This is a genomic window from Mesorhizobium sp. (assembly GCF_024509055.1).
Classification (GTDB): domain Bacteria; phylum Pseudomonadota; class Alphaproteobacteria; order Rhizobiales; family Rhizobiaceae; genus Mesorhizobium.
In genome coordinates this window covers 1-57,671 of record NZ_JANINM010000524.1, presented here as the reverse complement: position 1 = coordinate 57,671, position 57,671 = coordinate 1, and the positions used below count along the sequence as shown (strand labels likewise).

Annotated in this window: 46 protein-coding genes and 2 pseudogenes; 42 read left to right on the top strand and 6 right to left on the bottom strand. The window is 60.3% G+C overall.

Annotated features, from left to right (window positions below):
* Positions 1 to 183: 183 nt before the first annotated feature.
* The 18 genes from Q0L57_RS31360 to Q0L57_RS31275 all read left to right on the top strand — a co-directional run bounded on the left by Q0L57_RS31360 (position 184) and on the right by Q0L57_RS31275 (position 20,384).
* On the top strand, positions 184 to 1,218 hold the full coding sequence (locus Q0L57_RS31360) for an amino acid ABC transporter substrate-binding protein (RefSeq protein ID WP_296746971.1): 1,035 nt from the start codon (positions 184 to 186) through the stop codon (positions 1,216 to 1,218).
* A gap of 75 nt (positions 1,219 to 1,293) precedes the next feature.
* Positions 1,294 to 2,430 (top strand): ABC transporter permease subunit, encoded by a 1,137-nt coding sequence (locus Q0L57_RS31355; RefSeq protein ID WP_296746970.1) that lies wholly within the window; start codon positions 1,294 to 1,296, stop codon positions 2,428 to 2,430.
* The gene (locus tag Q0L57_RS31350) at positions 2,431 to 3,516 is read left to right on the top strand and encodes an amino acid ABC transporter permease (RefSeq protein ID WP_296746969.1); all 1,086 of its coding nucleotides are present in this window, start codon (positions 2,431 to 2,433) and stop codon (positions 3,514 to 3,516) included.
* 229 nt (positions 3,517 to 3,745) lie between these two features.
* The gene (locus Q0L57_RS31345) at positions 3,746 to 5,695 is read left to right on the top strand and encodes a N,N-dimethylformamidase beta subunit family domain-containing protein (protein ID WP_296746968.1); all 1,950 of its coding nucleotides are present in this window, start codon (positions 3,746 to 3,748) and stop codon (positions 5,693 to 5,695) included.
* A 101-nt stretch (positions 5,696 to 5,796) separates the two neighbouring features.
* On the top strand, positions 5,797 to 7,176 hold the full coding sequence (locus Q0L57_RS31340) for an aspartate aminotransferase family protein (RefSeq protein WP_296746967.1): 1,380 nt from the start codon (positions 5,797 to 5,799) through the stop codon (positions 7,174 to 7,176).
* Positions 7,177 to 7,245: 69 nt separating this feature from the next.
* Entirely contained in the window at positions 7,246 to 7,995 is a 750-nt protein-coding gene (locus tag Q0L57_RS31335) for an amino acid ABC transporter ATP-binding protein (RefSeq protein WP_296746966.1), read from the top strand.
* A 281-nt stretch (positions 7,996 to 8,276) separates the two neighbouring features.
* On the top strand, positions 8,277 to 9,155 hold the full coding sequence (locus Q0L57_RS31330) for a dihydrodipicolinate synthase family protein (protein ID WP_296746965.1): 879 nt from the start codon (positions 8,277 to 8,279) through the stop codon (positions 9,153 to 9,155).
* Positions 9,156 to 9,219: 64 nt separating this feature from the next.
* A complete protein-coding gene (locus tag Q0L57_RS31325) occupies positions 9,220 to 10,458 on the top strand; it encodes an FAD-dependent oxidoreductase (RefSeq protein ID WP_296746964.1) in 1,239 nt (412 codons plus the stop codon).
* Positions 10,459 to 10,491: 33 nt separating this feature from the next.
* The gene (locus Q0L57_RS31320) at positions 10,492 to 11,967 is read left to right on the top strand and encodes an aldehyde dehydrogenase family protein (RefSeq protein WP_296746963.1); all 1,476 of its coding nucleotides are present in this window, start codon (positions 10,492 to 10,494) and stop codon (positions 11,965 to 11,967) included.
* Between the two features lie 11 nt (positions 11,968 to 11,978).
* Complete coding sequence (locus Q0L57_RS31315; RefSeq protein WP_296746962.1) at positions 11,979 to 13,013, top strand: proline racemase family protein; 1,035 nt, start codon at positions 11,979 to 11,981, stop codon at positions 13,011 to 13,013.
* A gap of 10 nt (positions 13,014 to 13,023) precedes the next feature.
* Complete coding sequence (locus Q0L57_RS31310) at positions 13,024 to 13,782, top strand: SDR family oxidoreductase (protein ID WP_296746961.1); 759 nt, start codon at positions 13,024 to 13,026, stop codon at positions 13,780 to 13,782.
* 106 nt (positions 13,783 to 13,888) lie between these two features.
* A complete protein-coding gene (locus tag Q0L57_RS31305; RefSeq protein ID WP_296746960.1) occupies positions 13,889 to 14,656 on the top strand; it encodes a FadR/GntR family transcriptional regulator in 768 nt (255 codons plus the stop codon).
* A gap of 2 nt (positions 14,657 to 14,658) precedes the next feature.
* Positions 14,659 to 14,790, top strand: a complete 132-nt coding sequence (locus tag Q0L57_RS31300) for a hypothetical protein (RefSeq protein ID WP_296746959.1) — start codon at positions 14,659 to 14,661, stop codon at positions 14,788 to 14,790.
* A 27-nt stretch (positions 14,791 to 14,817) separates the two neighbouring features.
* Positions 14,818 to 16,563 carry a cobalamin-dependent protein gene (locus Q0L57_RS31295; RefSeq protein ID WP_296746958.1) on the top strand — a complete coding sequence of 582 codons (1,746 nt, stop codon included), beginning with the start codon at positions 14,818 to 14,820 and terminating at the stop codon, positions 16,561 to 16,563.
* A 794-nt stretch (positions 16,564 to 17,357) separates the two neighbouring features.
* Entirely contained in the window at positions 17,358 to 18,158 is an 801-nt protein-coding gene (locus Q0L57_RS31290; RefSeq protein WP_296746957.1) for an amino acid ABC transporter ATP-binding protein, read from the top strand.
* 1 nt (position 18,159) lies between these two features.
* Complete coding sequence (locus Q0L57_RS31285; RefSeq protein WP_296746956.1) at positions 18,160 to 18,801, top strand: amino acid ABC transporter permease; 642 nt, start codon at positions 18,160 to 18,162, stop codon at positions 18,799 to 18,801.
* Positions 18,798 to 19,457 carry an amino acid ABC transporter permease gene (locus tag Q0L57_RS31280; protein ID WP_296746955.1) on the top strand — a complete coding sequence of 220 codons (660 nt, stop codon included), beginning with the start codon at positions 18,798 to 18,800 and terminating at the stop codon, positions 19,455 to 19,457. The genes Q0L57_RS31285 and Q0L57_RS31280 overlap by 4 nt, the downstream gene beginning before the upstream one ends.
* Before the next feature lie 102 nt (positions 19,458 to 19,559).
* Complete coding sequence (locus tag Q0L57_RS31275; protein ID WP_296746954.1) at positions 19,560 to 20,384, top strand: ABC transporter substrate-binding protein; 825 nt, start codon at positions 19,560 to 19,562, stop codon at positions 20,382 to 20,384.
* A 133-nt stretch (positions 20,385 to 20,517) separates the two neighbouring features.
* Here Q0L57_RS31275 and Q0L57_RS31270 read toward each other — a convergent pair.
* A pseudogene (locus tag Q0L57_RS31270) lies at positions 20,518 to 20,730 on the bottom strand (oxidoreductase); the annotation flags it as partial.
* Between the two features lie 182 nt (positions 20,731 to 20,912).
* A complete protein-coding gene (locus Q0L57_RS31265; RefSeq protein WP_296746953.1) occupies positions 20,913 to 22,343 on the bottom strand; it encodes an aldehyde dehydrogenase family protein in 1,431 nt (476 codons plus the stop codon).
* A 322-nt stretch (positions 22,344 to 22,665) separates the two neighbouring features.
* On the opposite strand from Q0L57_RS31265, the gene glmS reads away from it, so the two are divergent.
* The 7 genes from glmS to Q0L57_RS31230 are packed head-to-tail and all read left to right on the top strand — an operon-like array spanning position 22,666 to position 30,514.
* Positions 22,666 to 23,130: a methylaspartate mutase subunit S gene (gene glmS / locus Q0L57_RS31260; RefSeq protein WP_296746952.1), complete on the top strand. Its 465-nt coding sequence runs from the start codon at positions 22,666 to 22,668 to the stop codon at positions 23,128 to 23,130.
* A complete protein-coding gene (locus tag Q0L57_RS31255) occupies positions 23,130 to 24,494 on the top strand; it encodes a glutamate mutase L (RefSeq protein ID WP_296746951.1) in 1,365 nt (454 codons plus the stop codon). Before glmS ends, Q0L57_RS31255 begins: the two co-directional genes overlap by 1 nt.
* Positions 24,495 to 24,545: 51 nt before the next feature.
* Complete coding sequence (locus Q0L57_RS31250) at positions 24,546 to 25,985, top strand: methylaspartate mutase subunit E (RefSeq protein ID WP_296746950.1); 1,440 nt, start codon at positions 24,546 to 24,548, stop codon at positions 25,983 to 25,985.
* A 36-nt stretch (positions 25,986 to 26,021) separates the two neighbouring features.
* Positions 26,022 to 27,284, top strand: coding sequence for a methylaspartate ammonia-lyase (locus tag Q0L57_RS31245; RefSeq protein WP_296746949.1), 1,263 nt, complete (start codon positions 26,022 to 26,024; stop codon positions 27,282 to 27,284).
* The gene (locus Q0L57_RS31240) at positions 27,281 to 28,693 is read left to right on the top strand and encodes an acyclic terpene utilization AtuA family protein (RefSeq protein ID WP_296746948.1); all 1,413 of its coding nucleotides are present in this window, start codon (positions 27,281 to 27,283) and stop codon (positions 28,691 to 28,693) included. Before Q0L57_RS31245 ends, Q0L57_RS31240 begins: the two co-directional genes overlap by 4 nt.
* Complete coding sequence (locus Q0L57_RS31235) at positions 28,690 to 29,013, top strand: DUF4387 domain-containing protein (RefSeq protein ID WP_296746947.1); 324 nt, start codon at positions 28,690 to 28,692, stop codon at positions 29,011 to 29,013. The genes Q0L57_RS31240 and Q0L57_RS31235 overlap by 4 nt, the downstream gene beginning before the upstream one ends.
* A 7-nt stretch (positions 29,014 to 29,020) precedes the next feature.
* A complete protein-coding gene (locus Q0L57_RS31230) occupies positions 29,021 to 30,514 on the top strand; it encodes a fumarate hydratase (protein ID WP_296746946.1) in 1,494 nt (497 codons plus the stop codon).
* 19 nt (positions 30,515 to 30,533) lie between these two features.
* Here Q0L57_RS31230 and Q0L57_RS31225 read toward each other — a convergent pair whose 3' ends face one another.
* The 3 genes from Q0L57_RS31225 to Q0L57_RS31215 all read right to left on the bottom strand — a co-directional run bounded on the left by Q0L57_RS31225 (position 30,534) and on the right by Q0L57_RS31215 (position 33,469).
* On the bottom strand, positions 30,534 to 31,478 hold the full coding sequence (locus Q0L57_RS31225) for a LysR family transcriptional regulator (RefSeq protein ID WP_296746945.1): 945 nt from the start codon (positions 31,476 to 31,478) through the stop codon (positions 30,534 to 30,536).
* Between the two features lie 499 nt (positions 31,479 to 31,977).
* Positions 31,978 to 32,727, bottom strand: coding sequence for an SDR family oxidoreductase (locus Q0L57_RS31220; protein WP_296746944.1), 750 nt, complete (start codon positions 32,725 to 32,727; stop codon positions 31,978 to 31,980).
* Positions 32,720 to 33,469: an SDR family oxidoreductase gene (locus Q0L57_RS31215; RefSeq protein ID WP_296746943.1), complete on the bottom strand. Its 750-nt coding sequence runs from the start codon at positions 33,467 to 33,469 to the stop codon at positions 32,720 to 32,722. The genes Q0L57_RS31220 and Q0L57_RS31215 overlap by 8 nt, the downstream gene beginning before the upstream one ends.
* A 90-nt stretch (positions 33,470 to 33,559) precedes the next feature.
* Between Q0L57_RS31215 and Q0L57_RS31210 the strand changes: the two genes are divergently transcribed.
* The 16 genes from Q0L57_RS31210 (at position 33,560) to Q0L57_RS31135 (ending at position 56,185) form a co-directional block, all read left to right on the top strand.
* Positions 33,560 to 36,613 (top strand): FAD-binding and (Fe-S)-binding domain-containing protein, encoded by a 3,054-nt coding sequence (locus Q0L57_RS31210; protein ID WP_296746942.1) that lies wholly within the window; start codon positions 33,560 to 33,562, stop codon positions 36,611 to 36,613.
* A gap of 50 nt (positions 36,614 to 36,663) precedes the next feature.
* The gene (locus tag Q0L57_RS31205) at positions 36,664 to 37,395 is read left to right on the top strand and encodes a FadR/GntR family transcriptional regulator (RefSeq protein ID WP_296746941.1); all 732 of its coding nucleotides are present in this window, start codon (positions 36,664 to 36,666) and stop codon (positions 37,393 to 37,395) included.
* A 265-nt stretch (positions 37,396 to 37,660) separates the two neighbouring features.
* Complete coding sequence (locus tag Q0L57_RS31200) at positions 37,661 to 39,328, top strand: thiamine pyrophosphate-dependent enzyme (RefSeq protein WP_296746940.1); 1,668 nt, start codon at positions 37,661 to 37,663, stop codon at positions 39,326 to 39,328.
* Positions 39,325 to 41,412 carry a hydantoinase/oxoprolinase family protein gene (locus tag Q0L57_RS31195; protein ID WP_296746939.1) on the top strand — a complete coding sequence of 696 codons (2,088 nt, stop codon included), beginning with the start codon at positions 39,325 to 39,327 and terminating at the stop codon, positions 41,410 to 41,412. Before Q0L57_RS31200 ends, Q0L57_RS31195 begins: the two co-directional genes overlap by 4 nt.
* The gene (locus Q0L57_RS31190; protein WP_296746938.1) at positions 41,409 to 43,031 is read left to right on the top strand and encodes a hydantoinase B/oxoprolinase family protein; all 1,623 of its coding nucleotides are present in this window, start codon (positions 41,409 to 41,411) and stop codon (positions 43,029 to 43,031) included. The genes Q0L57_RS31195 and Q0L57_RS31190 overlap by 4 nt, the downstream gene beginning before the upstream one ends.
* Positions 43,028 to 44,248 carry a pyridoxal phosphate-dependent aminotransferase gene (locus tag Q0L57_RS31185; protein WP_296746937.1) on the top strand — a complete coding sequence of 407 codons (1,221 nt, stop codon included), beginning with the start codon at positions 43,028 to 43,030 and terminating at the stop codon, positions 44,246 to 44,248. The genes Q0L57_RS31190 and Q0L57_RS31185 overlap by 4 nt, the downstream gene beginning before the upstream one ends.
* Positions 44,245 to 45,063, top strand: a complete 819-nt coding sequence (locus Q0L57_RS31180; RefSeq protein ID WP_296746936.1) for an NAD(P)-dependent oxidoreductase — start codon at positions 44,245 to 44,247, stop codon at positions 45,061 to 45,063. The genes Q0L57_RS31185 and Q0L57_RS31180 overlap by 4 nt, the downstream gene beginning before the upstream one ends.
* Complete coding sequence (locus Q0L57_RS31175) at positions 45,060 to 46,265, top strand: FAD-binding oxidoreductase (protein ID WP_296746935.1); 1,206 nt, start codon at positions 45,060 to 45,062, stop codon at positions 46,263 to 46,265. The genes Q0L57_RS31180 and Q0L57_RS31175 overlap by 4 nt, the downstream gene beginning before the upstream one ends.
* A gap of 129 nt (positions 46,266 to 46,394) precedes the next feature.
* The gene (locus Q0L57_RS31170) at positions 46,395 to 47,126 is read left to right on the top strand and encodes an aspartate/glutamate racemase family protein (RefSeq protein ID WP_296746934.1); all 732 of its coding nucleotides are present in this window, start codon (positions 46,395 to 46,397) and stop codon (positions 47,124 to 47,126) included.
* Positions 47,127 to 47,234: 108 nt separating this feature from the next.
* Positions 47,235 to 48,356: a branched-chain amino acid ABC transporter substrate-binding protein gene (locus Q0L57_RS31165; protein WP_296746933.1), complete on the top strand. Its 1,122-nt coding sequence runs from the start codon at positions 47,235 to 47,237 to the stop codon at positions 48,354 to 48,356.
* 280 nt (positions 48,357 to 48,636) lie between these two features.
* Positions 48,637 to 51,081: an FAD-dependent oxidoreductase gene (locus tag Q0L57_RS31160; protein ID WP_296746932.1), complete on the top strand. Its 2,445-nt coding sequence runs from the start codon at positions 48,637 to 48,639 to the stop codon at positions 51,079 to 51,081.
* 10 nt (positions 51,082 to 51,091) lie between these two features.
* Positions 51,092 to 52,612 carry a trimethylamine methyltransferase family protein gene (locus Q0L57_RS31155; protein WP_296746931.1) on the top strand — a complete coding sequence of 507 codons (1,521 nt, stop codon included), beginning with the start codon at positions 51,092 to 51,094 and terminating at the stop codon, positions 52,610 to 52,612.
* A 129-nt stretch (positions 52,613 to 52,741) separates the two neighbouring features.
* On the top strand, positions 52,742 to 53,131 hold the full coding sequence (locus Q0L57_RS31150; RefSeq protein WP_296746930.1) for a cupin domain-containing protein: 390 nt from the start codon (positions 52,742 to 52,744) through the stop codon (positions 53,129 to 53,131).
* Between the two features lie 36 nt (positions 53,132 to 53,167).
* Positions 53,168 to 54,124 carry a proline/glycine betaine ABC transporter permease gene (locus Q0L57_RS31145; protein ID WP_296746929.1) on the top strand — a complete coding sequence of 319 codons (957 nt, stop codon included), beginning with the start codon at positions 53,168 to 53,170 and terminating at the stop codon, positions 54,122 to 54,124.
* The gene (proX, locus tag Q0L57_RS31140; protein ID WP_296746928.1) at positions 54,121 to 55,122 is read left to right on the top strand and encodes a glycine betaine/L-proline ABC transporter substrate-binding protein ProX; all 1,002 of its coding nucleotides are present in this window, start codon (positions 54,121 to 54,123) and stop codon (positions 55,120 to 55,122) included. The genes Q0L57_RS31145 and proX overlap by 4 nt, the downstream gene beginning before the upstream one ends.
* Before the next feature lie 34 nt (positions 55,123 to 55,156).
* A complete protein-coding gene (locus tag Q0L57_RS31135) occupies positions 55,157 to 56,185 on the top strand; it encodes a glycine betaine/L-proline ABC transporter ATP-binding protein (protein ID WP_296746996.1) in 1,029 nt (342 codons plus the stop codon).
* Positions 56,186 to 56,271: 86 nt separating this feature from the next.
* On the opposite strand, the gene Q0L57_RS31130 is transcribed toward Q0L57_RS31135, so the two are convergent.
* Positions 56,272 to 57,153: a LysR substrate-binding domain-containing protein gene (locus tag Q0L57_RS31130; RefSeq protein WP_296746927.1), complete on the bottom strand. Its 882-nt coding sequence runs from the start codon at positions 57,151 to 57,153 to the stop codon at positions 56,272 to 56,274.
* 330 nt (positions 57,154 to 57,483) lie between these two features.
* Here Q0L57_RS31130 and Q0L57_RS31125 point away from each other — a divergent pair.
* Positions 57,484 to 57,671: pseudogene (locus tag Q0L57_RS31125) on the top strand (electron transfer flavoprotein subunit beta/FixA family protein); the annotation flags it as partial.

Sequence of the window (57,671 nt, the reverse complement as noted above, 5' to 3'; positions counted from 1 at the left end):
CGCGTTCTTCCCGATGTGGAGGAGGTTCCGTGAGCTCCGAGGCCTATCCCGCGCGAGGGATCCAATCGTCTCCCGTCAGCTCCTGGATCCGTAGTTTCGCCGTGAAGACCACACGGCCAATGCCGGATGCCGAGATCTAACTTGAAAACTTGATCCTGAAAGCGAAAAGAAAGTGAGGATGCTATGAAGAGTATCGTGGGCCTAGGCCTGGCTTTTGCTGCCATCGTTGCCCTTGCGCCGAACCAGGCGAGCGCCGGTCAGGGCGACACGCTCAAGGCTGTTCAGCAGAGGGGCGTATTGAACTGCACCTCCGCCGACGGCAATTTTGAGGGCTTCTTCGAGGTCGACGCCCAGGGAAAGTGGCATGGGATCGACATCGACTATTGCCGCGCCGTCGCCACAGCGATCTTCGGGTCCGAGGACAAGCTCAAGCTGATACCGATCAGCTGGGCTCAGCGGTTCCCGGCACTTCAGTCCGGCGATCTTGACCTGGTCATTCATGCGACCGGCTGGACCATGAGCCGCGACACCGAACTCGGCATCCAGTTCTCGAATCCGTACTTCGTCGGCGCCACCGGCTTCATGGCCCACAAAGATCTCAACGTTAAGTCTCTTTCCGAGATGAGCGGCGGAACGATCTGTATCGCGGGCGGCACGAGCACTGAGAAGCAGCTCAGCGACTACCTCAAGCAGCACAAATACGACATCAAGGTCGTTACCTTCGAGAAGAACACGGAGGCCCGCGAGGCCTACTTCGCCAACCGTTGCGACGCGTATGCGGAGTGGGCTCCGGTGCTGGCGGCCGCGCGCGCGTCGACCGCGCACATCGAGGACCATGTCATGCTCACTGACACGCTCGCACTCGAGCCGGAGTCCATCGCAATGCGCCAGGGCGACGATTCCTGGGTCGATCTCGCCAACTGGGTGATTGCGGCCACCCAGATCGCCGAAGAGAACGGGGTCACAAGCGCAAACGTCGATCAGATGAAGGCCAACCCGCCGAACACTACGGTTGGAAAGCTTCTCGGGGCAACGCCCGGTATCGGCAAGCGCTTGGGGCTTTCGGATGACTGGGCGTACAAGGTGATCAAGACCGTCGGCAACTCCGAAGAGATCTATAACCGGGATATCGGTGAGAATTCACGCTACAAGCTGCCGCGCGGGCTGAACTCGCCTTGGCAGAAGGGCGGCGTGTTCTATCCGCCTATCCTCGACTGATCTTTGACCTGAGAAACAACCCTGCCATCGTCCGATGGCAGGGTTGTTCAGCACCAAGGACTCCGGAATCGAAAAATGACCAACCCGCTTGGCAACCGCAAAACCCGGAATTTCGCCCTTCAGGCGCTTTTCCTCGCCATTATCGGTGCGATGGTTGTAACCGCGGTGGTAACGGCACGGCGCAATCTGCAAATCCAGGGTGTCACGGTTGGCTGGGACTTTCTCCACTATACGACAGGGGTGTCGCTGACCTTCACCCTCATTCCATATGATATCACGTCGACCTTCGCTCAGGCGCTACTCGTCGGAATTGTCAACACGCTCCTTCTGGGCGGCATCTCAGTTCCGCTCGCAGTCGTCCTTGGGACCCTGATTGGCACCGCGCGCCTCTCTTCGAACAGAATGCTTAGCTGGATTGCCAGCTGGTACATCCAACTGTTCCGTAACCTGCCGCTCATTCTCCAAGCGTTCTTCTGGTACACGCTCGTCACGCATTTGCCTCCGCCGAGACGCGCGATCAGCCTGCCCGGCGATGTGTTCATCTCAAACCGCGGGGTTTTCCTTCCGATCCTGAACGTCGACCTCGCCCACGTCGCGTCCGCCATCGCAATCATCCTGCTGTCTGTCTTGGGATCTATCCTGGTTTCCAGCCTGGTGAGCAAGGCATGGGGCAGGACAGCTTTCGGAACAGGCCTCCTGCTCTCGGTGGCTGTCCTTTGGGTTGGGTGGCAGCCCGGCGCCCCTCTCTTCGATTTCCCCACGCTGCATGGCCTGAAGTTCGTCGGTGGCGGCACGATCGTCCCGGAACTCACGGCAGCCATTACGGCCATATCGCTCTTTGGCGCCTCCTATGTGGCCGAGATCGTTCGGTCCGGCTTCTTGGCAATCCCGAGCGGGCAGATCGAAGCGGCTCATGCTCTCGGGCTCCGCGATTGGGCTATTTTCTGGAAGATCAAACTCCCGCTGATGATAAGGATCGTGCTGCCGACAATGACCAACCAGATCATCTGGCTGATGAAGGCGACAACAATCGGCATTGCAATTGGGTTTACAGACTTCTTCGCTGCTATCGCGATGGCGATCAACAACACCGGGCAAACCCTGAGCCTCATTTTCATTCTCATTATCGGCTTCTGGATCATCAACATGACGATCTCGGTGGTCATGAATTCGATTAACAGGGCGATCGCCATCCCGGGGAGGAAGAGCTAGATGACCTTGATTTCCTCCATGCGGCCTGCTCCGCCCGTTGACGGCCCAATTAGGTTCTTGCGCAGGAATTTCTTTGCCTCTCCCGTTCAGTCGGCGCTGACCATAATCTGCGTTTCGCTTGTCATATTGGTGGCGTGGCGGATCTTTACGTGGGCTTTCGTGGGGGCGGTCTGGGTCGGGACACCCGAGGATTGTCACCAGGCGACAGGTGCCTGCTGGGCGGTGATAGCTGATCGATACAGGCTAATCCTTTTCGGCTTGTATCCCTACGAGCAGCAATGGCGTTCGGCCCTGGCGTGTTTGGCGATCCTGCTGACGGTCGTGCTGTCCTGCATGCCCTTCTTTTGGTCGATCCGCCTGCTGCCGCCAGTCTGGGTCGCAGGCTACGCGGCCTTCTACCTGTTGATGAAGGGCGGCTTGTTCGGCCTTCCCCTCATCATGGAGACGGAATGGGGCGGCTTGGCCCTGACCACATTTGTCTTCTCTTCGAACGTCCTGATCGGAATGCCCTTGGCGATAGGGCTGGCCTTGCTGCGTCGGTCGAAACTGCCCGTCATCTCGCTTGTGGCTGCCCTCTTTATCGACGGCATTCGGTCCCTCCCGTTGATCGCGATCTTGTTCACCGCCGCGATCGTTCTTCCTTTCGCGCTGCCTGACTTCCTCGTCGGGGACAAGCTGTACCGGGTGATACTCGGTGGCTCGGTATTCTTTGCCGTCTATCAAGCGGAGATCATCAGAGGGGGGATTCAAGCGCTCCCGGCCGGCCAGGAAGAGGCTGCCGCCGCGCTGGGCTTGAACTATTGGCAGACCGTCAGCCGCATCGTCCTGCCGCAGGCATTTCGATACGCGCTGCCGCCGACCATAAATCAGGTCGTCATAGCCTTCATGGAGACCGCCCTTATCGTGATCCTCGGATTCTTCGAAGTCACCGCATCGGGAAACGCTGCGTTTTCAGCAGGAGGCTGGAGCGACTATTTTGTCGAGGTCTACTGCTTTGTGGCGTTGATCTACTTCACCTTCACCTTCTCGTTGTCGCGGTACGGCGCCTACTTGGAAAGGTCTCTGAAGGCCTCATCGAGACGATAGTATGCAGTCAAACATGCAAAACATACCTCTCACCGGGTACACCGACCGCATTTCGGCTAGAGCTGGCGAATCGATCGAGGTGAAGGTCTCAAGCCAGTTCAGCGAGATGTATCACGCTGATTTGGTGAGGATCTATTCAGCGGATCCGAACCCTTCCGGACCTGGCGTCGACATGAGGCCTGTCAGCTCGAATTTCGAGGGCTCATATCCATCGACCTCGAAGGGGTCGATGCCGGGCTCCTATGGCACGATTCCGCTTGTCGGCCTCGATATCTCCGTACCTTTGACGTTCGTGGTGCGCTTCCAGCCACGTCTCATCAAGGACCAGCCTCAGTGCCTTTTCTCGCTGGTGGGCGACTCGAAAGAGATCGTGTCATTCGACCTGGATACGCGTGGGCTTTCGTTGACGTGGGCCGGCGCGCGTACTGAACTCGACTTGGTGCCGCAAGTCGGTACCTGGTACGAACTGCGCCTAGCGGGGTTCGGCGGGCCTCTGCAGGTTGCCTGCTACGCTCTGCCTGCCGGCGCCCGGGTCGCGGCGGCGACTATCAAGGTCGCCGGCAGCCTCAGCGGTGTCCGAGAGCTGGTTTTGGCGGCGCGCAGATCTCCGGCAGAAGGCAGCCCCACCATCGATTTCTTCAACGGGCGCCTGGAGAATCCAAGTTTCCTGGTCGACGAAAGAATCCCCGAGACGCTGGGGCACGATAGCCCGGGAAAGTCCGCGGCGTTTTGGGATTTCAGCGTGGCCATCTCGGGCAAGCAGGTGAAGGACTCGGGGCCATCTGGCTTGCACGGTGAACTCATCAACCTGCCCGCCCGCGGAGTTCGCGGCTCGCGGTGGAGCGGGCGGGAAATGAGCTGGGCTCATGCGCCCGAAGAGTACTCCGCAATCCACTTCCACGAAGGCGACTTCTACGACTGTGGCTGGGAAACGGACTTCATTTTCGAAGTGCCGCATGATCTGCCCAGCGGCGTCTATGGAATAAGGTTGCGTTGCGGGCATGAGCAGGATGTCATTCCCGTCTTCGTGAGACCAAAACTTAGCGGCCGCACGGCGAAACTCGCCGTGCTCTTCTCGACCCTCACGTACCAGGCCTACTGCAACTATCCGCGGACGAACTACGGCGATGCCTATCGCGCCCGCCAGGAGGCCTGGGGCAGCAATCCCCATCATCCGGCGCGGTATCCGCAATTTGGGCACTCGCTGTACGACGTTCACGCCGACGGCAGCGGGGTGATGTTCAGTTCGTTGCGGCGGCCCCAGTTGCTGATGCGCCCTGGTCTCTTTGCGTACCTCGACCAAGCGGGATCAGGGTTGCGCCACTTTCCGGCCGACATGCATCTGATCGCCTGGCTGAACGCCAAGGGCATTGCGGCGGATGTGGTCACCGATCACGACCTTGAGGTCGAAGGGTCGTCCGCAATCAAGGATTACGCGGTCCTTCTGACAGTCACTCACCCAGAGTACCACACCTTGGGGTCCCTGAACGCACTGGAAGAGTTCATCGGGGGCGGAGGTAGCATGGCCTATCTTGGCGGAAACGGCTTCTACTGGCGGGTAGCCACAAGCGCCGAGTATCCGGACGCGATTGAAATCCGTCGCGGCGAAAGCGGCGTTCGCATGTGGGAAGCCGAAACCGGAGAGTGCTACCATGCATTCGACGGACAGTACGGCGGTCTCTGGCTCAAGAACGGCCGCCCGCCCCAGCGATTGGTTGGCATCGGGATGTCCGCGCATGGCGGCTTTTCGTCGACGCACTATCGCCGAACTGAGACCTCGAGATCGCCGGAATTTGCGTGGCTGTTCGACGGGGTCGACGAGGAAATTCTGGGCGATTTCGGCTATTCGGGCGGAGCTGCTGCCGGATTTGAGCTGGACACAGTCGACGCATCGCTCGGCACTGCGGAGAGCGCAGTTGTCCTGGCCGTGTCGGAGGGGCACCCTGACGACTATTCCTGTGTCCCTGAGAAGATCTGGAACCCGGACGTCCACACAAACGAGTGGCAGCGCCAGCAGATTCGCGCCGATCTAACGCTGGTGCCTGGCAATATGGACAACCTTGTGCTGTCGACGGGATCGATCATGTTCTGCGGAAGCCTGCCGTACAACGGCTTCAACAACAACATATCGCGTTTGCTGCATAATTTCGTCGTCCGATGTCTTGCGGAGGCAACCTGATTTTTGTTCGGCATGAGGCCGACAGCCGTTTGACGAACCGCCGGTTAAACTCAGTACTCGTCCGGGTGCCACTCGAAAGATTGGCAAGAAATGAGCTAGCTATGAGCCTTTCGAACTCTCTCGTCGAGAAAGACCTTTCTTCCTACATTCATCCGTATACCAACCTGGCTCGCCATCAAGAAGTTGGGCCTCTCGTGATCGGGCGAGGCGACGGTGTGCGCATCATCGATGACCAAGGCCGCTCCTACATCGAAGCGATGTCGGGCCTTTGGAGCGTGGCTCTGGGCTTCAGCGAGCAGCGCCTTGTGGATGCCGCCGTCCGACAGTTCAAAGTGCTGCCGTACTACCACAACTTCTCTCACAAGGGTCACGCACCCGCGATCGAGCTTGCGGCCAAACTTGCGGAGCTGGCGCCCGGGCATCTCAACCACGTCCATTTTACAAACTCAGGGTCGGAGGCGAACGACACCGTCCTCAAGATGGTTTGGTACATCAACAACGCTCTTGGTCGACCGAAGAAAAAGACGTTTCTGGCACGCCAGTTGGGCTATCACGGAGCGACCGTCGGCTCAGGCAGCCTGACAGGCCTGCCGGCAAGCCACCGGGACTTCGACCTGCCGGCTATCCCGGTCAGGCATTTGACGTGTCCCGATTTCTATCGTTTCGGTCTCCCGGGCGAGACGGAGCCCGAATTTTCGGCACGTCTGGCTCAGGAACTGGAGTCAACGATTCTTGCTGAAGGACCGGAAACCATCGGGGCCTTCATAGGCGAGCCTCTTATCGCCGCGGGCGGGGTCATCCCGGCTCCTGAAGGCTATTGGGCGGCGGTCCAGGAGCTTTGCCGGCGCTACGACATCCTCGTCGTTGTCGACGAAATCATCACCGGGTTCGGCCGCCTCGGGACGATGTTCGGCTCTGACTACTATGGCATCAAGCCGGATATCATGGTCCTGTCGAAGCAACTGACGTCTTCCTACCAGCCGCTTGCAGCCGTCGTTGTCTCCGACGCAATCAATGACATCCTGGTTCGGCACAGCGGGTCACTTGGCAGCTTTGTTCACGGCTTCACCACCACGGGTCATCCGGTCGCGACGGCGGTAGCTCTCGAGAACATAAAGATCATTGAGGAGCGTGGCCTGGTCGAGAAGGCGGGCAGCCTCGGCTCGCTGCTGCAGCAAGGGCTGGCAAAGTTTGCCTCGCATCCGCTCGTTGGCAATGTGCGCGGCGCTGGCCTGATCGGCGGCATCGAACTCGTCGCCGACAAGCAGACCAAACGGAGCTTCGAGCAGAGGGGAGCCGTTGGTTCCTACATTTTCCGGCGTGCACATGACCACGGTCTGATCGTGCGGGCCATTTACGACACTATCGCTTTCTGCCCGCCGCTCATTACGACTGAGGATGACCTTTCGGACATCCTTGAGGCGTTCGGGAAGACTTTGGAAGACGCAGCCTCTTGGGTGAAGGCCGAGGCGCTTAGTTGATCGCCGGGCGAATCCCAGGCCGTGCATCAATCGCAAGAAGAAGCGGCTGGGCCGCCGAGTGGAGGATAGATGGTCAATGCAGATGTCGCAGCGGTTGACGTCGTCAGCCTGCAGAAATTCTATGGTAATCATCAGGTGCTTTTCGATGTCGACCTAAAGGTCCGCAAAGGCGAGAAGATTGTCATTTGCGGACCGTCGGGATCAGGCAAGTCCACGCTCATTCGGTGTCTCAATAAGCTTGAAGAGCATGAGGGTGGAACAATCCGCGTGCTCGGCACCGAATTGAACGATGAGATCGAGAACATCAACGAAGTCCGCCGGGAAGTGGGGATGGTATTTCAGAGCTTCAACCTCTTTCCGCACCTCACGGTGCTCGAAAACTGCATCCTCGCACCGATGCTGGTACGCAAACAGAACCGCAAGGAGGCTGAGGCCACCGCCACCGCCTATCTGGAACGCGTGCGGATCCCGCAAAAGGCGAACAGCTATCCGGGTGAGTTGTCCGGCGGGCAACAGCAGCGCGTAGCCATAGCGCGAGCCTTGTGCATGAAACCCGAAATCATGCTGTTCGACGAACCAACTTCCGCTTTGGATCCCGAAATGATTTCGGAGGTTCTTGATGTCATGACCGGACTGGCGGAAGGGGGCATGACCATGCTCTGTGTGACGCACGAGATGGGGTTTGCCCGCAAAGTCGCCGACCGGGTGATCTTCATGGACCAGGGCCGTATCGTCGAAGAGGCGCCGCCGGCCGAGTTCTTCGACAGCCCCAGGCATGAACGATCAAAGGCATTCTTGAGCCAGATACTCGGCCATTGAGCAATGCATCGGCCGGAGGCGACTGCGGCTGCCTCGCGCTGTGCAACGGCGCCGCCGCCGGTGGTCGTGAGCGGCTTGAGGTGACCGCCGGGCTAGGTCTAGCCTTGAGCAGAACCCTCATTCCGAGATGTCTCGCCGAAGAGAATTCGCGATATGCAGCAATAATTTGCTTGACTTTGTCGACTTGAAGACGACATATTTTTCGTCGACACGGAGACGACAAGACTCGAAGTTTGGAGACCCATCCTGGACAGCCAGGTGTGTCAGATCAGGAGAGGCAGATGAAACTTTCAGGTGTGATGCCAGCGCTGGTGACGCCGTTCGGCGCCAACAACAGGGTCGATTTCAAGGCGTTCGAAAAGCACATGCTCAATCTGCGTGCCGCCGGGGTGACAGGCTGGGTGCCTATGGGCTCGACCGGAGAATACTTTTCCATGTCGAATGATGAGCGCGACGAGGTGCTCAAGTTCGTCAAGGCCTTCGCCAAGGAAGGCGAGATTCTGGTAGCCGGCACCAACGCGCCAGCCACCAGGGAGGTTATCGAGAACACGCAGAGGGCTAAGGAGATCGGCTACGACACAGTGCTGCTGGCAACGCCGTTCTATACCCGCCCGACACAGGAGGAACTCCTCGCGCACTATCGAGCTGTTCTGGATGCCACTGGCGTCAATCTGGTCCTCTACAACTACCCTCCGAAGGACGGCATCGAGATCTCCTTCGAACTGATGGACGCGCTCGCCGATGATCCGCGCGTTATCGGCATCAAGGAAAGCTCGGGCGTCCTCCAGCGCGCGGTCGACATCCACGCCCGCTACAAAGGCCGCATCGACCTGGTCTCCGGCTCGGACGACATTGCGCTCGATTTCATGTTCTGGGGCGCCGACGCCTGGATTTGCGGACCGGCCAACTGCATGGCGAAGCCCTGCTGTGACCTTGACCGCGCGTTTCGTTCCGGCGACCTCGAAAAGGCCCGCGAAATGATGACAGTGCTGTACCGGGCCATGAACATCCTTGAGAGCGGCAAGTTCGTGCAGAAGATCAAGTATGGCTGTGAACTGCAGGGCACGCCTGTCGGCAACTGCCGCGCTCCGCTGGGCGAATTGACCGATCAGGAGAAGGACGACTTCCGTGCGGCCATGGAGCCGATCCTGAACTGGTAAGCATTCGCTTCGGTCGCTGCGAGGAGCGGCGTGCCGGGCCTGATATTGCTCATGGGGAGCTTGCGTGTCGCCTACTCTCGTCGTCGGAGCCGGCATTATCGGCACAACCATCGCATACATGCTGCAGCGGCGTGGTGAAACCGTCGTGCTGATCGATCGCGATCAGCCTGGCAGGGGTGCTTCCTACGGCAACATGGCGAGCATTGCGGTGTCGGAGTTCACGCCGGCATCGCGGCCGGGCATCTTGGCCCAGATGCCGAAATGGCTGCTTGACCCAGAGGGTCCCGTGCGCGTGCGCCCGGCCTACATGCCTAAGCTGATACCTTGGTTCCTGCGCTTCCTCGCGGCTAGCCGACCATCGAAACTCCGTGAACTGGAAGCCGCGGGCGCCTTGCTCTGCGGCCGCGTGCACGAGGACTTGGCGGCGCTGCTCGCCGATACTGGGTTGCAGCACATGCTGAGCTCTGAAGGTTGCCTTAGCCTTTATGCTGACGAGGCAGAGTTCAGCGCCGACCGCGATCATCTTAAGGCCCTCGGCCACTTTGGCTTTCGTCACGAAGTGCTCGGCGGCAATGCCATTCGCGATCTCGAGCCAGCTCTTTCCACCAAGATCGCGAAAGCGGTCCTTCTGCCCGACAACCGTTCGATATCGGACCCGTACAAGCTTGTGACTGCGCTGGCCGAGGCCTTCCAAAGGCTTGGCGGCACTTTCGTGCAAGGCGATGTCATAGGATTCGAGCACGGCGACGGGGGTGTCGCAGCGCTCCGGTTGAAGGACGGGCGACGCTTCGAGGCCGATAGAACGGTGCTCGCCGCCGGCGCCTACACTGCCCGCCTATCGGCGATGCTCAGAGAGCCGATACCTCTCGAGACGGAGCGTGGGTACCATACGCAAATCATGGCTCCTGGGATATCCATGCGCCATTCGATCATCTGGCCAGCCCGAGCCTTCATGGTGACGCCAACGGCCGGTGGCATCCGCGTTGGCGGAACTGTGGAAATGGCGGGCCTGGACGCGCCGCCGGACTATCGCCGCGCGAAAGTCTTGGTGAAACGAGCCAAGGAGGCATTGCCGGGCCTCGAGGTCGAGCAGACAAGCGAGTGGATGGGTCACCGTCCGGCCCTTCCGGATACCGTCCCGATCATGGGACGTTCCGTGAAATGCCGAAACGTCTATTACGCGACTGGCCACGGACATCTCGGCCTGACCCTTGCTGCAACAGCAGGCCGCCTGATGGCCGATCTTATCACCGGAGCTACCCCGCCCTTGGCGATGGATGCCTATCGCGTCGACAGGTTCTAGGGTCCGTCGGCTGCTACACTTACGGGAGCGAAGATGCGAAGCGATCTTTACATCGATGGACAGTGGGTAAAGCCGATCAATGGCGGCAGTTCCAAGGTGATCAACCCTGCCACGGAAGAAGTGATTCACACGATCAGCGCGGCAACGGCTGAAGATGTCGATATCGCAGTCGACGCAGCAAGGCGAGCGTTCGACAAAGGCGTTTGGCCCAAGCTCTCCGGGGCCGACCGTGCAACCTATCTTCGAGACATCGCGAATGGCATTCGAGCGCGCGTGAAAGAGATTGCCCGATTGGAAGTCATCGACAACGGCAAGCCGTTTCCGGAGGCCGAATGGGATATCACCGATGCCGCCGGATGTTTCGATTTCTACGCCGGCCTTGCCGAGCAGTTGGACAACGATCCGGAAGAACCGATCGCCCTCGCTGACGAGCGGTTCATCTCCAAGGCGGTGCGCGAGCCTATCGGCGTTGCTGCTGCCATCATTCCGTGGAATTATCCGCTTCTGATGGCTGCCTGGAAGGTCGCCCCCGCGCTTGCGGCTGGGTGTACCGTCGTGCTCAAGCCTGCGGAAGTGACCTCGCTGACCGCGCTTGAGCTTGCTGCGATCGCCGACGAGGCCGGCTTGCCTCCCGGCGTCTTGAACGTCGTCACTGGCTCTGGGTCTGTCGCGGGCCAAGCCATCATCGACCATAAGGGCGTCGACAAGCTAGCCTTTACGGGATCGGGTCCGATCGGGTCCAAAATCATGGCGGCTGCCGCCCGGGATATAAAGCGCGTGAGCTTGGAACTCGGTGGCAAGTCGCCATTCGTAGTCTTCGATGACAGCGATATCGAGCAGGCGGTCGAATGGATCATGTTCGGCATCTTCTGGAACCAGGGCCAAGTTTGTTCGGCCACCTCGCGCGTCCTGGTCCAGGAAGGCATCTATGACGCGCTGCTGGCCCGCCTAATCAAGGAGACGAACCGTATCCGCATTGGCAATGGCCTGGACGACGGCGTCCTTCTTGGTCCGCTCGTCTCAAGGCGCCAGCACGAACAGGTCGTCGATGCGATCGAAGCGGCAAAGGCAGCGGGCGCAACGGTTGCCTGCGGCGGCGCACGGCCCGATGGGTTTGACAAGGGCTACTACTTGCAACCGACGGTCCTGACCGACGTGCCGCTCGACAGTGCCGCATGGGTCGAGGAGATCTTCGGCCCCGTTGTCTGCGTGCGTCCGTTCAAGACGGAAGAGGAAGCCATCGAGCTCGCCAACGATTCCCGGTTTGGCCTCGCCGCGGCGGTCATGTCAAAAGACGGCGTGCGTGCCGAGCGCGTTGCCAGGGCCTTTCGCGCTGGTATCGTCTGGATCAATTGCTCGCAGCCGACCTTCACCGAGGCGCCTTGGGGCGGTTACAAGGAATCCGGCATCGGGCGCGAGCTCGGTCGGTGGGGCTTCGACAACTATCTCGAAACGAAGCAGATCACCAAGCTCGTGAGTGAAGCCCCCTGGGGCTGGTACATCAAGTAGGACCTAATGCGATGCGCTTCGAACGGTCGCTCGATTTGCTGCTTGTCCACTGCCAAGGGGAGCTGGGCCATGTGCTAGTGGGCGGAGCGCCAGAGATTCCTGGCGCAACCATGCTGGACAAGATGAACCACATCAACACGGTGGACGACAGTCTCCGTCGTTTCGTAACCTTCGAGCCGCGCGCCAACGTCGCCATGACGGTGAACCTCCTGGTCGCTCCGTCACGTCTCGATGCAGATGCTGGATTTATCGTGCTGCAGGCCGACCGGGCCCACCCAATGTCCGGCAGCAACAGCATCTGCGTCGTCACCGCGCTCCTCGAAAGCGGGCGCGTAGCCATGCGGGAACCTGAAACTTTGGTGAGGCTAGATACGCCTGCCGGCCTGATCCTGGCGCGAGCCCGTTGCGAGGAAGGGCGGTGCCTGTCGGTCAGCCTGGATAACGTGCCATGCTTCGCGGAATACCTCGACCAAGCCGTCGACACGCCGCACTGGGGGAAAATCAAGGTAGATGTTGCCTTCGGCGGTGTGTACTACGCGTTGGTCGATGTCGATCAAATAGGTCTCTCCATTGGGCCGTCCAATTCGCGGGCGCTCGCCGAAGCAGGTATCGAACTGAAGCGCCTGCTTTCGGAACAGATACCCGTGAAGCACCCCACCCTCCCGGGGGTCGACGAAATCGCCTATGTCATGTTCCGCGACCGAGAGCCCGACGGCGCGGTGCGCACCTGTACCGTGCTGCCGCCAGGCCGGGTCGACCGCTCGCCTTGCGGCACCGGGAGTTCTGCCAATCTCGCGGTACTCTATGCGCGCGGTCTCGTGAAAGTTGGCGATGTCCGCACCTCGCGTTCCATCATAGGCGGCGAGTTCATGGCCGAAGCCATAGGTGAAACGGAAGTCGGCGGCCGCAAGGCCGTGCTGCCGCGCATCACGGGCCGCGGTTACGTCTACGGGCGATCCGAGCTGCGTATTTCAGATGACGATCCGTTCCGCGTCGGCTTTGCGCTCTCGGATACCTGGGGGCCGCAGGTAGATCTTTTGAAGTAGGAGAGGAACCATGGACAAGTCGCTTGAGGGCCAGACTGTTCTCGTCACCGGGGCGTCTGGCGGCATCGGCGCGGCCATCGTCGAACGCCTCGCCGCGGAGGGAGCGCGTCCGATCATTCATTACGGCCGCGACAGCGCGGCCGCCGAGGTTTTGATGTCGCGGATCGGCGGCCGTGGCTTGATCGTGCAGGCTGACCTTTCCAGCGCCGATGGGCCGTTCGAACTGTGGCGAAAGGCCGTCGAGGCGGCGGGCCGCGTTCACGGTCTCATCAACAACGCGGGCATCCGGACGGAGATATCCATCGAGGCTTCGCCCGAGGATTGGAAATCGGCCTGGCAAAAGGAGTTCCAGATCAATTTCTTCGCCGCCGCCGATCTGGCAAAGGAGGCCATCCGGCACTTCAAGGCAAATGGCGGCGGCCGCATCGTCAACATGGCAAGCCGTGCCGGCCAGCGGGGCTACGCGGCAGATGCCATGCCCTATGGCGCGACGAAAGCGGCCCTCGTCAACCTAACGAAATCCATCGCTCGCTCCTTCGGGGCGGATGGCATCACGGCCGTCGCGATCGCGCCCGGCTGGGTGCGCACCGACATGGCCGAGGATTTCATCGCCACGCATGGCAAGCAGGCTGCGGTTGCTGACATTCCAATCGGCGAAATGGCCTCTCCGGCAGAGGTCGCCGAACTCGTCGCCTTCGTGCTGCGCCCGTCGCAGAACTCGCTGAACGGTGCGACGCTCGATGTCAATGGCGGTAGCTACATTCGTTAGCTCGGTGAGGGTTTCGTGAAACGCTTCGAAGGCACGGTCGCGATCGCAACGGGTGCGGACGGCGGCATCGGAGCGCAAGCAGTCGCGTGAGTGCGGCAGGTAGCAAATGACGAAGCGCATACCCCTGTCCACTGTGGTCGCTGAGAGCCTGTCGGAAGATATCCTCTCGGGCGAGCTTCGCCCGGGCACGCAGTTGCCGACCGAGGCCGAGCTGTGCGCCGAGTACGACGTCAGCCGCACCGTTGTCCGTGAGGCGATCGCGCGGCTGAGATCGGAGGGCTTGGTGATCCCGCGACAAGGGCTCGGAATGTTCGTCAGCGAGGCGCCGGCTCCATACGTCTTCTCGATACCGGAGGCAGCCCTCGGGGAGCTGCCGCAAACCCTCGCCCTTCTCGAACTGCGGCTGGGCGTTGAGGTGGAGGCTGCGGGCCTCTGCGCGGAACGCCGGTCCGACGATGAAGCAGCCGGCATTCGTGCCATTATGGAGCAGGCCGACGGCCTAAGGGAGGATCCTGCCAAGGTGCCGCTGCACTACGACCATGATTTTCATCTCGCAATTGCCAATGCTGCCCGCAATCGCTTCATCCATGGCTTCTTGAGCTACCTGCATCCCATAATCGGGTCGCGTGTCCAACTCGGTCACCTGGTGGCGGCGGAAGTGAAGGATAGCTATTACGCGCGCATCCACGCCGAGCATGAAGGCATCGTGCGGGCCATCGAGAAACGAAACGGGCGCGTGGCGCGTGACTCTATGCGGAGGCATCTCCACGACAGTTTTGAACGCGTGCGCGCCTTGGCGCTGGCCTCACGCGCAGAAGTTGGAAACACCAAGCAAGTGGCCGCAGTGGATTTGATCCGGCCAATAGTGAGGTAGCGATGAATGGGCTGCTCATCATTAAGCGCGACAGGAGCCTCTACCTCACTTCCGGCACGTTCATCGCGAGCGGGCCGACGCGGGACATGACAGTCCTCAGCTATCTCGCCGTGATGCTTTTGCAGCTCTTTTAGTCAGCGGCTCTGTCTTTGGGAATTGAAATGACCACTCGCGAAATGCAGCTAGTTGAGCCTCGTATGGAACCAGGCGTCGACCTGGTAGCAGAAGGTAGGACCTTGGCATCGGCTTGGCAGCTCGGCCAATGCCGTTTCTTGACCGAAATGCAGGTGGCCAGCGAGGTCGAATGGAAACGGAGGGCCGCGGTTGAACGGCGGGTCATGCAGCACGCGCACATAGGCTTTCGCAGCGTGGATCGAACAATTGAAGCTATCGCCGAAGTGTATGAAGGGTGTCAGGAGGCGGGGGTAACGGTTGATCGATTTGGGATCACGCTCGACTGGTCAATGGGCTACCCCATAGCTGTCCGAGAAAAGGCAATGCGAGGGACAGGCATCGTGTTGAACGGACCAGAAGACTTTGCTCGCATCACCAATGCAGCGCCGGCCGCAGCACATTTCGGGGACTTCATGCTTGGGTTGCCGGGTGCGGTCGAAAACATTTGTGCAGCCATAGCAGCCGGCACAACCGCGATTGGAAATCTCGGGCAGTATTTTACCTTCAGGCTTCCGTACTGGGATGATGACATCGCGACCACGCGATCAACTGTGGTCGCGCTTGGGCTAATCGCTGCCCAGAAGTCGCAAGTCTTGGTCCACTCCAACCTTGACGACGGGTTCGCGGGGTTGTTCCTGGACATGGCATGCGCGCTCGGAATGGTACTGATCGAAAAGCATATTGTTGAGGGGCTAATCGGAGGGACGTTGGGCCATTGCTATGGCCATCATTTTAGTGATCCGCTATCGCGATCAGCGTTTCATGCTGCACTCGCGCGGGTAAGCAGTACACCCGGAACCATGATCTTCGGAAACACGGTCTCTTACCAGTCGGCGTCCGCAGGCAACTACGCGAGCCTCGCGAGCTATCTGCTGACAGACATTCTCGATGTGAGGCGTTGGCCCTCGGGCCACGCAATCAACCCGGTGCCAGTGACTGAAAACCAGCGCATACCGGATGTTGACGAGATTATCGACGCGCAGACCTTCGCTCATCGCCTTGCGGAGCATGCACCGTTTTACGATCCAATCTTTGACTGGTCCAAGGTTGAGGCAATGGCCGACACGCTAGTCGAAGGGGGAAATCGTTTTGCGAAGGCCGTGCTGGATGGCCTCGCCGATCGTGGAGTTGATACCAACGATCCCGCCGCGCTTATGCTGGCCATCCGTCGAATGGGGCCAAAGCGTTTGGAAGCACTCTTTGGTCCCGGGCGAGACACTCAGCAGGGCCGTTCACCGCTTGTCCCTGCTGAATGGGCGCGGGAATTAGACGAGAAGGCCGCCGCCTGGATTTCGAAGCAAACCCCTGTCGACAGAAAGTTGACGGTCTGCGTCGGGACTACGGACGTTCATGAGCACGGCAAATATCTGGTGACGCAAGCCCTTGTCGGACTCGGTGTCGCTGTTAGCGATGCGGGTATCGCGGTGGACCCTGAGGTGCTTGTGGCGCACGCCGTGGAGACTGGTGCCGATGCTATCGCGATTTCCACCTATAACGGAGTTGCCTTTCGCTACGCGCAAGCTGTGAAAGCCGCCATGGCCGATCGAAACATTGATTTGCCAATTCTCATCGGAGGACGTCTGAATGAAGTGCCGACGGATACCAACTCGGGCCTCCCGGTCGATGTAACCGAGGATGTTGCCAAGCTAGGCTGCCTCCCTTGTGGCAATCTGGACGAGATGTTGGACGCTCTTCGCAAAATCAATGCGATACCCGAAGCCGTGGCTTCTTAAGTTGGGGCCCTTTCGTTCCAGCAAAATGTATGCGCAGCTTTTCGACCCTTCTCAAAGAAGGTGGCAAAGTCGCCGCCGCCAAAGCGCGATAGCAAGAAATCGAGTTAGCTACGCGTACACGTCGGCGAGCGGGTCAGAGGTCCTCCAATTCATCATAATCTACAGCGATGCCCGTGGCGGCAACGGTACGCAGCCCTAACCGAAGATCCGGTTACATCGAGTGGCCGACAACCAACTTTTTGACAGAGGAAGCGCGCGAGTCCCCATTGGGCGAGGGTGTGGCGCGAGACCTCGGCGGGCTTGGTCCTCTGGCTGATCAGCCTGAGCTTCTCGCGCAAACGGCCCAAGCTCAATTTGGACCGGCGGGCTCCTGTCCCAACGCGGGGTAAGAGGTGCGTCAACTGCCTAGCCGCCGAATGACGTCCTCGACACTACGGAGAGCTGCGATCGTCGGCGCGCCTCGCGATCAGGGTTGGGTCGGCCGGGGCGAGTTCGTCGCCGTAGCTCGAAAAATGGAGTTGACTGCCAATAACATGTCACTTATCATACATGATGAAAGTTGATGGCTCGGATTGGCGAGCCGAAAATGAACTGGGACTGCGGATCAACCGCAGCCAAGGAGCGGCCTTTTAGGGAACTGGATTTGCGCTTGGCTCTATCGGTGAGCGCTATCCGAGCAGAACGCGGCCGCCATCGCGTTTGACCTAACCGAAAACGCGAATGTCCGTCTTATTTGTTCGCAAGCCAGAAGGCTTGTCACTCATAGCAGGCTTCGGCGCATCGGGTAGGCATACATGAAAGCTACAGACACTCTCGATCCCCCCAACGGCCAGGGCACGGCGCTGGAGACACCGCTGATTCATCTGGAGGGGATCCGGAAGACCTATGGGCCGATCGAAGTGCTCAAAGGGGTGAACCTGAGCGTCGCAAAAGGCGAAGTCGTCGCCATGATCGGCCCCAGCGGATCCGGCAAGAGCACGCTTCTTCGCTGTGTAAACCAACTCGAATTTCACACCGGAGGGACTGTCTCGGTCGGCGATGCGACCATTGCCCCGGGAGGCCATCCCGCCGTGCGAGACCTCCAGAAGCTGCGCCGAAAAGTTGGCATGGTCTTCCAGTCCTTCAACCTTTTTCCGCACCTTTCCGTGCTGCGAAACGTAAGTCTCGCCCAGGAACGCGTTCTTGGCAGAAGCAGGGAAGAAGCCGACCAGCGCTCAATGCAGCTGCTCTCGCGCGTTGGTCTTGCGGACAAGGGCTCCCAATATCCGTCCCGATGTTCCGGCGGCCAGCAGCAACGCATAGCCATTGCGCGAGCGCTCGCGCTGGATCCTGAGGCGATGCTCTTCGACGAGCCGACCTCCGCCCTTGATCCGGAGCTGGGGGTCGAGGTGCTCACGGTCATGCGCGAGTTGGCCGAAAACGGAATGACGATGATCGTCGTAACCCACGAAATGCACTTCGCCGAGGATGTTTCCAACCGGGTGGTCGTCATGGCTGACGGCATGATCATAGAAGAGGGACCAAGCAAGCAGGTGATGACTGCACCGCGCGCGGAGAGGACCCAGCGCTTCCTGAGAGCGGTGAGGGACCGCTGAGATGGGCGACATGGCGGTAACCATCCTGCTGGCTGTTCCGTATACGCTGGCGCTGACCGCATTGGCTTTCTCTCTTGGGGCGGCGCTCGGAATTCCGATTTGCGCGTTGCGCTTGACGAAAATCCCTCTGCTAAAGCCCTTGGTTGGCGCGTTCATCCTGATCGTACGGTCGATCCCCCCGCTGGTCTGGCTCTTCCTGATCTATTTCGGACTTGGATCGGGGGTCATTCAGTTGAATGCGTTCGCCGCGGCATGCATCGGGCTCGGGCTCATTACCGCCGTCAACATGGCTGAGATCTATCGAGGCTCGCTTGCCGCAATCCATCACGGTCAATGGGAGGCGAGCACCGCGCTGGGAATGCCGCGATGGAACCAGCTGAGCGAGATTATCGCACCGCAGTTGGCGCGAATATCGCTTCCGGCCGCAGCTACCTACGCGATCGGGCTGCTCAAAGACAGCGCCGTCGCGTCAGCCATCGGCGTGCCTGAGCTTGCCTACGCAGCCTATCACATTTCGCAGCAAACCTTCCGAGGCCTGGATGTCTATGCGGTCGTCGCGCTCATCTACATCGCGATGAGCCTGCCCATCGCCTGGGTGTCCAGGACAGTCGACAAAAAAATGCGCGCTCGGGTGGCCAGATGATTGAGTACCTTGACCTTTGGCGGGAATGGCTGCCGACCCTTTTGGGAGGCTTCGCCCTAAGCCTCAAGGTGGCGGGCCTGAGCCTTCTGCTTGGAATTCCTCTCGGCCTTCTCCTGGCGCTCGGCGTGCAGGCGAAGTCTCGCCCGGTGAAGCTTTCCTCCCTGGCTTTCGTCGAGCTTAGCCGGGGCACGCCCGCGCTCGTGCTCCTGCAATTCGCCTACTATGGGCTGCCGTCGGCCGGGCTAACGCTTACTTCGTACGCTTCGGCAGTCCTCGCTCTGGCCTGCTGCACCGGCGCCTACACCAGCGAGATCATTCGGGGCGGCCTGGAGTCGGTCGCGGCGGGGCAAAAGGAGGCTGCGGATGCTATCGGTCTTAGCCAGATCGATGCGCTGCGCTACATCATCCTTCCCCAGGGGCTCATGGTAGCCCTGCCTGCGTTGCTCGGCTTCTCCATCACTATCCTGCAGTCGACTTCCCTCTGCTTTGCAATAACGCTGCCAGAATTGATCAGCCGTGCCTACTCTATAGGCTCCTCCACTTTCCTATACCTGCCAGCTTTGATCCTGGCGGGGGTTATCTATGCGGCTGTCTGCGTGCCTGCGACGATCGCGGTAGGAAAACTCGAAGATCGTCTTTCGCATCACACCCGATAAGCCAACCACACAGATGGAGGTGCTTCCGTTCGACTTTATGACAACTGACCGCAACTGAACCGTAACATCGAACCCAATGTCAAACATGAGCCAGAGGGAAACATGAAGATCCTAAGCTTTGTCACGGCGACCGTGATCGTATCTTTTTCGGCGCTCACCGCGGCTGCCGCAGCAGACTGCAAGCCGGCGCACCAATTCCCGACCGTCACGTCCGGCACCCTGACGGTTGCAGCTTACGAACTTCCGCCGTTCAGCAGCGTGAAGAACGGCGAGTTCAACGGGATCGACCCGGACATCGTTCGCGAAATCGTTGGAATGGAATGCCTGAAGGTCGAGGTCATCTCGCTCGATCCTGCCGCCGCGATTCAGGCCGTTCTCTCCGGAAAGGCCGACTTGACGGTTGGCAACTGGTACAGAACGGCGGCGCGCGCGAAAGTGCTCAGCCTTTCCGCGCCGCTTTACCTCGACCAGATGGGCGTCATCTCGAAGGAAGGCGCCACCAAGGTTTCGCAGCTCTCTGGCAAGAAGGTGGGCAACATCCAAGGTTACCTCTGGTACAACGACATCGCCAAGCTCTTTGGCGACTCTGCAATCACCTATCCCAACAGCGTCAACATGGCGCAGGATCTGGCAGCAGGGCGTATAGACGCGGGATTTGAGAGTTATGTCGTCGGTAAGGAGGCACAAAAAAATGGCGCCTACGGCGGCATGAAAGTCGAGATCATCGAGCCGGATGACAGCGTCGCCGCCAGCAAGGAGCCCGCGCAGTCAAACTTCCCGCACACGAAGGACAATCCGAAGCTGACCGACGCTCTCAAGGACGACATCAATGCCCTTCATGCGAACGGCAAGATCGGAGAGATCCTGAAGAAGTACGGTCTCGATCCGTCCGGCGCGAATACGGGAGAGCCGCGCGTTATTCAATGAGGGGACGCGCTGCTCCCAGCGTTGCGCCTTGTTGGAGTGCCCTATCGCCTCAGGCGATAGGGCATTTTCTTGATTGCGGGCACCGGCCGCAGGTGCCCGACAATTTCCAGAACGAAAGGCAACAGCGCTCTGCTCACGCTATCGCGTCTAGACCCAATTCCAGCAGGCGATCCAGCTGTTCCATTTCCGCGGCAGTTAGCGCAATCCCATGCTTTTCCGATTTCCTGCGATCGTCAAACCGCCGTTGTGAAGGCAGCCGAGGGCCCTGACCGACCATAGCGTCGAACAGCGCCTCCGCATGGGCCGTCGGGTCGCCAGGACGGCCTGCGGCGAGTGCTTTCGGAGCCCTCTCGATACGGGAGATGCCTCGCCCGCCTGCACTGACTTTACCCCGACGCCGCGGAAGTAGCCTCAACACGCTCGTGAAGTGCCGTGAGGGAAAGGAACCCCGACGACTTTGTCGCCTGAAATCCTTGGGCCGACGAACCGGGAGCCGGCGACATTTGCCTGGCCGGGTCGGTTCGTCCGTTACGCGAGAGTGTAAGCGGTCTTTATCGTGGTGTAGAACTCCGCTGCGTATCGTCCCTGCTCTCGAGGACCATAGGACGATCCCTTACGACCGCCGAATGGCACGTGAAAGTCGACGCCAGCCGTCGGCAGGTTGACCATGACCATGCCTGCCTCCGAATTGCGCTTGAAGTGCGTGGCGTGTTTCAGGCTTGTTGTCGCAATGCCGGACGACAGCCCAAAGTCTGTGTCGTTGGCGACAGCAAGCGCCTCATCATAGTCCTTCACGCGAATGACCGCGGCAACCGGGCCGAAGATTTCTTCCCTTGCGATGCGCATCTGGTTGGTCGCTTCAGTGAACAGCGCCGGCTGCAAATAGAAGCCGGGGGCGTCGCGCTCCAGCCTGTTCCCACCGAACGCAAGCTTGGCGCCTTCGCGCTGGCCAATGCCGATGTAGTCGACGTCCTGTTTCAACTGGCTTTCATCGACTACCGGGCCAATATGCGTGCCGGGCTTCAACGCATCGTCTATCACGAGACTCTGGAGACGCTCCGTGAGCGCTGCGACGAAGCGGTCGTGGATGCCTTCGGTCACGATGAGGCGAGACGAGGCGGTGCAGCGTTGGCCCGTAGAAAAGAAGGAAGAATTGGCCGCCGCATCGACGGCGACAGGGAGGTCGGCATCGTCGAGGACTACAAACGGATTCTTGCCGCCCATCTCGAGTTGGAATTTGCGGTTGTGCTCGATCGAAGAAAGAGCCACGCGCTTGCCGGTGCCGATCGATCCGGTGAACGTCAGCGCATTGACGTCTCCGCTCTCGAGAAGCGCCTGGCCGACGACGCTTCCACGGCCCATGACGAGATTGACGACGCCGGTGGGCGCGCCTGCGCGATGAAGGATGTCGACGAGCGCCCACGCGCAGCCGGGCACAAGATCGGCGGGCTTCAGCACGACGGTGTTGCCGTACGCCAGGGCGGGCGCGATTTTCCAGGCCGGGATTGCGATGGGAAAGTTCCACGGGGTGATGATGCCGACAACCCCGAGCGGTTCGCGGGTGATCTCCACTCCGATCCCCGGCCGGACGGAAGGCAGCGTCTCCCCGGAAAGACGCAGCACCTCGCCGGCGAAGAAATCAAAGATCTGGCCGGCGCGCGTCACCTCTCCGATCGCCTCGGCAAGGGTCTTGCCTTCCTCCCGGGCAAGCAGCGATCCCAGTTCCAGTTTTCGCGCCATGATTTCGTCGCCGGCCTTCCTGAGGAGAGCGTGCCGTTCCAGAATGGGCGAACGCGACCAAGCGGGGAAAGCAGCTTTCGCCGCGGCGATGGCGGCTCTCGAGTCGTCGGCGGTTGCCCGCGCATAGTCGCCGACCACGTCATGCGTGTTTGAAGGATTGATGTTCGGCGAAGCTTCGCCACCAAGCCACTCTCCGGCGATCAAATTCTGATGCAGCATAGGGTTCCCTTCCTCGTTCCAGTCAGCCCGAGCAGACTTCGCGGTCAATGCGGCGGCCCGTGGTGCCGCACGGCCCTGCACGATGGGCACTTCATTTTGTTGACACTTATATGATAAGTGATATATGTAAAGACGGTCAAGCGAGAACTGGCGCGATGCCGTTTCCGAGGGGCGACCACGGGCTTGGTGCATTACCCGCCCTCCAGAAATAGATCAGCATCGCTTATCTATTCAGAATAACAGATAATCATTATTGACTTCTCTGGACCTCCTTGTATGAGACCGGACCCAATCCGTCGAACTTCCTAGGAAAGACAGCGCAATGGTCACTTCGGAATTCAAAGTGGTGCTCGGTGTAATCGGTGCCGACTGCCATGCAGTGGGCAACAAGATCCTGATGAACGTGATCGAGCAGCTAGGCGTCAGCGTCGTCAATCTTGGCGTGATGGTCAGCCAGGACGAATTTATCGACGCGGCCATTGAGACTGGCGCCGATGCGATCCTCGTCTCATCGATCTATGGACATGGTGAAATCGACTGCATGGGCTTGCGGGAGCGCTGTATCGAGCGCGGCATCGGCGACATCCTGCTTTATATCGGCGGCAACCTCATTGTTGGTAAGCGCGATTTCGACTCGATCGAGAAGCAGTTCAAGGCCATGGGCTTCGATCGCGTCTTCAGAGCGGGTGATGATCTGAAGATGTTCGTGGACATGCTCAAGGGCGAGATCGTGCAGAAACGTGCTAAGGGGCGGCCGGAGCAGGTCGCGGAGCTCTGCAAAGCCTGATGAGACTCATCTCGGTAGATATCGGCTCCACGTGGACCAAGGGCGCCGCCTTTGTGCTATCGAGCCCGAATGAGTTGCGCGTCGCCAAACGCGCTGCCCATCCGACTACGGTGGATGACCTCTCCCGCGGTTTCAACTTTGTATTTGACGCATTGTCTGCGGATGGGGAGCACGATGAGCTTTTCTATTCCTCCTCTGCCAAGGGTGGTCTGGCGATAGCCGCAATTGGCATTGTACCCGACCTCACCGCGGAGATGGCCAAGCTGACGGCGTATTCGGCCGGGGCGAAGATTACGCACAGCTTCGCTTACTCGCTTAGCGCCGCAGACATTGAAGCGCTTCGCAATTCCAACTCCGACATCATCCTGCTTGCGGGCGGAGCAGATGGAGGAAATGCGCATTACCCGGTGGAGAATGCCCGAAAGCTTGCCGATGCCGGCTTGGCCGCAACCATTGTCTTTGCAGGGAATCGTGACGTTCGAGATGACGTTGAGCGCATTCTGGATGGGCAGGACCTTGTTTGCGTCGAGAATATACTGCCCGGGTTGGATAACCCCAATCCAGAGCCGGCCCGTGCCGCGATCAGAGAGTTGTTTCTCCAGAGAATAACCAAGGGAAAGGGCCTCGATAGGATCGTCGCCCATACAGGTCGCGAACCTTCGCCTACGCCTTACGCCCTTTTCGAATACTGCCGGAACATCGCCGAGCTCGCCCCGGAATTCGGCGAGTTCGTCATGGTCGACATGGGCGGTGCCACAACCGACGTCTATTCGGTACACGAGGAAAAAAATCAGGCGGGCACGGTGCGCCGCGGACTGCCGGAGGCCAAGGTGAAGCGGACGGTTGAGGGCGATTTAGGCATGCGCGTCTCTGCCCGCTCGGCAGCAGTGGCCGCGCGGAAACTGGACCCATCCGAAAGCCTCGGACCGGATTCAGCCTTCTCTGTCTATGTTGACAGGGTTTCGAGGGCTCCGGAAACGCTGGCCAGGAGTCTCGATGAACAGAAGTTCGATACAGTGCTCGCTAGCGCAAACCTTGCGCATTCCCTGATGCGTCACTCCGGTCGTGCTCACCAGGTCTGCACTGTGGAAGGATTGGTCAACGTTCAGGTTGGCCGCGACCTCACCGATGTTCCGCAGATCATTGGAACTGGGGGATACCTCTCGGCGACGGCCGACTTCCGGCCGCAAAACAGCCTTTCGTCCCTAACGGCTGACGAATATGGGAAGCGCGTTCTGGCTCCGCTAAGGGCCCGATACCTCCGCGACCCCGAATACATTCTTCCGCTTCTGGCAAACGTGGCCGCCGCCCACCCCATGGCAGCAGTCCGGGCAGGTCTTAGCGCCCTGGTCGAGAACAACTGAAACCCCCAAACCCTTTCGACGGTTCGTTCCATGACACTCCCGATTGGCGGTATGATCGAAAACAAGAAGCTTCCCCGATCCGCGTACGAATCGGAAAGGTACGGCGTGCTGCGGTCGTGGCCCACCGGCCAGGAAGTGAATTTCGCCGAAGCCATCCAGCGTCATCAACAAATGACGGAGGCGAAGAAGTTTTCGGTTGCGCTGGCGCGAGCCGAAGCGACTGGCAAGACACTTTTGCAGCCGCGCGCTGGCGTAGCCCTTCTGCGCGAGCACACAAAGCTTCTCCAGGATCTTTCTCCCTTTTGCGATGTCCTTCCGACAACGGTTGATGCCTATACCAGGCACAATCGGTACCAAGAGGCGGAGAAGGGGATCGAGCGGTCCAGAGCCGCGGGGACCTCTCTCTTGAACGGCTTTCCTCCGGTGAACCACGGTGTTCCCGGCTGCCAGCGGTTGGTCGACAGCCTGGAGAAGCCAGTCCAGGTTCGTCATGGCACTCCGGATGCTCGCCTGTTGGCGGAGATCACGTTGGCCGCGGGATTCTCCAGCTTCGAGGGCGGCGGGATTTCTTACAACATTCCGTACTCGAAGAGCGTGCCGTTGGATAGGTCGATCCGGCACTGGCAATATTGCGACCGTCTCGTCGGCCTCTACGAAGAGGAGGGCATCAGGATCAACAGGGAGCCGTTCGGTCCCCTCACTGGAACGCTCGTACCCCCTTTTGTCTCCCACACTGTCGCCCTTATCGAGGGGCTTCTGGCGCTGGAACAGGGCGTCAAGTGCATCACGTTGGGATACGGCCAGGCAGGCAACCTGGCGCAAGACATCGCTGCTATCCGGTCATTGCGCAGGCTCGCGAAGCATTACTTCGCAGAATTTGGCCACGAGGATTACGCGCTCTCGACGGTGTTCCATCAGTGGATGGGCGGCTTCCCCGAGAACGAAGCCCAAGCCTATTCGGTGATAGCGCTCGGCTCCGCAGCCGCGAAGTTCGCGGGGGCGACGAAGATCATTGTGAAGACACCCCACGAGGCCGCCGGCGTGCCGACCATGGAGGCCAACCGCGCCGGGCTCCAGGCAACGGCGCAGATGATCAACATGATCGGCGATCAGAAGCCGTTGGAGACCGACGAGATCACCCAGGAAATAGCGGTCATCGAGCGAGAGGTGCATGCGGTGATGCGCAAGGTCATCGAACTCGGCCAAGGCGATGTTGCGCGGGGCGCCGTCCTGGCGTTCGAAGCGGGCGTCATGGACATTCCCTTTGCGCCGGCCAGCGTCAACGCCGGACGAATGACGCCAGTTCGCGACAACCACGGCGCGATCCGGGTCTTCAGCAAGGGTGACATTCCGCTCCCGGAAGACATCGTGACGTTCCACAAAGACAAGATCGCCGAACGCGCCGCGACCGAGGGCCGTCAGGCATCGTTTCAGATGGTCGTGGACGACGTTCGCGCCATCTCCGCGAGCAATTTGATTGGTCGCCCGTAACGCGCCCACGCTGCACCAGGATACCAGAGCACTCGCATGAAGATCACCGAAGCACTGTTCACGCCCGCCCTGTCCTCGTTTTATTTTGACGACCAGGCGGCGATCAAGGCGGGTGCCGGGCAAGACGGCTTTACCTACGTCGGCAAAGCCAAAACGCCCGGGTTCGACAGAATAAGGCAATCAGGGGAAGCAGTGAGCGTTCTTCTGAAGCTTGAGAACGGCCTTTGGGCAGAGGGCGACTGCGCTGCCGTGCAGTATTCGGGCGCCGGCGGACGCGATCCGCTCTTCACGGCCTCTCGCTACATTCCATGGATGCAGGAAGTATTGCGGCCGCTGCTGATAGGCCGGGACGTCGGCGAGTTCGTCGCCAACGCGCGCTTCTTTGACGAGCTGGAACAGGACGGCAAGCGGATCCACACCGCAATCCGTTACGGATTGTCCCAGGCGCTTCTGGATGCCACCGCGAAGGCGTCGGGGCGGCTCAAGGTCGAGGTCGTCTGTGACGAGTACAATCTGCCGATTGACCTGAACCCGCTCGCCCTGTTCGGCCAAAGCGGCGACGACCGCTATAACGCCGTCGACAAGATGATCATGAAAGGCGTCGACGCGCTGCCACACGGCTTGATCAACAACGTGCCCAGCAAGCTCGGACGAAACGGAGGCAAGCTGCAGGAGTACATGACCTGGCTGACGCAGCGCATACTCCTGCTGCGAACAGACACCAGCTACAAGCCCGTTCTCCACGTCGACGTCTACGGGACGATCGGCATAATTTTCGGAAACGATCCGGACAGGATCGCCCCCTACCTCGCGGCGCTCGGCGAGCGGGTCTCTCCCTTCGAGCTCTACATCGAAGGCCCGGTCGACGCGGGGAGCAAGGCAGGCCAAATAGCGCTGCTGAAGAAAATCCGCGAGGCACTTCGCGTCCGCGGCAGTGCGGTCAAGATCGTGGCGGACGAATGGTGCAATACCTACCAGGACATCGTCGAGTTCGTCGACGCCGGGTGCTGCGACATGGTGCAGATCAAGACGCCGGACCTGGGCAGCGTCCATAACACCGTGGAGGCAGTCCTGTATTGCCGGGAGCACGGAGTCGAGGCCTACCAGGGCGGCACCTGCAACGAGACTGACGTTTCGGCCAGAACCTGCCTGCACGTCGCCCAGGCGTCGCGGCCGCAGCGTGTCCTCGTCAAGCCTGGCATGGGCTTCGACGAAGGCATGACTATCGTGGCGAACGAGATGCGGCGCAATCTGGCGATCCTCCAGGCGAAGAGCGCGAGTGCTGGGGCGAGGCCATGAAGCCGACCGGAAACCAGGCGGGCTCGACCGCACAGCGGGAAATCAAGGTGCTCTCGCCGACAGCGATTCTCGGCTACGGCTTTCCAGAGGCGTCCTTCGAAGCGGGCCTGGCCCACGATCCAGATGTCATCGCAGTCGATGCCGGATCGAGCGATCCCGGCCCGTACTATCTGGGGGCTGGGGTGTCGTTCACCGACCGCGCGGCGGTGAAGCGCGACCTTCGGCTCATGCTGCGCGCCGCGAGGGGGCGGGACATCCCGTTGTTGATAGGCAGCGCCGGTGGCTGCGGCGCCCGGCCCCATCTCGATTGGACCGTTGACATCGTTCGAGAAGTCGCGACCGAAGACCAGCTTCAAGGATGCCTGGCATCGATCCCCGCCGATATCGAGAAGGCGGCCCTTTGCGATGCCTTGGCCCGCGGCAAGGTGGATACACTCCCCGGAGTGCCTGCAGCGACTCGCGAGACAATCAACGCCAGTACGCACATCGTAGCTCAGATGGGAGAGGAGCCGCTTCTCGATGCTCTTGCGCGTGGGGCGGATGTCGTCGTCGCCGGGCGCTGCTACGATCCGGCTGTCTTCGCCGCCGTCCCGATTGCGCGCGGCTTCGACCGCGGGCTAGCTCTGCACATGGGCAAGATTCTAGAATGCGCCGCCATCGCCGCGACGCCAGGCAGCGGCAGCGACTGCATGCTCGGCACGTTGTCGGAAGACAGCTTCACGCTTCAGGCGCTTTCTGCAAGTCGACGCTGCACAGTGGCATCGGTTGCGGCGCACACGCTTTATGAGAAGAGCGATCCATATCACCTGCCCGGCCCCGGCGGCGCGCTAGACCTCACGCAGACGCGGTTCGAGCAGTTGGACGAGCAGCGGGTGCGCGTTTCCGGCAGCCGTTTCGTGCCGTCGCGCCCCTACAGAGTGAAGCTCGAAGGTGCCTCGCCTGCCGGTTGCCGTACCGTCTCGATCGCAGGTGCCCGGGATCCGGTCTTCATTTCCCAGGTCGACACGATCATCGACGGGGTTCGCCGCCGCGTCGCTGACAACTTTTCCCATGTCCCCGACACTGCCTATCAGCTGATCGTTCGCGTCTATGGCAGGGATGGCGTCATGGGCGAACTCGAGCCTCTGAAGACGATCACCTCGCATGAAATCTGCCTCGTGATCGAAGCGGTGGCCGAGACCCAGGCGCTTGCAGACACGATCTGCGGCTTCGCCCGGGCGACGATGCTGCACTTCGGCTATCCTGGCCGCATCTCGACGGCCGGCAATCTGGCCTTCCCTTACTCGCCGTCGGATTTCAAGGCCGGACAGGTCTACGAATTCAGCCTCTACCATCTGTTGGAAGTGGATAGCCCTCGTAGCCTGTTTCCCGTCATCGAGATTTCCGAACTGCAGGGCAAGCTACCATGAAGGGCACTCTCGCGGATGCGGCACTCGTAGTGCGCAGCAAGAACGCCGGGCCGTTCGAGCTGACGCTCGATGTCATCTTCAAGGAACGGAGAGCCTTCGAACGGGCACGCGACACCCAGTTGATCAACAAGGGGCTGATCAGCCGTCTCTATGGGGTTCCGGAGGAAGACGTTCTTGATATCGTGGCCTTCGAACCAGCGAACGCCATAAAGGCGACTATCAAACGACGCCTCCCGTCGGCGGCAGTTGGCGAAACCGATGTCTATGGGGCGCAGCAGCATGCGCCTCTCCTCGGCGTGCCCTTCGATCCCGAAGCGTAGATCCGCGATGGCTGAGATCAGGGAAGCAGACTTCATAGACAGCATTGCCGAGGCGCTGCAGTTTATCTCCTACTATCATCCTCCGGACTTCATCCGCGGCTTGGCCGCGGCCTACGAACGGGAGGAAAGCGCATCGGCAAAGCAGGCCATCGGGCAAATCCTGATGAACTCCCGGATGTGCGCCGTTGGACGACGGCCCATTTGCCAGGACACGGGCACTGCAAACGTCTTCGTCAAGCTCGGCATCGGAGCCCGAATCCTTACCGGGCGGTCTTTGCAAGATCTCGTAGACAAGGCAGTGCGCCGCGCCTGGAAGGCCAGCGACAATCCCCTCCGCGCCTCGATGGTGCATGATCCCCTGTTCGGGCGCGTGAACAGCGGGGACAACACGCCTGCGATGGTGAACGTAGAGCTGGTTGCGGGAAGCAGGGTGACCGTCGACGTTTCGGCAAAGGGCGGAGGCTCGGAGAACAAGGCCAAATTCACGGTCCTTGATCCCGGTGAATCCATTGCGGACTGGGTCGTGCGAACGGTAGAGACGCTAGGGGCGGGATGGTGTCCGCCGGGCATCCTCGGGATCGGTGTCGGCGGCAGCGTCGACAAGGCCATGGCGATGGCGAAGGAATCCCTCAACGAGCCGCTGGATATGCTGGATATCAAGCGCCGGGGCCCGGGCTCAAGGATTGAAGAGCTGCGGCTGGAGATTTTCGAGCGGGTGAACGCGCTCGGAATCGGCGCGCAGGGCTTGGGGGGGCTCACGACCGTCCTGGACGTCAAGTTGCGTTCTTTCCCCACCCACGCGGCATCGCTGCCTATCGCGCTCATTCCGAACTGCGCGGCGGCCCGCCACATCCATTTCGAGCTGGACGGCTCGGGTCCTGCGCGTTTCGACGCCCCAAACTCCGATGACTGGCCCAATGTCGTGCTGGAGCAGAGCGCGGCTGCAGCCCGCCGCGTCAACCTCGACCGCCTCGACGATGCGGAGATCGCTGCCTGGCGGCCCGGCGAGACGCTGCTGTTGTCGGGTACCCTCTTCACAGGTCGCGATGCCGCGCACAGGCGAATGGTGGAGACGTTGCGCGCCGGCGAGAAGCCGCCCGTCGATCTCCAGGGGCGCGCCATCTACTATGTCGGCCCTGTCCAGCCAGCAGGCGGTGAGGTGATCGGTCCGGCGGGTCCAACCACGGCGACGCGCATGGACCGCTTCGTCGAAGAGATTCTGTCCGGGACCGGGTTGCGAGTGATGATCGGGAAAGCTGAGCGGGGTGCGGAGGCTATCGAGGCAATCGCCCGCCACAAGGCTGCCTATCTGATCGCGGTCGGCGGTGCGGCCTACCTTGTCTCGAAGGCTGTCAGGACGGCTGAGGTTGTCGCCTATGCCGACCTTGGCATGGAGGCGATCTATCGCCTGCGCGTGGAAGACATGCCGGTGACGGTCGCAGTCGACAGCCGCGGAACTTCGATCCATGCCATCGGCCCGAGGGAGTGGCGCCGCAATTAAGTCCAACGCCCGGCTAGCCTTACGCCCATTTTTCGAACCTCTTGAAGAGGGTCCGCATCAGCCCGGGACCTTCATCCTGCACGAACTCCTTGAAGCTCAGCGCAGCTGGACTGAGTTTCTTGCCCTTTAGGTGCAGCACGTACCATTCGCGCATCGTCGGCATGCCGTCTGCCGCGAGGATAGCCAGCTTTCCGGCTTCGAGCTCGAGTGCCACCGTGTGGGCAGAAATGAAGGCGATCCCCATATCGGCCATGACGGCCTGCTTAATGTTCTCATTGCTGTCCATCATCGACGCGTTCGGCAGCGGCAGCTTTTCACCGAGAAAGTAGTTCTCGTGCACCATTCGTGTCCCGGATCCCTCTTCGCGAACGAAAAAGGTCTGATGTGACAACTCTCGCCGCGAAATCATCTTCCGCTTCGCCAAGGCGCTGGCTGGGTGTCCTATGAGGACATACGGATGTTTGGCGAACGGCCGCGCCTCGACCTCGATCCGCTGCGGCGGGCGCCCCATGAGAGCGATGTCAATTTGATTGGCCTCCAGGCGTCTGATGACGCCTTCCCGGTTCGCAATGGTCGTTTCGATGACGACGTCCGGGTGCCTTCGGCGGAACTCCTGGAGCAAGTGCGGTCCAAAATTTCTGGACGTGGTTACCATCGCCACGCGCACCAGGCCATTCAGCCGGCCTTGCAGGGCGCTGAGGGCACTTTGAGCCTCGTGCAGCGCCTCGGTCATCCGCTCAGCGTATGGAATGAGCGCCGTCGCCGCGGCCGTTAGCTGTATCGACCTGCCGTCCTTCTCGAAAAGCGGAGATCCAAGTGCCTCCGAAAGCTTGGCCATTTGCATGGACACCGCTGGGGGAGACAGGTCCAGCTGTGATGCAGCGCGCCAGAAACTGCGGTGTTCCACTGCAGCCAGGAAGATTTGCAGCTGGCGGAGCGTGACCCGCTCGAAAAGATCAGCCACGGATGCACCCGCTCCATCAGTTGACGCACGCCGTCCGCCGCCAGACGCTCCTTTCGGTTATCATTTGCGTTGGATTGAGTCACTAAAGCTTATCGATGCGAAGCTTGATGATCGTGACGGCTCAGCCATCCAGGCGTGGAAACCGGAATGCCCGGTCGAGCCGCCGCATCGGCTCCGCGGCGGCCGCGTCCTGGGCGGGCGGCGCATTTACGTCCGGGCTTTTCCTTCCGATACCCGCACTATGGCAAGATGCCCTCGGGACTGGCCCCGATTATGTTCCGGCTTCGCCTGAACCGAGTAGGCTGCAAGCACAGCCCTCAGCCCGATCGGCCGGTAAGCCGGCGCGAGCTCGCGTCGGTCCCGACCGCCTTTGATTATCGCCAATGCAGGCGCCATCTCGGTTTGAGCCATTGGATTCTTGCCTTGGGGACCTCAGTTTCGCCAGCCGCTTAGGCCTTTGGCGGCCTTGAGCGACTTCGCGCGACACCGCGCAGCAGGATCACGGGACATGCTTAACCATCGTGCCGCCGCCCGCCGCCTGGTCGGTCGGAAACACCTCGACGCGCGAGACGTCGACGAAGCTTGGCAGGTCGATCACGCTGGTCACGATTGTCGCGATCTGTTCCGGCTGGATGGGCCGATACCCGTCGTAGAGTACAGCCTGGGCCTGGTTGTTTGGTATCGACGTCCTGTATAGCCCAGTCTGGACCCGGCCTGGAACGATCTCGCTAACGCGGACCGAGGTGCCCAAGAGGTCGCATCTCAGGTTGTCGCAGAACAGGCTGAGGCCTGCTTTGGAAGGGCCATAGGCGGCCATCGCCGGGTAAGGCGCCTGCCCGCCGCTCGATCCTATGTAGATCAGATGCCCCCTTTTGCGGGAAACCATCCCCGGCAGCAGGGCTCGGGTCAGATGCATCGGTGCCTTGAGGTTGACGTCGATCATGGCATCGATCTCGGCAGGATCGATCTCAAAGAAGGTCGCCCGGCTAGAAAGGATGCCTGCATTGTTGATGAGAATGTCGATGTCCACGCCCGCCAGCGCCGCGGCAATCGTTCCCGTCTCGCGGACATCCGCCCGAACAGGAAGGGCGCCGCATAGGTCTGCAAGCTCGCTGAGCTGATCCTGGTTGCGCCCCACGGCGTAAACCCCAAGGCCGCGCTTCCTAAGGGCGAAAACGATCGCCCGACCGATACCGCTCGTGGCCCCGGTTACGACGGCTGTGCGATAGGGTGCAATCGCGTCAGACATAGATGTATCCGCCGCTGATCACGACGTTTTCACCCGTGGCGTAGGTGTTTCGGGCGCTCGCCATCATGACGATCCATTGCGCCATCTCGACTGGCTCCGCTGCGCGGCCCAGTGCGCTGGCCTTGGCTAGTTCAGGGAGGAACCCAAGCTCCTTCGCCCTGTCGGTGGCGAAGCCCGCCGGCGCGACCGAGTTGACCAGGATTTGATCCTTGGCGCATTCCTGGGCAAAGGACTTGGTGAGGCTCACGACTGCCGCCTTGGTCGCGGCGTAGTGAGCGTTTTGCGGATGCGCCTTGAAGGCGTCCACCGAGGTTACGTTGACGATGCGGCCTGTCACCTCGGGCGGGCTGACGAAATCCCGCATGTGCCGAACCGCGGCGACCATCATGTGGTACGTACCCTTGATGTTGATTGCGTTCTCCAGGTCCCATTCGTCATCGGTGATGTCTAGAATCGCCTTGCGGGGATAGATTGCGGCGCTGTTAACAAGGGCATGGATGCGCCCGAGCTTGTCCACGATCTCGTTGAAGCCGCGATGGGCGGTTTCGGCCCTCGATATGTCGGCTGCCGCCGTCGCCACATCGGCCCCAAGTTCCCGCAGGCTCTGGGCGGAAGAGGCCAGAAGAGTTTCGTTCCGATCGATCAGACCGATTTTTGCAGCCCCGTGAGTGATCATAAGTTTCGCGGTCACTAGGCCGAGACCGGAGGCGCCGCCGACGATAATCGCAGTCTGGCCCTGCATCGAGAAATCCCCTATCGAATGCGAGATTGGTATGTTATCACTTATATGCTAACTTGAGATTAGCACAAGAAATTTCTTCGCGGATGCCGAATGATTCCCTGCCTTGCCTCAGACAGAGAGGAAATCCTCGCGTCACCGGGTATCTTCGAGCGGCTGACCGAGGCAGGCTTCCGGGGCGAGATCGCGACCGGCGCCAGCGTTAGGGCCGTCTACTCCACAGACAACTCCATCTATCAGGTCATGCCGCAAGGCGTCCTTTTCCCCCGAGGCATTGAGGACCTGGAGGTCCTGGCGCGGATTCTCTCCGAGCCCGCATTCGGCGATGTCTCGATTGCGATGCGCGGTGGCGGCACAGGCACAAATGGTCAATCCCTGACCAAAAGCCTGGTCGTGGACTGTTCCCGGCATATGACCAGGATACTTGAGATCGATCCGATCCGGCGCGTCGCCCGAGTTGAGGCCGGCGTGGTCAAGGATCAACTCAACGCTGCTCTCAAGCCCTATGGGCTATTCTTCGCGCCGGAATTGTCGACCTCAAATCGCGCAACGATCGGAGGTATGGTCAGCACGGACGCGTGCGGCCAAGGGTCATGCCTATACGGCAAGACCAGCAACCACGTGATCGGGTTGCGGGTAGTGATGGCGGACGGCTATACACTTTGGTCAAGACCCGTCGACGAAGGTGGGCTGCAGGCACTCAAAGCGATGCCTGGTCTCATTGGCGAGGCTTGTCGCGTGGCTGACCGCGTCGAGCGCTCACATCGAGAGTTGATCGCGCAAACGTTCCCTAAGCTGAACCGATTCATGACGGGCTACGATCTTGCGCATCTTCGACGCGAGGATGGCCGCTTCGACCTCAATGCGCTGCTTTGTGGATCGGAGGGCACGCTCGCAATGCTCGCCGAGGCGGAGCTCAATCTATTGCCGATCCCGCCTTATGCCGCCCTGGTCAACATCCGCTATGCCGATTTCAACGGTGCGCTGGAGGACGCTCGCAACCTCGTGGCTTTGAGCGTGGCATCGGTGGAGACCATCGATGAAAAGGTGCTTGGCTTGGCCAGGGCCGATGGCGGCTGGCCGGCGATCGCGCGGTTCTTTCCGATTGAAGCATCCGGTGCCGCAAACGGCATCAACATTGTCGAGGTGCTGGCCGACGACCAGGAGGAATTGTCCCGCAAGATTGCGGCGGTCGAGAGCGGCCTGTTGGCTTCACCTTGTGAGGCTCGCGGCGGCCATACCATTGCGCGCCATGGCGGCGACATCGATGCGATCTGGGCGATGAGAAAGCGTGCAGTTGGCCTGCTAGGGGGCGCGGAAGGCTCGGCGCGGCCGGTGGCTTTCGTCGAGGACACTGCCGTTCCTCCGGAAAATTTGGCGGCCTACATCCGTGAATTCCGTGAGCTTCTGGATGCGGAAGGGCTGGAATATGGAATGTTCGGTCACGTGGATGCCGGGGTCCTGCACGTCCGGCCCGCCCTCGACTTGACCCGCCCGCAACATGTGTCGCTGGTAAGGCGCGTTAGCGATGCAGTAGTCGCGCTTACACGCAAGCATGGCGGCATCCTGTGGGGAGAGCACGGCAAGGGACTCCGCTCGGAGTACGTCCCCGCATACTTTGGCGATCTGTATCCGGCCCTGCAGGAAATAAAGAGAGCTTTCGATCCCCGCAATCAGATGAATCCAGGCAAGATTTGCACGCCCGGTGACGATTCGCTGGCCAAGATCGATAGCGCGCCTCTGCGCGGAGATTTCGATCGGACGATCGCCCAGGGAATTCGGGGCGCATACGACAACGCGGCCAATTGCAACGGCAATGGCGCTTGCTTTGATTACGACGCGACCTCCGTAATGTGTCCGTCCTACAAAGGTACGCGCGATCGGCGTTTTTCTCCGAAGGGCCGGGCATCCCTGATGCGGGAGTGGCTTCGCCTACTGGCAGTCCAGGGGGTCGATCCGCTCGATGAGGCCAAGCGCCATCGTGCAACGAATGGTCTTGGCCGTTTGGCCGTCAGGGCATGGAACACGATCAATCCAGCCAATCGATCCGACTTTTCGCACGAGGTCCGCGAATCCATGGACACTTGCCTGGCCTGCAAGGCCTGCGCTGGACAATGTCCTGTGAAGGTTAGCGTGCCCGCGTTCCGCGCAAAATTCCTCGAGCTTTACTACGGGCGGTACCTGCGGCCGCTCAAAGACCCGGTCGTTGCGGCAATAGAGACCACGCTGCCGATGGTGGCCCCGTTCAAGCCGCTCTACAACGCGCTCGTTCGTTCAACGCCGGGGAAGTTTGCAACGCATTTGATCGGCCTCACTGCGCTGCCGTCCATGCCTTCGGTCCGATTGAAGCGAAGCCTCAAGCAACGTGGTTGCGCAATCGCGACGCGCGAACGGCTGCTTGCCTTGCCGGCTGGAGATCGCTCGCGTGCCGTAGTGTTCGTGGCGGATGCGTTCACGAAGCATTTCGATCCTCAGATTGTCCTCGACATCGTGGACCTAGCCTCCTCCATGGGATTCCTGCCCTTCCTGTCAGCGCCGTTGCCAAACGGCAAGGCAATGCATGTCCACGGCTATCTAGCCGCCTTCGAAAAGGCCGCGACGAGAACGGCGCGCTACCTGCAGGGTCTCGAAGAGACTGGCGCTACCCTCGTGGGCATCGATCCTTCGATGACGCTGACATACCGGGGGGAATATGCCAGTCTCGGGTCGATCCCGCCCCGGGTTCTTCTGCCGCAAGAGTGGCTGGTCGATAATGTCGACAGGCTTGCTCCGGCACAGAAGAGCTTTTTTGGCCGCTATCTTTTGCTCGGTCATTGCACTGAACGCACGAACGCTTCCGAGGCGTTCAGGCTATGGGCGAGGATTTTTGCGAAGCTGGGCGTTGATCTGAACGTTGCTGAGATCGGGTGCTGCGGAATGGCGGGAACCTTCGGACACGAGGTGCGAAACCGTGCGCTCTCGCAGGAAATCTATGCGATGAGTTGGCCGGCGGCACTCGATGGTGCGGGAACTGACACCGTCCTGATGGCGACGGGGTACTCATGCAGGTCGCAGGCAGCACTTCTAAGCAAACGCAAGATGTTGCACCCTGTTCAGGCGCTGAACATGTTGATTAACGGCAATCCGCCGGGATTGCCAGTAGCATGATATGTGATAAGTGATATGATGCTGTCTTTGATTGGGCAGTGGAGGATGTATTGTCGTCCGTTATCACGCAGCGAGGCAACCTAGCCGAAATCGTCGTAGCACAGCTCGCGGGACGTATCGAGTCGGGTCTGTATCCGCCCGGCGAGAAGATACCCTCAAGCGCGCAGCTTTGCGAGGAGTTCGGTGTCAGCCGCACCGTGATACGTGAAGCCCTGACCTCATTGAAGGTGGCCGGCAAGGTGACCTCCAGGCAGGGAGCTGGCGTCTACGTCACCGATCGCGACATCAAGGCCCTAAGCTTCGAGATCAGCCGCATCGAAGATATCCGGTCCGCGATGGAGATCCTTGAGCTTAGACTCGGGGTGGAAATGCAGTCCGTCGCGCTGGCAGCATCCAGGCGTACTCCGGATGCTTTAGCGGATATAGCGCGGGCATTCGACTATCTCGACACGCTGGAGACCAATGACGTGGAAGTCGAGGCCCGTGCCGACTTCGATTTTCATCTCGCGATAGCCCGTGCCACTCGCAATCCACACTTCCCGAACTTTCTTGAGGCAGTGTTCCGCGAGATCAATTTCGACCTTGTGCTCAAGCACCGCCAGTCGACGCCAACGTCGAAGGGCTACCTGAAAAAGATCAACAAGGAACACTCCGCAATTCTGGCGGCGATAACCCAAGGCGATGCCAAAGGTGCTCGGAACGCCCTGGCGCTTCACCTCGAGGAAAGCCTGAACCGCTACCGCGGCATGCTAAACGAGCCGGCGACCTCTGAGGTCGAGTAAGCGCCAAACGCCCTTCTCTTTTCAGTGCCCTGCGCAATGAAAATGGCGAAGGGAGAGGCTTGACTTTTCCGCAAATATATCACTTATCATATAAGTGCCAAGATTGCATTGGGCGCTGCCGGCGCCTCTCGCAGGCTGGCTTGCCGTGACTGTAGGATCCCGGCCGCGGGATGCTGCGCGGGACTTAGGGCGCTCAATGTCCGCCCATGTGCCTGTCGGCTAATCATTGAAGGTGTTCCACGCTGGGCCAGGAGCTGAATTCACAATGAGAAATGGCGGATCGGTCTTAGTCGAAAGCCTGCTCGCACTCGGGGCGTCGAAGGCGTTTGGCGTTCCAGGCGAAAGCTATCTCGCCGTCCTTGACGCGCTGTACGACACGCAGGGAGCTCTCGATTTCGTCCTTTGCCGAAACGAGGGGGGCGCGGCGTTCATGGCTGCAGCCTGGGGCAAGCTGACGGGCAACCCGGGCCTCTGCTTCGTGACACGTGGACCGGGCGTGACCAATGCATCGATCGGCGTCCACACAGCAATGCAAGACAGCGTGCCGATGGTCCTGTTCGTCGGGCAGGTAGGCACCGATATGAAAGGCCGCGAGGCGTTTCAGGAGATAGACTATCGCGCAGTCTTCGGGACGATGGCGAAATGGGCCGTCGAGATCGACAGCGTGGAGCGCATCCCGGAAATCCTGGGGCGTGCCTGGGTGACTGCGACGACGGGACGGCCGGGGCCCGTGGTGGTCGCCCTTCCAGAGGATATGCTGACCTCGCTCACTGACGTCGCCCCGCTGTCGGGATCGACCAAGGTCGCCGAGGCCGCGGCCGCGCCGGAGGCGATGGACGAAGCACTTGGTCTGCTTGCGGGGGCCAAAAGACCGCTTCTCCTGATCGCCGGAGCCAACTGGTCGCAAGCCGGAAAGAGGGCCCTCCAGTCATTTGCCGAAGAATCCGATATCCCGGTAGTTGCGGCATTTCGATATCAGGACCAAATCGACAACTTCTCGCCCGCTTACTGCGGCGAAGCAGGCGTGGGGATGCCGCCGCACGTCAAGGGTCTAGTCCGAGACGCGGACGTGATCCTTGCGATCAACACCCGTTTTGGAGAGATGACGACGGACGGCTACACGCTGCTTTCCGTACCCGAGCCTTCGCAAACCCTGATCCACGTCCACGGTTCCGACCGCGAAATCGGAAAGGTGTACCAGCCGACGCTTGGCATACACGCAGGACCGAACGCGTTTGCAGCCGCGCTCAGGCCCGTCAAGGGGGCGTGGGGAGAATGGCGAAGCAAGGGTCGCGCGGCGTGGGAGGCAAGCTTCGAGGCGCCCGCCCAGCCGTCGCCTGTCGACATGGTCGCCGTGACCGCGCACCTTCGCGCCGCGCTGCCGGAGAACGCGATCCTGACCAACGGCGCTGGCAATTTCACCGTCTGGCCGAACAAGTTCTTCAAGTTCGGGCCGAAGGCTCGGCTGCTGGCTCCGCAATCCGGCGCCATGGGCTACGGCCTCCCTGCGGCCGTCGCGGCCAAGGTGGCTTTTCCTGAGCGGGTGGTTGTCTGTTTTGCTGGCGACGGCGACTTTCAAATGAACTGTCAGGAGCTAGGGACCGCTATGCAAGCAGGTGCCCAGCCAATCGTGCTCATCCTGAACAACGGAATCTACGGGACGATCCGCGCGCATCAGGAACGCAACTACCCAGGGCGCGTGTCCGCAACGACGATGGAGAACCCTGACTTTGCAACGCTCGCCCGCGCCTACGGCTATCACGCCGAGCGAGTGGAGACGACGGCGGACTTCCCCGAAGCGTTCAAGCGGGCGCTCGACTCAAAGACGGGCGCCGTGCTCGATCTCAACATCTCACCCGAGGCGCTTACGCCGCGCCAGACACTGAGCCAAATGCGGGCGGCTGCGTTCGCTGCGAAGGAGAGCGCCCAATGAGCCAGACAAACCGACTCGGGGCCGACATCGGTGGAACCTTCACCGACATTGCGCTGGATTGCCGGGGGAAAATGTACTCCACGAAGGTCCTGACCAACTATACCGCCCCAGAGCAGGCGATTCTGGACGGGATCGAGATCGTGCTGCGCGACGCGGCCATCGCCTGGTCGGACCTGGATATAGTTATCCACGGCACGACCCTGGCCACGAACGCCTTGATCGAGCGACGCGGGGCCCGCACAGCTTTGGTGACCACGGAGGGATTTCGTGACGTCATCGAGATGCGCACGGAGAATCGGTTTGAGCAATATGACCTCAACCTGCGCCTGCCGAAGCCACTGATCCCGCGGGAGGATCGGTTCGTCGTGAAGGGACGGATCGGCGCCCAGGGCCAGGAGCTGCAGCCCTTGGATGAGAGGGCTTTGGAAGAGATAGCCGACACCATCGCCGCCGAGAGTTTCGGCGCCGTCGCTATCGGCTTGATTCATTCCTACATGAACCCGGCTCATGAACAGCTCGCGCGCGAGATCATCGCCGCAAAAGTCAAAGCGCCGATCTCGATCTCCTCTGAAGTCTCGCCTCAGATGCGCGAGTTCGAGCGCTTCAACACGGTTTGCGCAAACGCCTATGTCAGGCCTCAGATGGCCGACTATCTTAGCCGGCTTCAGACGCGGCTAAAGGATATGGGCGCTCACTGCCCGGTCTTCATGATTCATTCGGGCGGCGGACTAATCTCGGTGGAAACGGCCGCCGAATTTCCGGTGCGCCTCGTCGAATCGGGTCCTGCCGGCGGTGCAATATTCGCCGCCGACGTTGCACGGCGCTTCGGCTTGGAAAAGGCCGTCAGCTACGACATGGGCGGCACTACGGCGAAGATCTGCCTGATCGAGGATTACGCCCCCAAGACAGCCCGGACCTTTGAAGTCGCTCGGACATATCGCTTCTGCAAGGGGTCGGGCATGCCGATTTCCATCCCGGTCATCGAGATGATCGAGATCGGTGCGGGCGGCGGTTCGATCGCTTGGGTAGATGCCATGGGGCGCATTCAGACTGGGCCTGAAAGCGCGGCTTCCGAGCCCGGTCCGGCCTGTTATCAACGAGGTGGCGAACGCCCTGCCATCACGGATGCCGATCTTGTTCTCGGAAAGCTCGACCCTGACAATTTCGCGGGCGGCGCGATCAAGCTCTCCGTACCCAACGCCGAAGCCGCTATTGCGCACGACGTCGGTGACAGGTTGAAACTTGACGTTCGGTCGGCGGCCTTTGGCATCTGCGAGGTCGTGGACGAGAACATGGCCAATGCCGCGCGCGTCCATGCGGTGGAGAATGGCAAGAACATTTCCGACAACATCATGATCGCTTTCGGCGGCGCGGCCCCGCTACATGCGGCAAGGCTCTGCGAGAAGCTCGGCATCGACCGCTGCCTGATCCCCCCTGGCGCTGGCGTTGGGTCGGCAATCGGCTTCCTGAAGGCGCCTTTCGGCTATGAGGCGCTGGCTTCGAAAATCACCAGGCTATCGACATTCGATCCCGCTGAGGTCAATGCGATGCTGAGCGACCTTAAGGCGAACGCCGAGGGGTTCGTGCGGGCCGGAACCGACGGCCGTATCCTTCGCGAGATCACCGCCTTCATGCGCTACGTTGGCCAAGGGTGGGAGATTCCAGTTGCGCTTCCTGACCGTGCGTTCACGCAAGCCGACGCGGCGATGCTGAAGGAGCTTTTCCGCGAAAACTATGCGCGCTTCTTCGGCAGGGCGATCGATGGTCTGGAAGCATTGGAGATCGAGATCGTCACCTGGTCGGTCAAGGCCGAGGATGAGCGGCCCGCGCCGGCGCACTATGAACTTACCTGCGGGGACAGCGAGGCCCCGGTGCCGACGGCGCGAGCGGTCTTTGACCCTGCGAGCGGTTCGGCTCGCTCGACGGGCATTCTTGATCGCACGACCCTGCGAGCGGGCGAGCGAGCGAGCGGACCCGTGGTGATCGTGGAACGCGAGACGTCAACTGTCGTCACGTCTCCCTTCGATGTCGTCATGCAAGACGACGGCAGTCTTCTCCTCGTACGCAAGGATATCGCGGCATGACTGACTCGCTTGACGAAATCCGCATGCAGGTCATGTGGAACCGCCTGATCTCGGTTGTCGAAGAGCAGGCGCTGACGTTGTTGCGGACTGCCTTCTCGACCTCGGTGCGCGAGGCGGGGGACCTCTCGGCAGGTGTTTTCGATCCCCGTGGGCGAATGCTGGCCCAGGCCGTCACAGGCACGCCGGGTCATGTCAACACGATGGCTGAAGCGGTCCTTCATTTCATGGCCGAAATTCCGCGGGAGCGAATGTACCCCGGCGATACGTACGTGACGAACGATCCCTGGAAGGGGACCGGGCACCTGCACGACATCACCATGGTTTCGCCGTCGTTCCTGGGAGATGCTCTCGTAGGCTTCTTCGCCTGCACGGCGCATGTTGTCGACGTAGGCGGGCGCGGGTTCGGGGCCGACGGCAAGTCGGTCTATGAAGAAGGCATCCAGATCCCGATCATGAAGTTCGCTGAGCGTGGCCAGGTCAACGAGGACCTGGTGCGAATCATCCGCTCCAACGTCCGGGAGCCGAACCAGGTGGTCGGCGACTTCTATTCGCTGGCGGCTTGCAATGACGTCGGGCACAAGCGGCTCGTCGAGATGATGCGCGAGATCGGATTGACTTCGCTTGACGGCCTTGGCGAGTTCATTTTCTCGAGGACCCGGACTGCGACTGCCGAGCGCATTGCCGCGCTGCCTAAAGGCAAATGGGCAAACACGCTTGTTACCGATGGCTACGACAGCCCCGTCAAGCTGGCGGCCGAGGTTCAGATCGCGGAGGATCGCGTAAATGTCGACTTCACAGGGACCGACGCGATCAGCCGCTGGGGCATCAACGTCCCCATCATCTACACCAAGGCATATGCCTGCTACGCGCTGAAGTGCGTGGTGGCGCCTGACATTCCCAACAACTGGGCATCGCTCGACTTCTTCACCATCTCCTCGCCAGTGAACATCCTGAACGCCGAGCGGCCAGCCCCGGTAAGCCTGCGCCATGTGATCGGGCACATGGTGCCCGACCTCGTGCTCGGCGCTCTGGCGCAAGCGCTGCCGGGCAAGATCCTCGCCGAAGGCGCTGCCGCGCTGTGGAACATCCATATTTCAGCCCGGCCAGTGCCCGGAGAACAAGGCCGCAAGGCCGAGATCCTGATGTTCAATTCGGGGGGCATGGGCGCTCGCCCGGAACTCGACGGCCTTTCTGCCACTGCCTTCCCCTCCGGCGTGATGACGATGCCGATCGAAGCCACCGAGCATACCGGACCGATCGTGATCTGGCGCAAAGAGCTGCGGCCGGATTCGGGCGGCGACGGGCAGTATCGCGGGGGACTCGGCCAGGTCATCGAGATCGAGGCTCTGCCAGGGCATGAATTCGACTTCTCGGCCATGTTCGACCGCGTCAACCATCCGGCCAAGGGCCGCGATGGGGGGAAGGACGGAGCAGCCGGGGTAGTCGCGCTCGACGACGGGACGAAGCTAAGGCCCAAGGGCTGGCAGCATGTTCCGGCCGGCCGGCGGCTCGTGCTTAAGGCGCCGGGCGGCGGCGGGTACGGCGATCCGGCTTTGCGGCCGGACGCGGCTCGAAAGGAGGACCGCTCCAAGGGATACGTCACGGGAGAGGTGAAATGAGCTACGTAGCGGCCCGGCTTTCGGCGGTGAAGCCATCGGCTTCGATGGCGGCATCGCAAGCGGCGAAGACATTGCGCGCAACCGGGATAGACGTCATCGATCTGGGACTCGGTGAACCGGACTTTCCGACCCCACGGCACGTAATCGAGGCGGCCCACAAGGCCGCGTTGAACGGAGAGACCCTTTACACCGCGGCCGCAGGAACGCCTGCGCTCAGGAAGGCGGTCGCGGACAAGTTCCGGCGCGAGAATGGCCTCGACTACGGACCGGATGACATCGTGGTCGCAAACGGGGCGAAGCAGATCATCTTCAACGCGCTTATGGCGACGCTTGGCGACGGCGACGAGGCGATATTGCCCGCTCCCTATTTCGTATCCTACCCGGAGATGGTGAAGCTGCTCGGCGGAGTGCCAGTAATAGCGGAATGCCCCTCACAGTCGGGGTTCCGATTGACGCCGGAGGTGCTCGAGGCATCGATCACGCCGAAGACCAAGTGGGTTTTCCTCAACATGCCCGGCAACCCGTCGGGCGCAGTCTATTCGGCGGACGAGCTGAAGGCGCTTGGCGCGGTGTTGGCGAAGCATCCTCAGGTTCTGGTGCTGTCGGACGAAATCTACGAACACATCATTTTCGACGGGCGCGAATTCGTCTCTTTCGGAGCGGCCTGCCCGGAACTGAAGGACCGGACACTGATCGTGAACGGCGTCGCCAAAGCCTATGCGATGACCGGATGGCGCGTCGGCTACGCCGCCGGACCCGCGCTGCTCGTCAAGGCGATGAACACGGTGCAAAGCCAGTCCTGCACTTCAGTCGCGGCACCCATGCAGGCGGCTGCGCTGGCCGCGCTGACCGGGCCGCAGGACTGCGTGCAGCAATTCCGGGATGCGTTCGAGCGTCGCCGGGACCTTGTCGTTGCCGGCGTGGCGAAGATTAAGGGCCTGTCATTGCTTCCGCCTGAAGGGGCCTTCTACGCTTATATCGGATGCGGCGGCCTGATCGGCCGGCGGTCGCCGAAAGGCGAGGTTCTTGCCGACGACGTAGCGGTATCGAACTATCTCCTGGCGGAGGGCCACGTGAGTTCGGTTCCGGGCGCGGCCTACGGTCTGTCCCCCTTCTTCCGCATCTCGACGGCGACATCCGACGAAGTACTTGAAGAGGCGATCGCGCGCATCGGACGCGCAGTGGCTCTGCTCAGGTCGGCCGAGGCCGCTGAATGAGTACTCGTTTCGATACCATCCTGCTGACCGGCGCAGCCGGCCGCCTCGGAACGCACCTCCGCGCGGGGCTTGCTCCGCTGGCGCTCCGGCTTCGCGTTGCCGATCGGGTGGAAATAGCTGACCTCAGGCCGAATGAAGAGGCGGTCACATGCGAGCTCGGCGATGCCGACGCGGTGCTGAGGATGACCGAAGGCGTCGACGCCATCGTGCATTTCGGCGGCGCGCCGCTCGAGACATCCTGGGAGACAATCCTGGATGCTAATATCCGCGGCAGCTACAATGTCTATGAAGGCGCCCGCAAGAACGGCGTCAAGCGGGTGGTCTACGCGTCATCCGTGCACGCGATCGGCTACCACCGGATCGAGGACCACATCGACGCCAGTGCGCCCCACCGACCGGACAGCCTCTACGGCGTCTCCAAGTGCTTCGTCGAGGATCTCAGCCGGCTCTACTGGGACAAATTCGGGATCGAGTCGGTCTGCTGCCGGATCTTTTCGTCATTCGACCAATTCACCGACCGCCGGATGCTTTGGTCGATGCTCACCTTCGACGATTGCGTCAGGTTGGTCGAGGCGTCGCTTACCGCCCCGCGCGTGGCCCACTCCGTCATCTTTGGCATCTCGAACAACCGACACAAAATGGTCGACAACAGGCTCGCCGCCCATATCGGCTTCATTCCTCAGGACAGTACAGAACCGCACCGCGCCGAGGTCGAGGCGCGGCTGCCGCCCGCAGATCCGGACGCACCCGCGGTTCGCCACCTTGGCGGCTGGTTTGTCAATCTTGGCCATCCCGACGACGAGGGCAAGCAATGAAGGACCGCTATGACGTTGTGATCGTCGGGGGCGCCGTTATCGGGTCCGCGGTCGCCTATTTCCTGACAGCGAACCCTGACTTCAAGGGCTCGGTGCTCGTGGTCGAGCGCGACCCAACTTACCTGCGAGCGGCAACCTCACTCTCATCTTCCTCAATCCGAACCCAGTTCTCAAATCCGGTCAATGTGAGGATCAGCCAGTTCGGCAGCGAATTCATCCGCAATTTCGCTGAGACAATGCAGGTGGGCGACGACAGGCCGGACCTTGGCTTCCATCCGGGTGGATATCTCTTTCTTGCCAATACGGATGAGCAGGAAAGGACGCTGCGCGAGAACCACGCCGTTCAAATCGGCTGCGGCGCCGACGTGGTGCTCTGGGAGCGCGCTGAACTGGCGCAGGCCTTCCCGCATCTCAACGTGGATGACATCCGTCTCGCTTCCTACGGACGGTCGGGCGAGGGCTGGTTCAACAACACTGGCCTAATGTACGGCTTCCGAAACAAGGCCCGCGAGCTTGGGGCGGAGTTCATCAAGGATGAGGTCGTTGGGATCGGCCGCGAGGGCGACCGGGTGACCTCAGTGACGCTTGCCTCAGGTGCCACGGTTTCGGCCGGAACGATCGTCAACGCGTCGGGACCTCGCGCGGCCCTCACTGCGCGCATGGCTGGGCTCGACATTCCGGTCGAGCCGCGCAAGCGCACAATATTCGTCTTCGACTGTGCGACGACGCCGGAAGGGACCGCGAACGTCAACGCCGGCCGTCTTCCGCTTATGATTGATCCCAGCGGTGTTTTCTGTCGGCCAGAAGGCAAGTTTTTCCTCTCTGGCTGCCCTCCCATCGAAGACCCAGCGGCTGATTGGGACGACTTCGAGCCGCGTTACGACGAGTTCGAAACGATCATTTGGCCTGCCCTGGCCGAGAGGTCCCCTGCCTTTGAGGCGATCAAGGTCGTGAACCAATGGGCAGGCCACTATGACTTCAATACGCTCGACCACAACCTCGTCGTCGGCCGGCACCCTGAGGTCGCCAATTTCATCTTTGCCAACGGCTTTTCGGGCCACGGGCTTCAACAGGGCCCCGCCGCGGGCCGCGGGGTATCGGAACTGATCACCTATGGCTCTTACCGCACCCTCGATCTTAGCGAGGTGGGGTTCGAGCGTATTGTCGAGAATAGACCGTTTCTAGAGAGGGCCGTGATTTGACAGAGGCTGCGCGTAATGCGTCGCCCGATTGGAAACGCGCCGGCGGCGCGAAGCGACAACAGGCTCACGCCCTGACTTCGCGGGCGAGACCCTTCATCGGATAGCTACATCTACGCAAGAGTCGGAAAGATGATTTACAAGACACGTTCGAGAAAGCAGAACTGGACTGGCGAAACAATCGGTATCATGGTCCTGGACTGTGAATACCCTTACATTCCCGGAAATGTAGCGAACGCCACGACCTTTCCGTTTCCCGTCCGTTACATTGTCGTGGAAGGTGCGGACAATCACCGACTGATATTTGATCGCGATCCGACGTTACTTGAGCCATTCATTGTCGCAGCCCGGAAACTTGAGGCGGAAGGCGTCAAGGCGATTACCGGCGCCTGCGGGTTCATGGCTCTTTTCCAAAAAGAGATCGCTGCCGCCGTCAATGTTCCGGTCTTCATGTCGAGCCTCCTTCAGGTGCCCTTCATCTACAATATCACGGGCAAGCGCGTTGGGGTGATATCAGCCGATAGCGGCAATCTGACGGACGAGCACCTTGTTAAGAGCGGTATTGCGCTGGAAACGCCGCTCGCCATCGGTGGCATGGAGAAATGCGAACCATTCAGGCAGGCAATCTTCTTCCCCGATGGAACGCTAGATGACGATGCCGTTAGGGACGGCGTCCTTGGCGTTGCTACGGACCTGCAACGTCGTCATCCGGATCTCGGCGCCATTCTGCTGGAGTGCTCGGATCTCCCCCCCTACGCCCATGATGTCCAACAGGCGACCGGTCTTCCGGTGTTCGACTTCATAACGATGATAAACTATGTGCACGCCTCGTTCGTCCGCACCCGTTACTCAGGGTGGGTCTAGTCTCGCTAGAGTTCAACTGACTTCGGCTTCGCCCATGCTTTCTTGCGATAACGAGTGGGCATCGCATGAAAGTATCATCTAAGTCCACTCTCAAATGGGAGAGCTTCAATGAATAAATCACTCTTGTCCGCCTTGGCACTGACAGCGGTCATTGCGCTGGGCGGCAGTGCGTGGGCCGCCGACATTCAGATCGGCGTCGCGGGGCCGATCACCGGACCCAACGCCGCTTTCGGCGCGCAGCTGCAGAAGGGCGCGGAACAGGCCGTTGCCGACATCAATGCTGCCGGCGGCGTTCTTGGCCAGAAGTTCAAGCTGAGCGTCGGTGACGACGTGTCGGATCCGAAACAGGGCATCTCGGTTGCCAACAAGTTCGTCGCCGACGGCGTCAAATATGTCGACGGCCACTTCAACTCTGGCGTGACCATCCCGGCTTCGGAAGTCTATGCCGAGAACGGCATCCTCGTGATGACGCCGGCGGCGACCAACCCGAAGCTCACCGAGCGCGGCCTGTGGAACACCTTCCGTACCTGCGGTCGCGACGACCAGCAGGGTAAGGTGGCCGGCGACTACATCGCCAAGCACTGGAAGGATGCCAAGATCGCCATCGTCCACGACAAGACTCCCTACGGCCAGGGCCTCGCCGACGAGACCAAGAAAAACCTGAACGCTAACGGCATCACGGAAGTGATGTATGAAGGCATCAACGTCGGCGACAAGGACTTCTCGGCCCTCATTGCCAAGATGAAGGAAAACGGCATTACCCTGATCTACTGGGGCGGTCTGCATACCGAAGGCGGCCTGATCATTCGTCAGGCAGCTGACCAAGGCCTGAAGGCGCAGTTCTTTTCGGGCGACGGCGTGGTGTCGAACGAATTCGCTTCGATCGCCGGCGACGCTGTCAGCGGTACGCTGATGACGTTCGCTCCGGATCCGCGCAAGAACCCGAACGCCAAGGAACTGGTCGAGAAGTTCCGCGCCGCCGGCTTCGAGCCGGAAGCTTACACGCTATACTCCTATGCGGCGGTGCAGATCATTGCCCAGGCTATCACCAAGGCTGGCTCTGCCGACGATCCGCAGAAGGTTGCCGAAGTGATCAGGTCTGGTGGCCCGTGGAAGACGGCCATCGGCGACATCTCGTACGACTCCAAGGGCGACATCACCCGTCCTGACTACGTGTTGTACACGTGGAAGAAGGGCGAAGACGGCAAGTACAACTACTTCGAAAACTAAGCCGGCAAGCGGAAGGGGAGACTCGGGCCGCCGGGTCCGAGCGTGACGGCTTTGCAAGCTTTTGGACAGCCAACGAGTGGCATGGAACCACACCCCTGAGATCTAGCCCGATGCCAAACCCAGGCATCGGGCTTTTTCTGTTTAAGGCCCAATGTTGCCGGCTCCGAACAGCCATCACCCCCGGCATAACTTGGAGTTATGGCCCTTCGACCCGTTTATAAGGGTCACAAGAGATGACCGAAGCGTCACTATGGCCGGACGCTAACGGAGTGCTTCACAAGTGAAGGCCAAAACTAAGGTTGTGGTTGTCGGGGGCGGAGCTGTCGGCTCTGCCATTCTGTATGGACTTGCCCGCCACGGCTGCTCGGACGCCGTCCTTCTTGAAAAGAGCCAGCTTACGGCGGGCTCCACATGGCACGCAGCCGGTTTGCTCGTCACTTTTGCTCGATCCATCAACATTAGCAAAATGACGACTGAAACCATCCGCCTTTATGAAGATGTGGAAAACAGGCTGGGTGCTTCATGCGGTCTGCGCAAGGTGGGTCAGCTCCGCGTTGCGAATTCGCAGGAGCGATGGGACGAGTTCCAAAGCTATATCGGAATGGCGGAGGCAGCAGGTGTTGCCGCCCGGCTGGTGACGCCGGAAGAGATTCGGGAGATCCATCCGCTGCTGGCGCCGAGCCCCAAGATCGTCGGCGGCCTCTATCATCCCCACGACGGTTACATCAATCCTTCCGACATCACGATGGGAATGGCCAAGCTTGCCCGAGAAATGGGCGCTACCATCTACCAGGATACGAGAGCCCTGGGCTACGAGCAGCTTGCGGAAGGGGGCTGGAAGGTCACGACCTCCGCAGGCGAAGTCTTGTGCGACCATCTGGTTTTCGCCACCGGAAACTACGCCCGGGAAAACGCCAAGCTTGTCGGCCTCGACCTGCCATGCATTCCCATCCTGCACCAATACTGGACCACGGAAGTGGTGCCTGAACTTGAGCAACGAAGGGCTGCCGGGGAAAAAGAGTATCCGATCCTGCGAGACGAGGACTATGGCGCCTATCTGAGGGAGGACGTCGGCAAGTTCCAGTTTGGCCCATATGAATTCGAGAAAGACTTGAAGCTCTTTGCTGTCGACGGAGTGCCTAAGGACTTCGGTGCCGATCTTCTCCCCGAAGACTTCGAGGCGGTGGCGACACAATGGGAAATGGCGGTCGAGCGTGTGCCGGCGCTCGGTTCCGTCGGCATAAAGTCGAACACCCGCGGCCCGTTCCAGATGACACCTGATGAACTGCCGCTTGTCGGGCCTGCTTCAGGCTTCCAGAATCTGTGGCTTGCCGAAGGCGTTCCGGGAGGAATCCTCTGGGGCGGCACTCTTGGCGAGCGCCTAGCGCGCTGGATTGTTTATGGCGATCCCGGAATGGACATGTCCGAGATCGACTCCAGAAGGTTCGGCCACTACGTCTCCAAGCGGTGGACCGCCGACAAGGTCAGGGAGACGTGGGGCTGCCACATGCATGCCCGGGTGCCCGGTGAAGATCGGCAGGGAGCGCGGCCGCAGAAGACCATGCCGTCCTACGATTTGCTGACCTCGAAAGGAGCGGTCTGGACCACATTTAACGGCTACGAGTTCCCCCGTTGGTTCGCGCCCTCGCCAGAACTCGCAATTCCTGAGTTCAGCTATCGCAAAACAGAACACATGAAGTTCGTCGAGGCGGAGGTCAAAGCCGTGCGCGAAGCCGCCGGCATGCTTGAAATGTCGCCGATGACGAAATTCTTTGTCCGGGGATCCGGAGCGGCGGGGTGGCTCGACGGCCTGATGGCGAATAGCCTCCCCAAGAGCGGCAAAATCACCTTGACCGTGGCCTGCAACGCGAACGGCGGAATTGATGCCGAGTATACGATCGTCCGGCTGGCTGAAGATCACTTCTACCTGGTGAGCACGCCAAACGGCGAAAACTACAACTATGACCAACTGCGCCGACTGCTGCCCGAAGACGGCAGCGTCACCTTGGAAAACGTCTCGGAGAGCATGGGCGTCATAGCCCTCGCGGGGCCAAAGACTCGAGAAATTCTGCAACCCCTGACGGATGTCGACCTCAGCAATGAATCCTTTCCGTGGCTTACCGCTCAAACGGGCGAGGTCGGCTATGCCAGGGATGTCCTGTTGCTCCGCGTGAGCTATTCGGGTGAGCTCGGATGGGAGTTGCACCATCCGGTCGCATACAATCGGCATCTCGCTGATGCATTGCTCAAGGCTGGAGAGCCGCACGGGTTGAAGCTCTTCGGTGCGGAGGCGCTGGAGTCCATGCGGCTCGAGAAGTCCTATCGTGCGATCAACAGGGAACTTGCACGAGACATCACTCCGCTCGAGGCAGGCCTGTCCCGCTTCGTCAAACTAAACAAGGGCGAGTTCAAGGGCCGGGCTGCATTGCTGAAGCAGGCTGAAGAAGGCGTCGCCCGCATCTTGGTGACCCTGAAGCTGCCCTCCGCGGAGACCTCGGTGATCGCCTACGAGGGGGTCTATGACGAGAGCGGCAAAATCGTCGGCCGGGTGACATCGGGCGGCTATTCCTATCACTTTGGCCACGACGTCGCCATGGCGCTTGTCAAACCCGAGAACGCCAAGTTGGGCACGCGGCTCAAGGTGCATGTCCACAATGAAATGAGAGAGGCGGAGGTTGTCGGGGACAGCCTGTATGACCCGACGAACGCACGCGCGCGCCTTTGAGGTAACGGGGATGTCCCAGAATCTGAAGCGAAGCGGCGGCCGGGAAGCGAGAATCCGCGCTCGTACCAATCCGCCTCCAGTCTACCTGCCTGCCGTCAATCGTCAGGTGGGACCGATCAATCTTCTGAGCCCGGACGGCGTCCAGAAGATTCACAATACCACTTTGAAAATCCTCGGAGGGCTGGGGATTGTATTTAGGGATGCCCGAGCCCTCGCCGACTGGAGGAAGGCCGGCGCGCGCGTTGAGGGTGAACGGGTTTACATCTCGCAAGAGTTGCTCATGGAGTTGCTCGCCGCAGTTCCATCCAGATACACATTCAACGCCCGCAACCCCGACCGCTCGGTTCCAGTCGGCGATAACTATTCGATCTTCGCCAACTGTTATGGAGCCCCTTTTGTTTACGGACTGGACGGCGTCAGACGCCGGTCAGAACTTGAGGACTCCAGGAACTTTCTGAAACTGGCTCAGATGAGCTCCGCGATGCACGTTGCAGGCATCCTGCCAGTTGAGCCTCAAGACATACCTGTTCCTCAACGGCATCTGGATCTCGTTTCGTCGGCGCTAAAGCTCTCGGACAAACCGATCATGGGCAGCGTGATTTCAGAGACCGCCGCTCGCGACACCATCGATATGCTGCGCATTGTGTTTGGCGAGGAATATGTCGACACCAACGTCGTCGTCACGGCGCTCCTGAACTGCAACACTCCATTGATCTGGGACGAAACGATGCTGTCTTCGCTGCGCGTCTACGCGGCAGCGAACCAGCCGGCGCTCCTGACGCCCTTTCTCTTGGCAGGCGCCAGCGCCCCCGCAAGCCCCCTGGCCGGCGTAGCGCTACTGGTGGCGGAGGCGCTTGCAGGGATTGCTTATGCGCAAGTCGTAAGACGCGGTTGCCCGATGGTCATGGGGGTCGCTCTCATGGGCGTCTCCATGAAATCGGGGGCGCCGATGCTGGGAACGGCGGAGCCCGGCCTCATGAACTTGCTGGTCGGGCAGATGGCCCGGCATTACAGGGTGCCATGGCGATCCTGCACGATGTGGACCGGCTCCAAGATGGCGGACCTCCAAGCCGGATATGACTCTGCGAATTCCATGTGGCCAGTAATGCTAGGAGGCTGCAACTTCATTGTCCATTCAGCCGGATTCGTCGAGGGATCGTTGGGCGTTTCATACGCCAAGTGGGTCCAGGATTCGTACCAGCTAGAGGGGTTCCACCGCTTCTTCAGCGGAATTGCCGACGAGGAGATGGAGCCGCTTCTTCTTGACATTCAACGTGTGGGCCCTGGCGGCCACTTCCTGGGCACGGACCACACGCGAGAGAACCCCTTCATCATGAACCGCCTGCAGAACAACGATACCTACGAACAGTGGCTCGACGACGGAGCGAAGTCGGCCGAAACGGTTGGAGTCGAAGAGGTGAAACGACAGCTCGGCGGCTACGTCGCTCCGCCAATCTCCGACGATATCGCCGGCACGCTTGACGCGTTCGTCGAGACAAGGCGGGCGAAGTACGCGTCGATCGCGGCGTAGGCGAATTTCCAATTCGAGTTGCCGGAACAGGCCTTTGGCAAGGGTTGCGAGACAAACCAGATCGGTCAACTTTGTTGCTACTTATATGATAAGTGATATATTAAATCATCTGACTATGGAGATGAAAGCATGAGCAATTCGGTCGCTGAAACCTTCGTGATTCCTACCAGCTATCCGGTGGCGATCCCTGGCCCGTTCGAGGGCTCAAAACGCCTACTGGACAGCCATCTGGAATGGCAGGCGACGGAAACGCCCGGATTCTGGCTGAAATGCCTCTACGAGGACCGCGAGCTCGGAGAGAAGACGATGCTCATGAAGGTCGACCCCGGTTGTTACGCCGGGCTTCACGCCCACGAGGGGGAGTTCGAACAGATCTTCGTTCTTGAAGGCTCGTTTTACGACCAGGACGCGACGATGAAGGCCGGCGACTACTGCTGCCGGGCTCCTGGGGCATTGCACGACTCTGGATCTGTAGACGGAGCTGTCGTCTTGGTGATCTATACCAAGCGGCCAGCTTAGAAATGCAGACTGCAGTGAAAGCGGAGCGCGCTCAAGGTGGCTGATTGTACGATACTGGATCCGTTCAAATGCTACTCGTTCTCAGCCGCGAAATGGATTGAGAGCGCTTCGACAGGGATCATCGATGCGATGCGGCCTATGGCCTTGAGCCTTCGCCAGCCCGTCGATTACTTTCTAAATCTCGTCAATATCGGGCTGCACGCTTGCCCGCCGACGATCCTCATTCTCGGATTGTGCGCCATTGCCGCAAAGCTGGGCGGCCTTCGGCTGGCAGGGGTCGTCCTGTTTTGCCTGGGCGTTATCGGCTTTTTGGGCGTATGGGCGGAAGCCATGACCACACTCTCCGTGGTTCTGGTGGCGGTGCTGATCTGCGTGGCATTCGGGATACCGATTGGAATAGCCGCGGCCCGCAACGACAGCGTCTCTGCGATATTGAAGCCGGTGCTGGATGGGATGCAGACCATACCTGCCTTCGTCTATCTGGTCCCAATCGTGATGATCTTCGGGGTCGGTAACGTCCCTGGCGTGTTGGTGACGGTAATATTCGCGATCTCGCCGGTCATTCGCTTGACGAACCTGGGAATTCGCCAGGTTCCGAGAGAGATCGTGGAGGCGATGGAGGCATTTGGCGCCTCATCCTCGCAAACGCTTTTCAAGGCGCAGATACCCTTGGCGGCCGCGACCATAATGGCGGGCGTCAACCAGACGCTGATGATGGCGCTATCGATGGTGGTTATAGGCTCCATGATCTCGGTTGGAGGCCTCGGGCTAGTGGTGCTCAGGGGTATCGGCCAGCTCGATGTCGGAACGGCGGCGGTCGGCGGCGTAGGAATCGTGTTGCTTGCCGTCATGCTGGATCGGCTGACGCATGCGGTAGCTGCCCCCACGAGAGAGGCAGCAGTGAAAAGGCGCGAAGCGTCGCGAGCTAGACCTCAAAAGCCAATACTAAAAAGTTCGGCTGAACTACAATCAACTCTGGGAGGAGACAAATGAAAGTATTTTACAAAGCGCTGTTTGGCATGCTGGCTCTCGGCGCGACATCGGTTGGCCCCGTTATGGCCCAAGATTTGCCGGGGAAAGGCAAAACCGTGGTCCCCGCTCAGGAGGCGAACAATCCTCCCGAGTTGTTCCAGGGATATGTCGTTGAACTTGGGTTGAAAGACTTGGGGTACACCATCGGAGATCCCATAACGTCCAGCATCCAGGCGGCGCAAATTTCAGTGGCGAACGGGGATGCCACCTTCTACGCCGCGTATTGGGACCCACTGCAAACGGCCCTCCTGGAGAAGGCCGGCATGGATAAGGTCGAGATAATCGGCAATCTGATCCCTAACTCAATTCAGGGTTACATGATTGACAAGAAGACGGCCGAGGCTGAGCACATCAAGACCATCGAGCAATTCCGGGATCCGAAGATCGCGAAATTGTTCGATACCGAAGGATCGGGAAAGGCGACTCTCTACGGTTGCGACCCAGGTTGGGGCTGCGAGCGCGTGATCGAGCACCATCTCGACGCATACGGGCTCAGAGACACCGTCGAGCATAAGCAGGGAAGCTATTTCGCGATCATCGCCGATGCCGTGAAACGCATTCAGTCTGGAAAGCCAACCCTCTATTACACTTATACGCCACTGTGGCTGAGTGCGATATTGGTGCCGAACAAAGACGTCGTTTGGCTAACGGTAGAAAAAACCGAGCTTCCCGATGCCGAGAAGGGTAAAGCAACGACGGTCGAGGGCATCGGCAATCTCGGATTTACGGTCAACACGCAACGGATAGTCGCAAACAAGGCGTTTCTTGAGCAGAATCCTGCGGCTCGCAAGTTCATGGAACTGATCACCATGTCCGTTGATGACGTGAATGCGGAAAACCTGAAGATGCACAGGGGTGAGGACAGTGACCAGGACGTTCGCCGCCACGCAGAGGATTGGAAAGCGGCGCACAAGGCGCAATGGGATGAATGGATCAAGGAATCGATAGCAGCGAAGTAAAGTCCTACCCGCAGGCGTGTTGGAAGTGAGCGCAATGATCGAGTGCCAATCCATCTGGAAGGTGTTTGGAAGCCGGGCAGACGCCGCTGTTGCAGAGGCGCAGCGGAGTGGCCTTGGCCGAGAAGAGATATTGCGCAAGTTCCAATGCGTCTGCGCGGTCGCGGACGTGTCGTTCTCCGTAAGGCAAGGGGAAATATTCTGCATTATGGGCTTGTCCGGCAGTGGCAAGTCTACCTTGCTTCGACATATTAACCGACTGGTGGAGCCGACTTCCGGAACGGTAACCATCGAGGGAACGGACATCACTCGGCTTGGCAAGGCTGCCCTGCGGGAACTTAGATCTCGCAAGATTGGAATGGTTTTCCAGAATGTCGCCCTGCTGGGAAACCGCAACGTTCTCGACAACGTTGCGCTCGGGCTAGAACTTCGCAACGTGCCGATGTCGGAAAGACGGCGAATAGCGGCAGAAAAGCTCGAGGTGGTGGGACTCACCGGATGGGAAGAATACTTTCCCGATGAACTGTCTGGAGGCATGAAGCAGCGTGTCGGGCTCGCCCGGGCGCTGGCTTCCGATCCGCAAGTTCTGTTGATGGATGAGCCCTTCTCCGCGTTGGATCCGCTCATCCGTCGCGAACTGCAAGACGAATTCATTCGGCTCGCACGCGAATTCAGGAAGACGGCTATCTTCATCACTCATGACCTGGAAGAAGCGGTTCGTCTCGGTGATCGTATCGCGATCATGAGGGATGGCCGGATTGTACAGGCAGGTACGGCCGAGGAGATTGTGCTGCGGCCAAACAATGGCTACGTGGCGAGCTTCGTCGCCCACTTGCCCCGGAGTGAGCTTGTGACGCTCGGCTCTGTAATGCGGCCGTTGAGCGAATTGGAAGGCGGCGTTCAGTCGTCTGGCCCGTTGTTGCCATGCGAAACGCGGCTTTCAGTCGCCGCGGCTGCGGCTGCCAATGTTGAGGGTCCGCTGATCGTTGCGGGACCCACCGGGAAAGCCGCCGGATTCGTCCCCCAAAAGATGTTGCTTTCGTTATTGGGAAGGGCGAGCGGCTAAACTCCGCCCTTGGCGCTGAAGCCGTCTCTCATCTCAGCCCCGAGTTCTCCGAACGCAGGCCAAACCGCGTGCAGATCGGCCCTTTCCTAGAAGATGGACGCATCGGCATTTTGCTCCAGCAGCCATTGGCGGAACAATTCGGCTCCCTTCTTTGGCGGGCGCTTGGCTGCCATTACGATGTAAACGGACTGTCCAGAACGGTAGACCGTCGGCAGAGGACAGCAAAGACGGCCCGCCTTGATATGGTCGTAGACGAGGTGTTTCCATCCAAGGGCAATGCCTTGGCCGAGCACGGCCGCCTCGATCGAGCCAAGGGCGTCCGTGAACACAAAGTCCTGTTTCACGCGCGCGACTGGAACAGATTGATGTCCCAGCCATTCGCGCCAACCAAGTCGCGCCCGATGACGCTCCTCTGAATGAAGAAGCGGATGGGCCAGCAGGTCAGCGGGCTTTTCGATTGGCCCATGCTCTCTGAGATAGTCAGGACTGCAAACGGCGAAGACCTCTTCCGACACAAAGTGCCAGGAGTGAACGTCTCGCCACTTCGCGTCGCCGAGCCGGGCTGAAACGTCGATATTTTCCTCGTTCAAGTCCTGATCGTCGCGGGTGCTTTCCTCAATCCTCAACGCGATATCGGGGTACCGCGCCTTGAAGTTCTTCAGGCGAGGCAAAAGCCAGAGCTGCACGAATGAAGTGGAGAACGAAACGTGGACGATATCTTTCGAGTTCCTGGCTCGCAGCGTTGTGAGGACCATGTGCAAATGGTCAAATGCCTGCTGGGTTTCCCTATAGAACTTCACGCCTTCGGCAGTGAGCTCAAGCCGTGCGTGGTCCCTCCTGAACAGCTTCAAGCCAATGGCTTCTTCGAGAAGCCTGATCGTCTTGCTAACTGCGGGCTGGCTTATGTTCAACTCTTCCGCCGCTGCGGTGAAACTGCGCCGACGAGCTGCCGCTTCGAAAGCGAACAAATAGTTGGCCGAAGGTACCAGCGATCGAAGTCTGTGCATAATCTCAGGTTATGACCTTTACGATCTTTTTGCAACGTTACGAAGGCACGCGGCGCCTGTAACCTGCTTGCTTGTCAGAGCGTCTGACTGTGCCGGCGAGCGCAACGGAAAGGGTTCTCAGCTTCCTTCCGTACCGCACGGGTAGCGTGGACGTAGCTTTTATCCGCCGAGGGCAATAGGCACGCCTATGACGGCCTGGAAGCCCAGGCTGGCACGCTACCAGGGGCAAATCGGGTTAGTTCCGCTCTGCTTGTGGACGTTTCGTAAAAACGGGATCGGAAGGTTGTTTCTATGAAAGTTCTCGTGCCCGTGAAGCGGGTTGTGGACGCGAACGTCAAGGTTCGGGTCAAGGCCGAGATCGCGGTCGAGGAAGCGATCCGCATCAAGGAGGCCGGCAAGGCGGATGAAATCATCGTCGTTTCGGTCGGCCCGCAGCAGGCGCAGGAAACGCTGCGCACCGCGCTCGCCATGGGCGCCGA

What these genes read in the sequence shown, in the direction of transcription:
- Q0L57_RS31360 (WP_296746971.1), top strand. Translation starts at nt 184, where the DNA reads ATGAAGAGTATCGTGGGCCTAGGCCTGGCTTTTGCTGCCATCGTTGCC.
- Q0L57_RS31355 (WP_296746970.1), top strand. Translation starts at nt 1,294, where the DNA reads ATGACCAACCCGCTTGGCAACCGCAAAACCCGGAATTTCGCCCTTCAG.
- Q0L57_RS31350 (WP_296746969.1), top strand. Translation starts at nt 2,431, where the DNA reads ATGACCTTGATTTCCTCCATGCGGCCTGCTCCGCCCGTTGACGGCCCA.
- Q0L57_RS31345 (WP_296746968.1), top strand. Translation starts at nt 3,746, where the DNA reads ATGCCGGGCTCCTATGGCACGATTCCGCTTGTCGGCCTCGATATCTCC.
- Q0L57_RS31340 (WP_296746967.1), top strand. Translation starts at nt 5,797, where the DNA reads ATGAGCCTTTCGAACTCTCTCGTCGAGAAAGACCTTTCTTCCTACATT.
- Q0L57_RS31335 (WP_296746966.1), top strand. Translation starts at nt 7,246, where the DNA reads ATGGTCAATGCAGATGTCGCAGCGGTTGACGTCGTCAGCCTGCAGAAA.
- Q0L57_RS31330 (WP_296746965.1), top strand. Translation starts at nt 8,277, where the DNA reads ATGAAACTTTCAGGTGTGATGCCAGCGCTGGTGACGCCGTTCGGCGCC.
- Q0L57_RS31320 (WP_296746963.1), top strand. Translation starts at nt 10,492, where the DNA reads ATGCGAAGCGATCTTTACATCGATGGACAGTGGGTAAAGCCGATCAAT.
- Q0L57_RS31315 (WP_296746962.1), top strand. Translation starts at nt 11,979, where the DNA reads ATGCGCTTCGAACGGTCGCTCGATTTGCTGCTTGTCCACTGCCAAGGG.
- Q0L57_RS31310 (WP_296746961.1), top strand. Translation starts at nt 13,024, where the DNA reads ATGGACAAGTCGCTTGAGGGCCAGACTGTTCTCGTCACCGGGGCGTCT.
- Q0L57_RS31305 (WP_296746960.1), top strand. Translation starts at nt 13,889, where the DNA reads ATGACGAAGCGCATACCCCTGTCCACTGTGGTCGCTGAGAGCCTGTCG.
- Q0L57_RS31300 (WP_296746959.1), top strand. Translation starts at nt 14,659, where the DNA reads ATGAATGGGCTGCTCATCATTAAGCGCGACAGGAGCCTCTACCTCACT.
- Q0L57_RS31295 (WP_296746958.1), top strand. Translation starts at nt 14,818, where the DNA reads ATGACCACTCGCGAAATGCAGCTAGTTGAGCCTCGTATGGAACCAGGC.
- Q0L57_RS31290 (WP_296746957.1), top strand. Translation starts at nt 17,358, where the DNA reads ATGAAAGCTACAGACACTCTCGATCCCCCCAACGGCCAGGGCACGGCG.
- Q0L57_RS31285 (WP_296746956.1), top strand. Translation starts at nt 18,160, where the DNA reads ATGGGCGACATGGCGGTAACCATCCTGCTGGCTGTTCCGTATACGCTG.
- Q0L57_RS31280 (WP_296746955.1), top strand. Translation starts at nt 18,798, where the DNA reads ATGATTGAGTACCTTGACCTTTGGCGGGAATGGCTGCCGACCCTTTTG.
- Q0L57_RS31275 (WP_296746954.1), top strand. Translation starts at nt 19,560, where the DNA reads ATGAAGATCCTAAGCTTTGTCACGGCGACCGTGATCGTATCTTTTTCG.
- Q0L57_RS31265 (WP_296746953.1), bottom strand. Translation starts at nt 22,343, where the DNA reads ATGCTGCATCAGAATTTGATCGCCGGAGAGTGGCTTGGTGGCGAAGCT.
- glmS (WP_296746952.1), top strand. Translation starts at nt 22,666, where the DNA reads ATGGTCACTTCGGAATTCAAAGTGGTGCTCGGTGTAATCGGTGCCGAC.
- Q0L57_RS31255 (WP_296746951.1), top strand. Translation starts at nt 23,130, where the DNA reads ATGAGACTCATCTCGGTAGATATCGGCTCCACGTGGACCAAGGGCGCC.
- Q0L57_RS31250 (WP_296746950.1), top strand. Translation starts at nt 24,546, where the DNA reads ATGATCGAAAACAAGAAGCTTCCCCGATCCGCGTACGAATCGGAAAGG.
- Q0L57_RS31245 (WP_296746949.1), top strand. Translation starts at nt 26,022, where the DNA reads ATGAAGATCACCGAAGCACTGTTCACGCCCGCCCTGTCCTCGTTTTAT.
- Q0L57_RS31240 (WP_296746948.1), top strand. Translation starts at nt 27,281, where the DNA reads ATGAAGCCGACCGGAAACCAGGCGGGCTCGACCGCACAGCGGGAAATC.
- Q0L57_RS31235 (WP_296746947.1), top strand. Translation starts at nt 28,690, where the DNA reads ATGAAGGGCACTCTCGCGGATGCGGCACTCGTAGTGCGCAGCAAGAAC.
- Q0L57_RS31230 (WP_296746946.1), top strand. Translation starts at nt 29,021, where the DNA reads ATGGCTGAGATCAGGGAAGCAGACTTCATAGACAGCATTGCCGAGGCG.
- Q0L57_RS31220 (WP_296746944.1), bottom strand. Translation starts at nt 32,727, where the DNA reads ATGTCTGACGCGATTGCACCCTATCGCACAGCCGTCGTAACCGGGGCC.
- Q0L57_RS31215 (WP_296746943.1), bottom strand. Translation starts at nt 33,469, where the DNA reads ATGCAGGGCCAGACTGCGATTATCGTCGGCGGCGCCTCCGGTCTCGGC.
- Q0L57_RS31210 (WP_296746942.1), top strand. Translation starts at nt 33,560, where the DNA reads ATGATTCCCTGCCTTGCCTCAGACAGAGAGGAAATCCTCGCGTCACCG.
- Q0L57_RS31200 (WP_296746940.1), top strand. Translation starts at nt 37,661, where the DNA reads ATGAGAAATGGCGGATCGGTCTTAGTCGAAAGCCTGCTCGCACTCGGG.
- Q0L57_RS31195 (WP_296746939.1), top strand. Translation starts at nt 39,325, where the DNA reads ATGAGCCAGACAAACCGACTCGGGGCCGACATCGGTGGAACCTTCACC.
- Q0L57_RS31190 (WP_296746938.1), top strand. Translation starts at nt 41,409, where the DNA reads ATGACTGACTCGCTTGACGAAATCCGCATGCAGGTCATGTGGAACCGC.
- Q0L57_RS31185 (WP_296746937.1), top strand. Translation starts at nt 43,028, where the DNA reads ATGAGCTACGTAGCGGCCCGGCTTTCGGCGGTGAAGCCATCGGCTTCG.
- Q0L57_RS31180 (WP_296746936.1), top strand. Translation starts at nt 44,245, where the DNA reads ATGAGTACTCGTTTCGATACCATCCTGCTGACCGGCGCAGCCGGCCGC.
- Q0L57_RS31175 (WP_296746935.1), top strand. Translation starts at nt 45,060, where the DNA reads ATGAAGGACCGCTATGACGTTGTGATCGTCGGGGGCGCCGTTATCGGG.
- Q0L57_RS31170 (WP_296746934.1), top strand. Translation starts at nt 46,395, where the DNA reads ATGATTTACAAGACACGTTCGAGAAAGCAGAACTGGACTGGCGAAACA.
- Q0L57_RS31165 (WP_296746933.1), top strand. Translation starts at nt 47,235, where the DNA reads ATGAATAAATCACTCTTGTCCGCCTTGGCACTGACAGCGGTCATTGCG.
- Q0L57_RS31155 (WP_296746931.1), top strand. Translation starts at nt 51,092, where the DNA reads ATGTCCCAGAATCTGAAGCGAAGCGGCGGCCGGGAAGCGAGAATCCGC.
- Q0L57_RS31150 (WP_296746930.1), top strand. Translation starts at nt 52,742, where the DNA reads ATGAGCAATTCGGTCGCTGAAACCTTCGTGATTCCTACCAGCTATCCG.
- proX (WP_296746928.1), top strand. Translation starts at nt 54,121, where the DNA reads ATGAAAGTATTTTACAAAGCGCTGTTTGGCATGCTGGCTCTCGGCGCG.
- Q0L57_RS31135 (WP_296746996.1), top strand. Translation starts at nt 55,157, where the DNA reads ATGATCGAGTGCCAATCCATCTGGAAGGTGTTTGGAAGCCGGGCAGAC.